We start from the raw sequence: 57,268 nt of genomic DNA, 5'->3' as shown, positions 1-57,268 counted from the left end.
ACGTCCCAGATGTCGAGGAGGTGGTGCGGGACGCCGCCGCGCTCGTCGAGCGCCAGTTTGGCGGTCCCGATGTCCATCCCCCGGTACAGCTGCATCGAGTCGGCGTTGACGACCTCGCCCCCGAGCTGCTGGGCCAGGAAGACACCCAGATCGGACTTTCCGGCTGCCGTGGGGCCGACGACGGCGATGACCCGCGGGGCGGGAGCTGCGCTTCTCACCGCCCCAGTCTCGCAAACCTCCGGGCCCGTCCCCGAACGAGCTGCGTGACGGGCCCCGGCCGGCCTCGTTGCGCCGTACGCGGCGTGCGGCCGTCGGTCGTCGCGGGGACCCCTCCCTCCGAGTAGGCTGAGGATTCGGTATGGGTGTTTTGGCAAGGTTTTGCCATAGGTTCTCGCCTCAGGGCCTGTCCGGCGGCGCAAGAAGACGGACGCGGTCGCGCGTTCTTCGGAGAAGAGCGGGAACGCGGACCGTACGGAGGGCGCCGAGGCGGCCGAAGGCGCGTAGGCAGGCCCCCGGGCGCTGGGGGCAGGACACGAGGACGGACCCGTGGGGTCCGCGGAGGGAAGGTGCCCCATGGGTCTCCTGGATTCGCTGAAGGCCAAGCTCGCCCCGGCCAAGGACAAGGTCGCCGATCTCGCGCAGCAGCACGGCGGGAAGATCGACCAGGGCCTGGACAAGGCGGCGAAGGTGGTCGACGAGAGGACCAAGGGCAAGTACAGCGACAAGATCCATTCCGGTACGGGCAAGGCGAAGGAAGCCATCGACCGGATGGGTCACAAGGACGGCGGCGCTCCGGGGACCGGGACCGGCGGGACGCCTGGCACCCCCGGCACCCCTGGGACCCCCGGAACCCCTGGCACGCCCGGCACCCCTGGCACGCCCGGGACCGGCGGTGGAGTGACTCCGCCGCCGTCGTCGTGCCCGGGATGCTTTCCGGGGCCGCTCAGGACCAGGCGGCGACGACGTACTCCACCCCGTAGGGGTCGTCCTCGTGGAGCAGCCTGCCGTCGAGTCCGGCGCCCTCGGCGGCGCCCGCGAGGACCTGCCAGGGGGCCCGGCCGGACGCCTTCAGCTCGTGCGCGAGCCGCGCGTCGAGGGCGAGCAGCGCGGGGGCGTCGGCCCCGGCGAGGGCGCGGACGGCCTCCGCGTCGAAGCCGGCGGCCCGCTCGTCGAGGTAGCCGGGGGCCTTCACGGTCCGGCAGGCGCTGCCGTCGCCCATCACGAGGAGGGCGACGCGCCCGGCGGAGGCGGCGAGCTCGCGGCCGGTCCCGGCGCAGTCCCCGGCAGGAGCATCGTCCCCCACGGCCAGGCCCTCGACGGGCGCGCCGGCCCAGCCGGCCCGGTCGAGGAGCCAGGCCCCGACGGCGAGGGAGACGGGGAGGGGGCGGTCGCCGGCCGGTCCGTCGCCGAGGCGTACGGAGAGGTCGACGCCGAATCCGGCGAAGGAGCCCGTGGCACCGGCCGGGAAGACGCCGTCCGCGCCGCCGTCCGCGGGCCCGACGACGTACAGCCGGTCCGGGCGGGCGGCGGCGAGCAGCCCGACGGCGTCCGCGCAGGCGGCCCGCACGGCGTCCAGCTCGGGGGCGGCGCCGGTCGCGACCTCGGGCACGAGGAGCGGCGGACAGGGGCAGACGGCTGCGGCGACAAGCATGATCCGCACCTTACTGCGCCGGGCCGGTGCCGTCCGGGGACGGCTCCCGGTCCGCCCGGGGCCCGCCGGTCCCGGGGACGACAAGCCGCCGGGACCGACGGATCCCAGGTCAGTGGGACGCCCCGCAGGCCGGGACCTCGGCCGGCGGGAGGGGGGCCGGGGCGCCGATCCCGGGAAGGCCCAGGAGGACGCCCTTCGGCTTCTCGGCGGTGCGCTTCTCCCAGGCGTCGCCCGCGCGGGTGCGGCGGACCGCCGCGACCGGGCCCTCGGCGAGCAGGTGGTGCGGGGCGGCGTAGGTGATCTCGACGGTCACCACGTCGCCGGGGCGCACGCCCTCGTCCGGCTTGGTGAAGTGGACGAGCCGGTTGTCGGGGGCACGGCCCGAGAGGCGGTCGGTGGCGCCGTCCTTGCGGCCCTCGCCCTCGGCGACCATGACCTCCAGGACGCGGCCGACCTGCTTCTTGTTCTCCTCCCAGGAGATCTCCTCCTGGAGCGCGACGAGCCGCATGTAGCGGTCCTGCACGACCTCCTTGGGGATCTGGCCCTCCATGTCGGCCGCCGGGGTCCCGGGGCGCTTGGAGTACTGGAAGGTGAAGGCGTTCGCGAAGCGGGCCTCGCGGACGGTGTGCATCGTCTGCTGGAAGTCCTCCTCGGTCTCGCCGGGGAAGCCCACGATGATGTCGGTGGAGATGGCCGCGTGCGGGATGGCGGCGCGGACCTTCTCGATGATGCCGAGGAAGCGCTCCTGGCGGTACGAGCGGCGCATCGCGCGCAGGACCGTGTCCGAGCCGGACTGGAGCGGCATGTGGAGCTGCGGCATGACGTTCGGGGTCTCGGCCATCGCCGCGATCACGTCGTCGGTGAAGTCGCGGGGGTGCGGGGAGGTGAAGCGGACCCGCTCCAGGCCCTCGATCTGCCCGCAGGCGCGCAGCAGCTTGGAGAACGCCTCGCGGTCGCCGAGGTCGGAGCCGTACGCGTTGACGTTCTGGCCGAGCAGGGTGATCTCGGAGACGCCCTCGGCGACCAGCGCCTCGATCTCGGCGAGGATGTCGCCGGGCCGACGGTCCTCCTCCTTGCCGCGCAGGGCCGGGACGATGCAGAAGGTGCAGGTGTTGTTGCAGCCGACGGAGATCGAGACCCAGGCGGCGTACGCGGACTCGCGCCGGGTCGGCAGCGTGGAGGGGAAGGCCTCCAGGGACTCGGCGATCTCGATCTGCGCCTCCTCCTGGACGCGGGCGCGCTCCAGGAGGACCGGCAGCTTGCCGATGTTGTGCGTGCCGAAGACCACGTCGACCCACGGGGCCTTCTTGACGATGGTGTCGCGGTCCTTCTGGGCGAGACAGCCGCCGACGGCGATCTGCATGCCCGGGCGCGTGGTCTTCATCGGGGCGAGCCGGCCGAGGTTGCCGTACAGCTTGTTGTCGGCGTTCTCGCGGACCGCGCACGTGTTGAAGACGACGACGTCGGCGTCGCCGTCGGCGCCCTTGGGGGCCCGTACGTAACCCGCCTCCTCCAGCAGACCGGAGAGCCGCTCGGAGTCGTGGACGTTCATCTGGCACCCGTAGGTGCGGATCTCATAGGTCTTGGTGCCGTCAACGCTCACTGCGGTGCTCCGGTCGCTGCTGCTCGTCATGCGTCAAGGGTAGGTGCTCCGGGGCGGCCCCCTTCCCGGTGGCCGGGCCCGCCCGTGCCCCCGCGCCGGGCGGTCAGGCGGTCAGGCGGCGGACCAGGGTGACGAGGGACTCGCGCTGGGCGTCGGGACCGGCCCCCGCGAGGGCGGGCACGAGCATGCGGGTGAGCTGCGGCAGCATGAACCAGGAGGCGGTCAGGGCGACGACCGCGTGCACCAGCTGTCCGGCGGCGACCTCGTCGGTGAGGGTGCCGTCCCGCTGGGCGCGGGCGACGGCGGCGATCTTCTCGTCGTAGTGGCCCGCGCGCTCGTCCTCGGCCGCCACGCGGTCCCCGCCCTGGAGGCCCTCCCAGGCCAGCAGGCGCACGAAGTGCGGATGGGCGCGGTGGTAGTCGAAGACCCGGCCCGCGTAGGCGCCCAGGTCGGCGGCGTGCTCGGCGGTCAGCGGCACGGCGGCCGCGATCCTGCCCAGCTCGGACTCCAGGACCGCGGCGAACAGCTTCTCCTTGCTGCCGAAGTACTGGTAGATCCGCTCCTTGTTGACGCCCGCCCGGGTCGCCACCCGGGCCACCCGGGCGCCCTCGGGGCCGAATGCGGCGAACTCCTCCACCGCGGCGTCCAGCAGGAGGCGTTTGGTGCGTGCTGTGTCCCAGGCCATGCCTCACCCTAACCGTTCCCAACCGGATGGTTGGACTTCGGTCCGGGCGCGTGCCAGACTCCAACCCGATGGTTGGAGTCTTTCGGCTCCCCTCCGCACGGCTCCGTTCCGCATGCCCCGACGCCCGTCACGAAGCAAGGGATCCGCCGCCATGACCCGCACTCCCGAGACCCTCCGCACCGTCGACGCCTTCTTCGAGCGCTTCGGCACCGGGGACCTGCCCGGTCTGCTCGAACTGTTCGCGGACACCGTCGACTTCGACGTCCCCGGCTCCCCCGACGTCCCCTGGACCGGCGCCCGTTCCGGCCGCGACGAGATCGCCGGGTTCTTCACCGTCCTGGGCACCGTCCTCACCCCGCCCGAGGAGTTCACGGTCACCGCCACCGTCGTCGACGGCGTCCACGCGGTCGTCACCGGGCGCGGCCGCTTCGGCGTCGTCGCCACCGGGAGGACGTTCACCAACCCGTTCGCCCTGCACTTCACCGTCGTCGGCGGGAGGATCACCGGCTACCACATGCACGAGGACAGCCACGCGATCGCCGCCGCCTTCGCGGCCTGAGGCAGCCCGGGGCCCGGAGACCGCGGACCCGGCCGCTCCGGTCAGGGAGTGCCGGCGGTCCCGGACGGCTCCCGCGGCGGCGGCCCGTACGGCCACGCCTCCGCGGTCGGGCCCGGGGGTGCGGGGGCCCGGGCCGGCGTCGCCTCCGACCGGTGCACGGCAGCGGCCAGTTGCGCGCGGCGGCGGATGCCGAGCTTGCGGTAGATCCGGGTGAGGTGCAGCTCCACGGCCCGGGTCGACACCGAGAAGGCCCCGGCGATCTGCCTGTTGGTCAGGCCGTCGAGCACCATCGCGGCGATGCGCCGCTCGTGGGCGGTCAGCTCCTCGCGTACGGCGGACTCCTCACGGGCGCTCAGCGGCATGACCGGCGGGACCGGGATGACCGGCGGGACCGGCTCCGGGCCGGTGAGCGCCACGTGGCCCATCACCGCGTTCCACTCCCGGATCCTCGGTTTCCCGACGACCTTCGCCCGCGCGTACGGGTCGGCGTGGAGCACGCGCAGGAGCGTGCGGCGGTCCGGGGCCTCGCAGAGCAGGAGTTCCCCCGCGCCGTCCCGCCAGGGCCCGCCCCCGAGCAGGAGGCCGCGCGCGGCCATCCTCCTCCAGTAGGCCCGGTGGGCTTCCGCGAGCCCCGGCCGGTCCGTTCCTTCCCCGCGGAAGACGAGTTCGACGACGAAAGCCACGCGTGCCCCTCACACGGAGTCCGGTCTTCCCGACGGCGGCGCCGAGGTCCGGTCGGCGGCTTCGGCGGTCCGCGTCCGCCTCTCCGGGGACGGCCCGCGCCGGAGCAGTCCGGTGGCCGCGAGGACCGCCGCCGCGCCCAGCCACACGGGCCGGCCGAACGGCTCGCGCAGCACCACGGCGCCGAGCAGCACGGCCACGACGGTCATCAGGTAGGTGACGGTGGAGGCGACCGCGGCCCCGTCCTTGAGGATCAGCTCGAAGTTGAGCAGCGCCGCGAAACCGGTGCAGACCACGCCGAGGACGAGGAGCGAGACCACCGAGTCGGCGCGCCAGGTGACGCCCTGGAGACCCAGGAAGGGGAAGGCCAGCAGGAGGAGCACGGTGGCGGCGCCGAACTGGCCGCCCGCGAGCACCAGCGGCGGAATGTTCCTGTCCACCAGGAATCTGCCGGTGTACGCGAAGCCGGCGCCGAAGCTGATCGAGCCGAGGACGAAGCAGAGGATGCTCCAACCGCTCCCGGCCGAGGCCGAGTTCCACGGGGAGGCGATGAGCGCGGTGCCGCCGAGGCCGAGCAGCGCGCCGCCCGCCTTCGCGCCGGAGACCCGCTTCTCCCGGCCGAGCAGCAGGGCGGTCGCCAGGGTCCAGATCGGGGCGCTGCCGTTGACGACGGCGGCGACGCCGGTGGAACCTTCGATCTCCCCCTCGGCGTACAGGGTCCAGGGGATCGCGTTGCCGAGGAGCGCGGCCACGGTCAGGTGGCCCCAGACGGCCTTCTCCCTCGGCAGCCGGAACCCTCTCGCGTATCCGATGGCGAGGAGGACGGCGGCGCCGAGCGCGAGCCGGACCAGGACCGTCTGCACGGGCGAGAAGCCGTATCCGGCGATCTTGATCCACAGGAAGACGGAGCCCCAGACGAGGCTCAGCGCGGCCAGCCGCGCGCAGGTGGCTCGGGACATGGGTGTTTCCCGCTCTCCGGAAGGGCTCGGCAGGGGACGAGGCAGAAGGGGGGAGGAGAACGCGCGGAACGGTCCGCGGTACGGCGACGAGCCTCGCACCGGCGGGCGGGCGGATCCAGCAACGGCTGCTGGACGGTACCTTCCACGAACCGTGGAGGGTCGGTGGAGGGCGGGCCGGTGGAGGGGACGGCGGCGAACGGGCCGGTGGAGGACAGGCCGGTGGAAGGCGGGCCGGTGGAGGACAGGCCGGTGGAAGACGGGCCGGTGGAAGACGGGCCGGTGGAAGGCGGACGGGTGGCCGGTCAGGCGGCCGCGGACGCCCCGGCGACGGTACGCAGCGCGTCCAGGACGGCGGCGATCTCCGGGGAGGTCTGGCTGCCTTCCCGTACGGCCGCGAAGACCGTGCGGGAGGGGGCCCGCTCGCTGAACGCGCGGACCGTCACCTCGGGCCGCGGAGCCGGTCCGGCCATGCGCGGGACGAGCGCGACCCCGAGGCCGAGCCGCACCGCCGCGAGGGTGGCGTCCCAGTCGCCGATGGCGTGGGAGGCCCGCGGGGTGAATCCGGCGGCCGTGCACGCGGCCACGCCGATGTCGTGGCACATGCCGGTGGTGGCGAAGATCCAGGTCTCCCCGGCGAGGTCGGAGAGGAGCAGCCGGGGCCCGTCGAGGAGCCGGTGGCCCTCGGGGAGGGCGACGTCGAAGGGGTCCTCGCAGAGCGGGACCCGGTGGAACCGCCCGTCGGGGCGGCCGTCGGCGCCCGCCGGGCCCGGGTTCCGGGCGGTGTCGGCGGAGATGACGACGTCGGTCTCGCCGCGGTGCAGCAGGGAGAAGCTCTCCGGCGGGTCGACCTCGGCCAGCGAGGTGCGCAGCAGCGGCCGGGTCTCCCGCAGCCGGGCCACGGCGGGCAGGATCAGCGCCGAAAGGGTGGTGGAGAAGCCGGCCACGGCCACCTCGCCGTGCTCGCCGCTCCGGTGCGCGGCGAGTTCCGCGCGCATCCGCTCGACCTGGGTGAAGACGGCGTCGGCGTGCCGGAGCACGATCCGGGCCTCCCCCGTGAGCCGCAGCCGGCGCCCGGAGGGTTCGGTGAGCGGGACGCCCAACTCCCGCCCCAGGGCGCTGATCTGCTGCGAGACGGCCTGCGGGGTGAGGTGGAGTGCGCGGGCGGCCGCGCTGACGGTGCCGCGTTCGCCGAGCTCCCTCAGCACGCGGAGCTTCCGCAGGTCCGGATCGGCCACGTCCCGCTCCCCCTCCCCCGGGACGCCGCGCGGAGCGCCCCCCGGGCATCGTACGCGGCCGGCCCCCGTACGTGACGGGCCGTCACGCGCGTCCCGTCACCGCACCGTCCCGGCGTCCACGTCGATGGTCTCCTTCACCAGGGCCTCCAGGACGTCGAGGTCCCGCTCGGTGCGCCCCGCCTTCCGCCGGTCGCCCGGGTAGGTGGGGTCGAGGACGACGGCCCGCGCGCCGAGGCCCTGGAGCAGGCCGAGGTCGTCGGCGATCTGGGCCGGGGTGCCTTCGCCGAGCAGCCGCCCCGGCCCCAACGGCCTCGGGGTGACCCGGAGTTTGACGCGGGGGCAGACTCCCGGCACCGGCAGCTCGTGTTCCTCCGCGATCCGGCGGAGCATGGGCAGTCCCACGCCGAGGAGCCAGGCACCGGAGACGGACGTGGGGTGCCAGGCGTCCCCGAGGCGGACGGCCCGGCGCAGCGCGCCGCGGCTGTGGCCGCCGACCCAGACGGGCGGGCCGGGCCGCTGCACGGGCAGCGGCCCGGTGTGCACCTCGCGGAAGGAGACGTGGGCGCCGTCGAAGGAGGCGACCTCGTCCCGCCAGCAGGCCTTGACGGCGGCGAGGTACTCGTCGCTGATCGCGCCGCGCTCGCGGTACGGGACGCCGAGGACGTCGAACTCCCCGGCGGCCCAGCCGGCCGCCGCTCCGAAGACGAGGCGCCCGCCGCTGAACCGGTCGATGTTGGCGGCGATCCGGGCGGTGTGCACGGGGTGCCGGTACGGGAGGATCGCGACCGTGGTCCCGAGGCCCACGGTCCCGGTGACGCCGGCGAGCCAGGCGAGGGTCGCGAAGGGGTCGTAGAACGGGGCGGGGAAGAGGCGCCGCACGTCCGGGGTGAGCGCCACGTGGTCGGAGACCATGACGTAGTGGTAGCCCATCGCCTCCACCCGCAGCGCCCAGCCGGCGAGGGCGTCGGGGGTGGCCTCGGGCCCGTAGTTGGGCAGGTTGACGCCGAACTTCACGGGGCGGTCCTTTCCGGGGACCCGGCCGTGACCGCGCGGGCGCCCCGACGGCCGTACGGGGCGGTTCTCGTACGAGGAGGTCCTCGGGACGCTATCGACCGGCGGTCCCGCCCGCGGCCTCCGGCACGGAAGAGGGTTCGGGATCCCGAAGCCCCGCGTCCCCGGGCCGGGGAAGGACGCCGCCCCACCGCCGCGGCGGGGTGAGGCGGGACGGGGACGGACGGGAGCGGTGCGTTCGGAGGGGGACGCCAGGGGCGGACAGGGGACTGTCCTCAAGATCACCGAACGCCTTCCGACGCTAACCGCCGGGGCACCACCGCCCCGGCAGGACACACGGCGCGGCCCGCGCCGCCGGGAGCGCTCACCGCTTCGGCGGAGCGCACTCCGGCCCCGGGGGCGCGGGGCGGCCCCGGCTGCCCCCGGCCGCCCCTGGCCGTCCCCGCCATCCCGGCCGCCCCTGGCCGTCCCCGCCATCCCCGGCCGTCCCTCGCCGCCCCCGGCTGCCCCCAGCCGTCCCCGCCATCCCCGCCGTCCCTGGCCAGGAGCGGCGGTGGGCTGGCAGGATCGGCCCCATGTTCGCCTCCCTCTCCCGTGCCGCCCGCCGCCGTGTCCTGGCGGTCACGGCCGCGCTGCTCGCGGTGTGCGGGATGCTGGTGTGGTGGCTGGTCCCCTTCGGCTCCCCCGTCCCCAGCGGCTCGGTCACCTTCAGCACGGGCGTCCCCACCGGCGTGTACCAGCGGTACGGGAACCTCCTCAAGCACGCCCTGGCCCAGGACCTGCCCGAGGTGTCGATACGGCTCACGGACAGCGAGGGCTCCCAGCAGAACCTGGCCCGGGTGGCGTCGGGCGCGGCGGACTTCACCATCGCCACGGCCGACGCGGTGGCCCAGTACCAGCGCGAGCGCCGGCCCGGTTTCGAGCGGCTGCGCGGCTGCGCCCGGTTGTACGACGACTACGTACAGCTCGTGGTCCGCAAGGGGTCGTCGCTACGGAGGGTGGAGGACCTGAAGGGCCTGCGGGTCGGCGTGGGCCAGGACGGGTCGGGCGTGCGGCTGATCGCGGACCGGGTCCTCGCGGCGGCGGGCCTGGCCCCCGTACGGGACGTGAAGGCGGTCTCGGCGGGCATCGACACCATGCCGGGGCTCCTGGAGCGCGGCGAGCTGGACGCCTTCTTCTGGTCGGGCGGGCTGCCCACCGAGGCGGTGCAGAAGCTGTCCGACCGGACCCCGGTCCGGCTGATCCCGCTGGACGCGGAGCTGGTCGACCAGCTGCACGACGTCGGCGATTCGACCCGCCACTACCGTTCGGCGGTGATACCGGCCGACGCGTACGCGAAGGCGCAGGACGGGCAGCGGGTCGAGACGCTGGCCGTGGCGAACCTCCTGGTCACCACGGAGGAGGCCGACGCGGACCTGGTGGAGGGCTTCACCCGTACGGTGATCAGGAGCAGGGACGGGATCGGCCGCCAGGTCCACCCGGCCCAGCTGGTGGACCTGCGCACCGCCGTCTACACCGACCCCCTGGAGCTCCACGAGGGCGCCCGCCGCTACTACCGCTCGGTGAAGCCCTGACCCCGCGGTTCCGCCGGGGCGTGCCGGGGGACGGTGACCGTCACCCGCAGGCCGTGCGGTTCGTTCGGCGCGAAGGCCACCCCGCCCCCGCCCGCCGTCAGCAGGACGCGCGCGATGGAGAGGCCCAGGCCCGAGCCCTTGACGTTCTGGTGCCGGCCCGCGCGCCAGAAGCGGTCCCCGACCCGGCCGAGCTCCTCCTCCGTGAGGCCGGGCCCGCGGTCGGCGACGACGACGGCGACGGTCTTCCCGTCCGGGACGACCGCGACCGCGACCGTGACCTCCTCCCCGGCCGGGGTGAACTTCAGCGCGTTGTCGATGACCGCGTCGAGGGCGCTGGAGAGGGCCACCGGGTCCGCCCAGGCCGTGACCGCCCCGCACTCCCCCTCCAGGACGACGCCCTTGTCCTCGGCGACCGGCCGCCAGGACGCGACCCGCTCGGCGGTGAGCGCGCCGACGTCGGTGAGCCGCAGCTCGGCCGCCGCGTGCTCGGCGAGCGCCAGGTCGAGGAGGTCGTCGAGGACCCGGGCGAGGCGCTTGCCCTCGGTCCGTACGGAGGCGATCTCCTCGTTCCCCTCGGGCAGCTCCAGGGCGAGCAGCTCGATCCGCAGGAGCAGCGCGGCGAGCGGGTTGCGCAGTTGGTGGGAGGCGTCGGCGACGAAGGCCCGCTGCTGTTCCAGGGCCTCCTCGACGTGGTCGGCCATCTCGTTGAAGGAGTGCGCCAGGCGCCGCAGCTCGGGCGGGCCCCCGGTGGCGGCGACCCGGGAGTTCATCCGGCCGGTGGCGATGTCGTGGGTGACGGCGTCGAGGACGCGGACCGGCCGCAGCACCCAGCCGGTGAGCCGGAAGGCGGCGCCGACGGCGAGCAGCATCGCGGCGGACTCGCCCGCGAAGATCAGCAGCCAGCCGCGCAGGATGCGGGAGCGGAGCTGGCCGGTGGGCGAGTCGGTGACGACGACGGCGACGACGTCGCCGTCGCGGACGACCGGGGAGGCGATGGTGAGCCGCGCGCCGGGCTGCCAGGGCCACACCTGGGGCGGGTCGTGGCTGCGGCGCCCGAGCAACGCCTCGTGGAAGGCGCGCCTGCCCTCCCCCTCGTACGGGACGGCCCAGTCCTCGGGGGCGGCGGCCATGGCGCGGTTGTCGCGGTAGAAGATCCCGGTCCGGATGCCGTACACGTCGTGGTAGCTGGCGAGTTCGCCGCTGAGCGTGGCGCCCCGCTCGTCGGTGCCGAAGCTGCCCTCACCGACGAACTGGGCGAGGGCGGCGAAGCGGGCGGCGTCGTCGAGCCGGTCGACGACGACCCGCTGCTGTTCGGAGGCGGCGAGGCTGGCGGCGAGCGGGAAGCCCAGGGCGAGCAGCACGCCGGCCATGAGGACGATGAGCAGCGGAAGGAGTCGGGTGCGCACGGAGGGACCGCCGGGCGGTTACGCGGCGGGGGCGACCAGGCGGTAGCCGACGCCCCGCACGGTCTCGATCAGGGCGGGCATCCGCAGCTTGGAGCGCAGGGAGGCCACGTGCACCTCCAGGGTGCGGCCGGTCCCCTCCCAACTGGTGTGCCAGACCTCGCTGATGATCTGCTCGCGGCGGAAGACGACGCCGGGCCGCTGGGCGAGGAGGGCGAGGAGGTCGAACTCCTTGCGGGTCAGCTGGACGCTCTCGCCCTCGACGCTGACCCGGCGGGTGGGCAGCTCGATGGTGACGGAGCCGAGCCGCAGCCGGGTCCCTTCGCCGCTCCCGGCGGCCGCGCCGGTCTCCTCGGGGCCGGTGCTGCGCCGGCTGACGGCGTGGATGCGGGCGAGGAGCTCGCCGGGGTCGTAGGGCTTGACGACGTAGTCGTCGGCGCCGAGGTTGAGCCCGTGGATCCGGGAGCGCACGTCCGCGCGCGCGGTCACCATGATCACCGGGGTGGTGGTGAGCTTCCGGATGCGGCCGCAGACCTGGTAGCCGTCCTGGTCGGGCAGGCCGAGGTCGAGCAGGATCACCCCGTAGGAGGGGCGCTCGCCGTGCGCGGTGGGCAGGACGGCCTGGAGCGCCTCCTCGCCGTTGCGGGCGTGGGTGACGGCGAAGCCGTGCTTCGCGAGGATCGCGGAGAGGGCGGCGGCGACGTGGTCGTCGTCCTCCACGAGCAGCAGTCGCATGCGTACCTCCTCCGTGATCTTCCGTGGTCCCGTCCCCGGTCCCGTGCGCGGTCTCCGCGCCGTTCTCCGGGTCGCTCGCGCCGGATGCCGGGTCTCTGTGTACCAGGTGGTACCAGAGCATGAACACCGGACGTGGGCGTCACAGTCAAGTGTCCCCCCGTTACGCGGGCGTTTCCGTGATGCACCTGGTACGGCGGCCGGTGTCGCCTTCACGCAGTGTGTCCGGTTGCGGCCGGATCGTTATCCTCAATTTCCGCTCAGATGTGATGACGGTCGTCACATCGGGTCTCTAGTGTCCTCCCCAACCGAGGAGGACGGAGCAAGAGGCCGATGAGCGGAGAGTCAGTGTCCAAGGATCCGAAGGACGCCCTGTCCAAGGGTCCGCAGGACACCCCGCGTGCCGCGGACGACCTGGTCGTACTGTCCGACGTGAACAAGCACTTCGGCGCACTGCATGTCCTCCAGGACATCGATCTGACGATCACCCGCGGCGAGGTCGTGGTCGTCATCGGACCGTCCGGGTCCGGCAAGTCGACGCTGTGCCGCACGATCAACCGGCTGGAGAGCATCGACTCCGGCACCATCACCATCGACGGCAAGCCGCTGCCGCAGGAGGGCAAGGAGCTCGCCCGGCTGCGGTCCGACGTCGGCATGGTGTTCCAGTCGTTCAACCTGTTCTCGCACAAGACGGTGCTCGAGAACGTGATGCTGGGGCAGATCAAGGTCCGCAGGACGGAGAAGAAGGCCGCCGAGGCCAAGGCCCGGGCCCTGCTCGACCGGGTCGGCGTCGTCGCCCGCGCGCTCGCGATGGACCCGAAGGTCATGCTCTTCGACGAGCCGACCTCGGCCCTCGACCCCGAGATGATCAACGAGGTCCTGGAGGTCATGCAGCAGCTGGCCCGGGACGGCATGACGATGGTGGTCGTGACCCACGAGATGGGCTTCGCGCGCTCCGCCGCCAACCGGGTCGTCTTCATGGCGGACGGGAAGATCGTCGAACAGGCCTCTCCCGAGGAGTTCTTCAGCAACCCGCGCAGTGATCGCGCCAAGGACTTCCTCTCCAAGATCCTTCACCACTGAGCGAGTTGGGACCTATTCTTCCCCACTCACGCCTAGCCAAGGGACTTTCCTCGATGAAGCTTCGCAACACCTCCGCCGCCGCCGCGGCCGTCGCCCTGCTCGCCCTGACCGCGACGGCCTGTGGTGGCGGGTCCGACTCCGGGAGCAACGGCGACAAGATCACCGTCGGCATCAAGTTCGACCAGCCCGGCCTGGGCCTGAAGACCCCGGACGGCACGTACGCCGGCTTCGACGTCGACGTCGCCCGTTACGTGGCCAAGGAGCTCGGCTACGCCGAGGACAAGATCAACTTCAAGCAGGCGCCGAGCGCCGAGCGCGAGAACCTGATCAAGAACGGCGACGTGAAGTTCATCGTCGCCAGCTACTCGATCAACGACAAGCGCAAGAAGGAGGTCGACTTCGCCGGTCCGTACTTCCTGGCCCACCAGGACCTGCTCGTGCGCTCCGACGACAGCTCGATCACCAAGGTCGAGGACCTCAACGCCAAGAAGCTCTGCTCGGTCACCGGCTCGACCTCCGCGCAGAACGTCCGCGACAAGCTCGCCCCCAAGGCCGACCTGCGCCAGCTCGGCGGTTACTCCGAGTGCCTGACCGGCCTGGAGAACAAGCGCGTCGACGCCCTCACCACCGACGACTCCATCCTCGCGGGCTACGCCTCGCAGAAGGAGAACCAGGGCAAGTTCAAGCTCGTCGGCCTGCGGATGAGCGACGAGAAGTACGGCATCGGCGTCAAGAAGGGCGACGACGAGCTGCGCGGCAAGATCAACAAGGCGCTGGAGAAGATGGTCTCCGACGGCACCTGGAAGAAGCTCGTCGAGACGCACTTCGGCCCCTCCGGCTACAAGTACGAGCCCGCGCCGAAGGTCGAGGGCTGACCCACCCCGCCCAAGGAGTGACGGCCGCCCCGCAGGAGGGCGGCCGTCACTCCGGCACCGGCCGCCGTCCACACGGCGGCCTCCACACCGACCGACCACCAGGGGAGAGCGCGGGGCATCGTGTTCGACTTTCTTGATTCCGGGCAGTACGACCTGCTCGGCGCCTTCTGGGTGACGGCGCAACTCGCCTTCTACTCGGCGATCGGCTCGCTGATCTGGGGCACGGCCCTGGCCGCCATGCGGGTCAGCCCGGTCCCGCTCATGCGGAACTTCGGCACCGCGTACGTCAACCTCGTCCGGAACACCCCGCTGACCGTGGTCATCGTGGCCTGCTCGCTGGGCCTCGACCAGACCCTCGGGATCACGCTCGGCGCCGACGACTCCGAGACGATCGGCTTCCGCCTCGCGATCCTCGGACTGGTCGCGTACACCGGCACGTTCGTCTGCGAGGCGCTGCGCTCCGGCATCAACACGGTGCCGCCGGGCCAGGCCGAGGCAGCCCGCGCGCTGGGCCTGAGCTTCTTCCAGGTCCTCACCCTGGTGGTGCTCCCGCAGGCCTTCCGCGCCGCGGTGACCCCGCTGGCCAACGTCCTGATCGCCCTCACCAAGAACACCACCGTGGCGGCGGCCATCAGCGCCGCCGAGGCGGCGCTCCTGATGAAGGAGATGATCGAGAACGAGGCGGACTCGCTCTTCGCGGTCTTCGCGGTCTTCGCCTTCGGCTTCATCGTCCTGACCCTCCCCACCGGCCTCGTCCTGGGCTGGGCGGCCAAGCGACTGGCGGTGAAGCGATGAGCTCCGTCCTGTACGACACCCCCGGCCCGCGCGCCAAGCGGCGCAACGTCCTCTACACGGTCGGCTTCCTGGCGGTCCTCGCCCTGGTGGCCTGGTGGGTGCTCTCCGCCCTCGCCGACAAGCACCAGCTGGACGCCGACAAGTGGAGCCCGTTCGTCACCGACTCCCGGGTCTGGACGACGTACCTGCTGCCGGGTCTGGTCGAGACCCTCAAGGCCGCCGCGCTCTCCATCCTGATCGCGCTGCCGCTCGGTGCCCTCCTCGGCATCGGCCGGCTCTCGGACCACCGCTGGGTGCGGGTGCCCGTCGGCGTGGTCGTGGAGTTCTTCCGCGCCATCCCGGTCCTGCTCCTGATGGTGTTCGCGAGCTCGGTCTACCGGGAGTTCACGACGGTCGGCTCCGACTTCCGCCCGCTGTACGCGGTCGTCACCGGCCTGGTCCTCTACAACGCCTCGGTCATCGCCGAGGTCGTCCGGGCCGGCGTCCTCTCGCTGCCCCGGGGCCAGGGCGACGCGGCCGTCGCGCTCGGCATGCGCAAGGGCCAGACCATGCTGTACGTGCTGCTGCCGCAGGCCGTGACCGTCATGCTCCCGGCCCTGGTCAGCCAGCTCGTCGTGATCGTCAAGGACACCGCGCTCGGCGGCGCCCTGCTCGGCTTCGCGGAGCTGCTCAGCCAGAACCGGCAGATCACGGCCAACTACGGCGCCAACACGATCGCCACCTTCACGGTCATCGCGCTGATCTTCATCGCCCTCAACTTCGCCCTGACCACCCTGGCGGGTCGGCTGGAGCGGCGGCTGCGGCAGGGCCGGAAGACGGCCGGCGTGACCGAGAGCGCGGTCACGAAGACCGGCGAGGCCCCGGCGGAGGCCGTCAGCGGCGCGTGACCCCGCGGGCCCCGGAACGACGGAGCCACGAGGGACCCGGAACGCCAGGGGGCGGGCGGGGCGACACCGACCGAGGTCGGGCGCCCCGCCCGCCCCTTTCGCGTACGGCGCCGGTGCGGGCGGGTGGCACGCGCACGGCATCGGTGCGGGCGGGTGGCACACACACGGCATCGGTGCGGGCGGGCAGCTCGCACACGGCGCCCCGGCAACCACCCCCGCCCCTCGCGTACGGCACCGCCCCGGGCCCGGCGGGCCGGCTCCGCCCCGCCGTTCGTGGCACCGGCCCGAGGTCGGTCGCACCGCGCCCACCCCGTCGCTTGACGCAAGCACCCTCAGTGGGTTGCATACGGTCTGTGATCAACCACCGGGCCCGTGCCACACTCGACCGTGCTGCCCTCATGACCGTCCGGCCTTCAGGAGCCGCACCGTGGACCCGGTGATCATCGTGGGCGCGGGGCCGGTCGGTCTCGCGCTCTCCCTCGCGCTCGCCGCGCAGGGCGTGCCCAGCGTCGTCCTCGACGAGGGCCCCGGCAAGGAGGAGTCCCGTCCGGCCCGGAGCGTCGTCCTGCGCGCCGACATGGCCGCGACGGTCGAGCGCCTCGGCTGCACGACCCTCCGTGACGAGGGGGCCCGCTGGGTCGGCTGGCGCGGCATGCGCCGCCGCCAGGTGGTGCGCCACCTGGAGCTCGACCCGGGCCTCGGCGGTACGGAGGAGTGGTCCGAGGATCCCGCCGCGCCCGCCGCCCCGGCGGCCCCGCTGCACATCCCCCAGCACGCCCTGGCCCGTGGACTGCGTGAAGCCGTCGCCCGGCAGAAGCTGGTCGAACTCGTCCCCGAGGCCCGGCTCGACACCGTCGAGCAGGACCGGGACGGGGTCGTCGCCCACACCCGGGGCCCGGCCGGCACCTGGTGGCGCGGCAGCCACCTCGTGGGCTGCGACGGCGCCCGTTCGACGGTGCGCAAGCTGCTCGGGATCCGCTTCCCCGGCCGCACGGCGGTGGAACGGCACGCCGTCGCCGCGCTGCGCACCGAACTCCCCTGGCCCGGCGAGGCCCTGCTGCACCGTCAGCCGCCGTGGCGCGGCGCCGCCGAGGAGATCGGCGCGCGCCCGCTGCCCGACGGGGTGTGGCGGATCGACTGGCTGCTCCCGCCGCGCGGCGACCTGGTCACCCCGGACGCGCTGATCGCCCGCATCCGCGAGACCCTGGCCGGCTGGTGCGACGGGGTGACGCCCCCGTACGAGCTCATCGACACCGGGGTGCACACGGTGCACCACCGGCTCGCGCGGCGCTGGCGGGTCGGCCGGGTCCTCCTCGCCGGGGACGCGGCGCACCTGCTCGGCGCGGTCGGCACCCAGGGGCTCGACGAGGGCCTGCGGGACGTGGACAACCTCGCCTGGAAGCTCGCCCTCACCTGGCACCACGGCGGCTCGGACCGGCTGCTGGACAGCTACCAGAGCGAGCGGCGGGCGGCCGTGGCCACCCGGCTGCGCGCGGCGGACCAGTCGCTGCCGGTGCTGCGCGGCGGCGGGGGCCTGCGGACGTACCTGCCCGGGGCCGCGCGCGGTCACGACGCGCTGCTGACCGACGGCCACGTGGGGCGCGGCCCGCTGGGCGCGCCCCCCGCGTACCCGCACTCCCCCCTCGCACCTCCGTACGCCGACGGGCAGATCCCGGTCGGGACCCCGGCGGGCGCCCCCGTCGAGGACGTCCGCGTGACCGCTCCCGACGGCACGACCGTACGGCTCCGCGACCGGCTCGGTCAGGACCGTCTCCTGGTCCTCCTGATCGCGCCCGGCACGGGGGTGTGGGACCGGCGCCACTGGCGGACCGCGGGCGTGATGCCCCGCCTGGAGGAGGCCGTACGCGCCCTCCCGGTGCGGGCCGAGGTCCTGGTGTCGGAGTCCTACCCGGGGGCGCCGGCCCACGCCGTCCTGCTCGTACGGCCCGACGGGCACCTCGTCGCCGCGTTCTCCGGGGTGCGCCCCGAGGAGCTGTACGCGGCGGCGGACGCGGCCCGCGGCGGCCCCCTCACCGAGCGGGAACCCGCCGAGGTGTCCTCGGGAAAGTCCCCCGGATCGCCCTCCGAGGTGCCCGCGAAGAGTGACCGCACGGCGGACGTGCATTGATTCCGCCGGGGACGCGTGGTGTACTCCGGAGCGTGACCGACACCGATGTGCGCCTGTGGCGGAGGGTCCATATGGACCTGCTCCGCTATGCGGGCTGCGTGTGTCGCCCGTCCTGCTGATCTCGCCCCTTCCCCGCGCGCGCCCCCGCCGCCTCCCCTCCGCGTCCGCCGACGCGGGTCCGTGTGTGCCGTGTGCCGTCGCGCGCTCTTCGCGAACCCCAGGACGGTCACCCGTGTCCCAGTACGCCGCCCCGCTTCCACCCACCGCCCCGGCCCCGTCGGCTTCGTCCGCTCAGGACGCCCCGCCCGCTCAGGACGCTCCGGCCGCCCCGACGGCGACCGAGCTGCTCGACTTCGTCCGGCGCACGGCCGCCGACCGGGAACTGATCGCCTCCCTGCCGCTCGACCCCGAGGGCCGTACCTGGGTACGGCTCGACGGCCCCGGCGGCAGCGAGGCCTGGCTCATCGGCTGGCCGCCCGGCACCGGGACCGGCTGGCACGACCACGCCGAGTCGCAGGGCGCCTTCGCGACCGCGCGCGGGACGCTGACCGAGCACGCGCTCGCGGCCCGGCTGCCGGCGAGCGGCTGGAAGACCCTGGAACTGGCCGACGGGGTCGACCGCTCCCGGCGTCTGGAGGAGGGCGTGGGCCGGGCCTTCGGCCGCCACCACGTGCACGAGGTGCTCAACGAGTCCCCGGACACCCACGCGGTGTCGGTGCACGCCTACTATCCGCCGCTCCCGCTGATCCGGCGCTTCAGCCGGACGGGCGCGGTGCTCCGGCTCGAACAGGTCGAGCGGCCGGAGGACTGGCAGTGAGCGGCGAGGAGCGAGAGGACCGGGTGGAGCGGGTGGAAGGGGTGGAGCGGGTGGAAGGGGTGGAGCGGGTGGCGGAGCGGGTGGGCATCGACGAGCTTCTGGAGCAGGTCAGGTCGGGCCTCGACCGGATCGAGCCCCGGGCCGCCCACGAGGCGTACGAGGCGGGTGACGCGCTCCTGGTGGACACGCGCTACGCGGCCCTGCGGGAACGGGACGGGCTGATCCCGGGCGCCCTGATCGTGGAGCGCAACGAGCTGGAATGGCGGCTGGACCCCCTGGGCAGCCACCGCGCGGCGGAGGCCGACAGCCACGACCTGCGGGTGGTGGTCCTCTGCAACGAGGGCTACGCCTCGTCCCTCGCGGCCGAGTCCCTGCGCCGCCTGGGCCTGCACCGGGCGACCGACCTCATCGGCGGCTTCCAGGCCTGGAAGGCCGCCGGTCTCCCGGTCCTCCTTCCGGCGGCTCGGGGCTGACGCGGCGGGCCGAGCCCCTCCACGGTCCTGCCGCCCGAACCGGACGGACCCTTCCGCCTCCCGTCACAGGCGGCTCTCCTGTCACAGAAGCTCTCCCGTCACAGAGACTCCCCGTCACAGAGATTCCCCGTGCCAGAAGACTTCCGGGCCAGAAGACTTCCGGGCCAGAAGCTCCCGAGTCGGAAGACCTCCGAGCCCCCCGTGTCAGAAGGACTCGTCCAGCCCGTCCGTGTCCTCGCCCTCCGCCTCCAGCGCCTGACGGACGACGCGGAGGGCCATGCCCTCGGGGTACCCCTTGCGGGCGAGCATGCCGGCGAGCCGCCGCAGCCGCCGGTCGCGCTCCAGGCCGCGGGTGGCGCGCAGCTTGCGGGCCACGAGTTCGCGCGCCGTGGCCTCCTCCCGCTCGGAGTCGAGCTGGTCCACCGCCTCCTGGATGAGGGTGGGCTCGACGCCCTTGGTGCGCAGCTCCCGGGCGAGGGCGCGGCGGGCGAGGCCCCGGCCGTGGTGGCGGGACTCCACCCAGGCCCCGGCGAAGGCGGCGTCGTCGATGAGCCCGACGTCCTCGAAGCGGGAGAGGACCTCTTCCGCCACCTCGTCGGGGATCTCCCGCTTGCGCAGCGCGTCGGCGAGCTGCTTGCGCGTGCGGGGGGTCCCGGTGAGCAGGCGCAGGCAGATCGCGCGCGCCCGCTCAGCCGGATCCTGGGGTGACAGCTCCTTCTCGGCCCTCGACGAGTCGGGGCTGTCACCCGGCCATTCGGTGCGACCGGTCACCGGTTCAGCTCTTGACCGCGGTGGCCTTGGTCGCCTTCGCGGTCTTGGTCGCGGGGGCCGGGACGCTCTTGGCGTCGTCGTCCGCACCGGCCGGGTCCGTGGCGGCCGCGTCCGCGCCCGGCTCGGCCGACGGGGCCTCGGGACGGACGCCGACGCCCAGCTTCTCCTTGATCTTCTTCTCGATCTCGTTGGCGAGGTCGGGGTTGTCCTTCAGGAAGTTGCGGGCGTTCTCCTTGCCCTGGCCGAGCTGGTCGCCCTCGTAGGTGTACCAGGCACCCGCCTTGCGGACGAAGCCGTGCTCGACGCCCATGTCGATCAGGCCGCCCTCGCGGCTGATGCCCTGGCCGTAGAGGATGTCGAACTCCGCCTGCTTGAAGGGGGGCGCGACCTTGTTCTTGACGACCTTGACGCGGGTGCGGTTGCCCACCGCGTCCGTGCCGTCCTTGAGGGTCTCGATGCGGCGGATGTCGAGGCGCACCGAGGCGTAGAACTTGAGGGCGCGGCCACCGGTCGTGGTCTCCGGCGAGCCGAACATCACGCCGATCTTCTCGCGGAGCTGGTTGATGAAGATCGCGGTGGTCTTGGACTGGTTGAGCGCGCTGGTGATCTTCCGGAGGGCCTGGCTCATCAGACGGGCCTGGAGACCCACGTGCGAGTCGCCCATCTCGCCCTCGATCTCCGCACGCGGGACGAGCGCGGCGACGGAGTCGATGACGATCAGGTCGAGGGCGCCGGAGCGGACCAGCATGTCGACGATCTCGAGGGCCTGCTCGCCGTTGTCCGGCTGGGACAGGATGAGGTTGTCGATGTCGACGCCGAGCTTCTTGGCGTACTCGGGGTCGAGGGCGTGCTCGGCGTCGACGAAGGCGACCTGGCCGCCGGCCTTCTGCGCGTTGGCGACGGCGTGCAGGGTCAGGGTCGTCTTGCCGGAGGACTCCGGTCCGTAGACCTCCACGACGCGGCCGCGCGGCAGACCGCCGACGCCGAGAGCGACGTCCAGGGCGGTCGAGCCGGTGGGGATCACCTCGATCGGCTCCTGGGTGCGGTCGCCCATGCGCATCACGGCGCCCTTGCCGAATTGGCGTTCAATCTGTGCGAGTGCGGCGTCGAGCGCCTTCTCGCGGTCGGTTCCTGCCATGGGTTCCACCCGGTTTGCTTGAGTCGATCGCTTCATGTGAAAGACGCTAACCCCTGCCACTGACAATGGGCCCCGGCGTCCCGCCCGACCTGTGGACAACTCCGCGACAACCCCGCGATTCCGAGGGCCGGATCTCCATCCGAATGGATGTTCGATTTTAGTGTCAAGCGCGCCACGCGGACCCCGGCCACCGCGCCCGGGGCCCCGCGGTGGCCGCGTCCGGCTCCCCGGGAGGCAGAGGGATGAGTTTCCGCTTGGCGGCGTACGCCGTGTGCGTCGAGGACGGGCGGGTGCTGCTCGCCCGTCACGTGTCGCCGGAGGGCGAATCCACCTGGACGCTCCCGGGCGGCGGGGTGGAGCACGGGGAGGACCCGTTCGACGCGGTGGTCCGGGAGGTCGCCGAGGAGACCGGCCGCAAGGCGGTGGTCGAGCGCCTGCTCGGGGTGGACTCGCGGACGATCCCCGCCGCCGAGGCCCGCGCCGGCGTCGAGCACCAGAACGTGGGCGTCTTCTACCGGATCCGCCTCACCGCCGGCCGCCTCCGCCCCGAGCCGGGCGACGAGACCGCGGAATCGGTCTGGATCCCGCTCCCCGCCGTCGCCGGCCCGCGTCGGTCGTCCCTGGTCGACGTCGGCCCGGCCCTCGCACGGTCCCTCCCGCCGACCGGCCACGTCGCTCCGGTCCCGGTCGGGGGCCCGATCCGGCACTGAGGGAAGGCAGGGGTCCGATCCGGCACCGAGGGAAGGCCGGGGTCCGATCCGGCGCCGAAGGGAGAGGGCGCCCCTCGTCCACCACCCCGCCCCCGTGCACCGCCCCGAGCGCTGTCAGACCCCCGTGCCACCCTGCGGAGCATGTCCCTCTCCGGTCTCACCCTCCACCAGTGGCGCTCCTTCGACCTGCCCGCAGCACGCCTCCTCGCCCGGGAGGCCGCGCACCGGGTGGGCGGGCGGGTGACCGCCGTCGACACGGTCGAGCACCTCGGCGCCCCGCTGCACCGCGCCCGCGTGGAGCGGGACGGCCGGGAGTTCGCCCTGATACCCGGCGGCCCCGTGACCCTCGGTCTCGACGTCGACGCCTGGCGGCCGACGCCCGGGCAGACCGCCGACTACGCGGAGAGCGCGGAGCAGGGCTTCGGTTGCGGTCCCGATCTGCGGGCCCACCTCGCGCGCGTGCTCAGTCCCCGCCGCGAGGTCACGCTGTCCACGGTCCTCATGGCCGTGGACAGCGAGCCCCTGTCGGAGCCGCCCGCCGCCGTGCCCGCCGCGCTCGCGGCGCGCGGTCTGCGGATGCCGGACCCGGACGAGTGGGAGCACGCCTGCGGGGCCGGCGCCCGCACGCTGTTCCGGTGGGGCGACGAGTGCCCCCTCGACCGGATCCCCTACGGGGACGACACCGGCCCGCACCGCCTGCCGAGCGCCTTCGGCCCGCGCATCGCCCACGACACGTACGACATGGAGCTGACGAGCGACCCCACCGCGGTGTACGGCGGGGACGGCGGCGAGTCGGTGTGCGGCGGCTACGGGACCCTGCTGGCGTGGCTCCCCCTGGCCACCGCCCACCGCGATCCCTCCATGGCCGAGTTCGTGTACGGCCCGGACGGCGAGGACCTCGTCGACGGCCTCTCGGTCCGTCCCGTCCTCACGCTCTGAACCCGCGGAGACGCTCTCTCGACCCGGCAGCGGCGGCAGCGGTGCCGTCGCCGTCGTACGACGATCCGGGCTCCGACACGGGGGCGAGTGCCGCGGCGAGAACTTCGGGGCCGGCCCGCCGGTCCTCGAGGACCGCCCGGACCAGCACCGGCACGGGCACCGGCGTCAGGCGGTACCTCCACGCCGGGTGCGCGCGGGTGGCGGCGTAACGGGCCGTCAGGAGTCCGGCCGGGGCGAGCGGGGCCCGTACGCGTTCCAGGAACCACGCGAGGCCCACCGTCGTCACCAGGTCGCGGATCGGCCCGGCGCAGACAGTGAGGCGACCCCTCTCCCCGTTCAGGAGCGGTCTCCCGGACCGCCGCCTCCACCTGCTCGGCGGTCGGCCCGTCGGCCCACGTCAACCGCTCCGCGCCGTCGGTCCCGCGCTCGATCCGGAACGGGCCGTGCCCGAACCGCTCGGCGACCACCCGGGCGAGCCCGTGCGGCCGTTCCCCGCGCCCGCCGTCACCCGTCAGGCCGCGCACCTCTCCTCGGCCGGGACGGCGGTCACCGTACGCGAGGCACCCTCACCCCCGCACCACCGGCAGCAGCTCCGGGCGCTTGGCCGCGCGGTCGTCGCCGGACGACCGGCCGCGCAGCCGACGGCCCAGCCAGGGCCCCAGGAAGCCACCGGCCCAGCGCAGTTCGGCACGGAGTCCCACGGGGAGGGGAAGGTCCGGCGGCGGCAGCGGGTGGGTCCAGGAGTCGTCGGTGCCGGGCAGGCCGAGGGCCTGGGCGACGGCGGCGGCGATGCGCGCGTGGCCCAGCGGACCGGCGTGCAGCCGGTCGGCACTCCACAGCCGGGGGTCGGTGACGACCGGGTGGTGGCCGGTCTCGACGGCGATGACGCCGTGCCGGGCCGAGGCCTCGCGGATGCGCGCGTTGAGGGCCTGGACGCGCGGGCCGAGCGGCCGGGCCAGCGGGGTGATGCGACCGACGTCGGGGAAGGTGAGGGTCGCCACGCGCGCGCCCTGCCCGGTCAGCGCGGCGAACATCTCCTCCAGGTGCCCGGCCGTCGCGTCCAGGTCGAAACGGGGCCGCAGCAAATCGTTGAAGCCGGCGACGACCGTGGCGAGGTCCGGGCGGAGCGCGAGGGCGGGGGCGAGCTGTTCGGCGCGCACCTGTCCGGCGAGACGGCCCCGCACGGCCAGGTTGGCGTAGAGCGTGCCCGGGCGGTCGTGGGCGAGCAGTTCGGCGAGCCGGTCCGCCCAGCCGCGCAGGCCGCCGGTGTCGTCGCCGTCACCGACGCCCTCCGTCTGGCTGTCCCCCAGCGCGACGTACCGCAGAAACGTGCCGTCCGTCATCGGACCTCCGCCTTCCCTCACCATCGACCGACCGGCGGGCGAGCGGACCCGTGGGCCGTGCCCCACCCACCCTCACCCTACTCACTTCCTTTACTAGCCAACGAAACGATTACTCTCGGGGCCCGTCCTCCGCCCTATCCTTCGACGCATGCCCCTCCCCCTCCGCGCCCCCGGCGGCGGCCGTCCGTCACCGCGTGCCGCCGACGCCCTCGTGGCGGGCGCCGTCCTGCTCGTCGTGGCGGTCTGGACGCTCGTCGCGGCGCGCCACACGGGCGAGCCCGCGCTCCGAGCGGTACTCGGGTGGGCGCTCGTCCTGGCCGGCTGCGGGGCCCTGTACTTCCGGCGGCGGCAGCCGGTCGCCGTCGCCGTCGTCACGCTGCTCGCCTGCGCCGTCTACTACCCGCTGTCCGCCCAGGACGGCCCGCTCATGATCACCTTCGCACTCGCGCTCTACACGACCGCCGCCGAGGGGCGCTTCGCCGCCGCCGTCGCGCTCGCCGCCGTCACCCTGCTCGCGGTCGGCGCGGGCGAGATCCGGCAGCGGCCCGGGCACCGGCAGATCGACGACACCTCGCTCGCCATGCTGGCCGGCTGGCTGATCAGCCTGGTCGCGGTGGGCCGGGCCCAGCGCACCCGGGCCGCCTACCTCCACGAGGCGGAGCAGCGGGCGCTGGCCGCCGAGCGGGAGCAGGAGGCCCGGGCCCGGCAGAGCGCCACCGAGGAACGGCTGCGGATCGCCCGCGAGGTCCACGACGTCCTCGGCCACAGCATCTCGCTGGTCAACGTGCAGTCCGGAGCCGCGCTGCACCGGCTCGGCAAGAAACCGACCCCCGAGGCCGGACTCGCCACCGCGACCGAGGCCCTGGAGGCGGTGAAGGCCACCAGCAAGGACGCGCTGCGCGAGCTGCGGGCGACCCTCGGGGTGCTGCGCCGGGCCGGCGAGGCCACCCCGACGACCCCGGCCTCCTCGTGTCTCGCGCTCCTCGGCGACCTCGCCGGGCGGGCCCGGAGCGCCGGTCTCGACGTCCGTACGGACGTCACGGGTGCCCCCGTGCCGCTGCCGCCGCCCGTCGACCTCGCCGCGTACCGGATCGTGCAGGAGTCGCTGACGAACATCGCCCGCCACGCGGGCGCGAGGACCGTGGACATCGGCCTCGACTGGGGCCCGGACGCGGTGCGGCTGCGGATCGCGGACGACGGCGGGGGCGCGCCGGAGGGCCGGCCGCCGGGCAGCGGCATCCGGGGCATGGCCGAGCGGGCCCGCGCGCTCGGCGGCGAGCTGACCGCCGAGAATGGGGAGGGCGGCGGTTTCCTGGTGGACGCCCGGCTGCCGTACGCCGTGCCCACGTCCGGGGAAAGCCCTCGGGAGGACACCCGATGACCCGTGCCGCACCCGAGGAAAGCTCCCAGGAGGGCGCCCGATGATCCGTGTCGTGCTGGCCGACGACCAGACCCTGGTCCGGGCCGGTTTCCGGTCGATCCTCTCCGACGAGGAGGACATCGAGGTCGTCGGAGAGGCCGGCGACGGGGAGCGGGCGATCGGCCTCGCCCGCGAACTGCGCCCGGACGTGGTCCTGATGGACATCCGCATGCCGGTGCTCGACGGCCTCGAAGCCACCCGCCGCATCACCGCCGACGAGCGGCTGGAAGGGGTCCGGGTGGTCATCCTGACCACCTTCGACGCGGACGACCACGTGTACGGGGCGCTGCGCGCCGGCGCCTCGGGCTTCCTCGTCAAGGACACCGAGCCGATGGAGCTGCTGCACGCGGTGCGGGTCGTGGCGCGCGGCGACGCCCTCATCTCCCCGGCCGTGACCCGCCGGCTGATCGCCGAGTTCGCCGGGCGGTCCGACCGGCCGGACCCGGGTCCCCGGCTGAACGCCCTCACCGAGCGGGAGCGCGAGGTCCTCGGCCTGGTGGGCGCGGGACTCTCCAACGACGAGATCGCCGGCCGTCTGGTCCTCTCCCCCGCCACCGCCAAGACCCACGTCAGCCGCATCATGACCAAGCTGGCCGTACGGGACCGGGCGCAGCTGGTGATCCTGGCGTACGAGTCCGGGATGATCACGCCGGGCTGGCTGGCCTGACGTCCCCCTAGGGGACGGGCTCCGACGGGAGCAACCCACGGGGTACGCGCGCGTGGACCGGCGCGACCACCGGGGTACGTCCGGTGTCCACCCCGGGGTGACGCCCGGCCCCCGGCCGTACGCCGACGCTGAACGGGTGAACCAGGACGTACTCGATCTAGCGCGGCTGCAGTTCGCCCTCACCGCCGGCGGCCACTTCCTCTTCGTCGCCCTCACCCTCGGCCTCGCGCCGGTCGTGGCGGTGCTCCAGACGCGGGCGACGTTCGGCCGGAACCCGGTCCACGCGCGCATGGTGCGCTTCTGGGGCCGGCTGTACGTGATCAACTACGCGGTCGGGATCGTCACCGGTCTCGTGATGGAGTTCCAGTTCGGCATGGCGTGGAGCGGGCTCACGCACGAGGCGGGAAACGTCCTGGGGGCCTCGCTCGCCGTCGAGACGGTCGTGGCGTTCTTCGTCGAGTCGACCTTCCTCGGCCTGTGGATCTTCGGTCGGCACCGGATCAACCGCTGGGCCCACCTGGCCGCGATCTGGATCGTCGTCCTGACCGCCTACCTGTCGGCGTACTGGATCCTCGTCTCCAACGGCTTCCTCAACCACCCCGTGGGGTACGGCTCCGCCGAGGACGGCGGACTCGTGCTCGACGACCCGGTCGCCGTCCTCACCAACCCCTCCGCCCTCCTCGCCCTCGGTCACGTCGTGGCGGGGGCGCTGCTCACCGCCGGGTTCTTCATGGCCGGAGTGAGCGCGTACCACCTCTTCCGCCGCGGCCCCGAGGGGGAGTTCTTCGGCCGCGGCCTGCGCATCGGGGTGTTCCTGTCGGCGCCCGCGCTGATGGCGACGGCCGTCTTCGGCGGCCTCCAGCTCGGGGCCCTCGCCACCTTCCAGCCGATGAAGTCGGCGGTCTTCGGCGGAAAGGCGGCCGAGATCGCGCGTCTCCAGGCGGAGATGACGGAACGTTTCGGTCCGGGCGACTACGTGCCCTCGGAGGCGTGGACCCGGGGCGGCGGCCTGGTGATGCTCCTCTGCTTCGCCCTGATGATGTACCTGTGCTTCGCCGGGGTGATCCTGGCCTGCTTCAAGAAGGCCGTCTTCCGGTTCCGGCTCTGGCACGTCGTCCTGATGGCGGCCGTGCCGCTGCCGTACCTCGCGATGATCAGCGGCTGGGTGTTCCGGGAGGCGGGCCGGCAGCCGTGGGTGGTGTACGGGCTCCTCACGACGGAGGACGCGGTCTCGGACCTCTCCCCCGGCTCCATGCGCTTCTCGCTCACCGTCTTCACCACGCTCTTCGTCCTGCTCGCCGTCCTCAACGCCCGGCTCCTCGCCCGGCACGCCCGCCTCGGCCCCGTCGAATCCGGCCTCGGCCACGACGAGCGCCCGGATTCCGACGACGGGCCGGGCGGGACGGCCGACCCGGCCGACGCGCTGCCGGCCCCGCGCTACTGAGCCCCGCCGTCTTCTGCCCGCCTTCGGCTCCGCCCGGTTCCGCATCCGCCCGCTTCCGCCTCCGCCCATCTTCGACGAGGAGTCCCCGTGGAGACCCCGGCCATCGCCCTGCTCGCCTTCTTCACCGCGGGCTGGTTCGTCCTCGCCGGGACGGACGTCGGCACCGGCATGCTCGCCCCCTGGCTCGGCCGGAACGACCGCGAGCGGCGGCTCGTCCTCGCCTCCTTCGCCCCCTTCTTCCTGGGCAACGAGGTCTGGCTGGTCGCCACCGCCGGGGTGCTCGTCGGCTGCTTCCCCGCCCTCGAAGGGGACCTCCTGAGCGGTCAGCTCCCGGTCGTCGTGGCCCTGCTCGCCGGCTGGGTCGTGCGCGACACGGGCCTCTGGTCGCGCGGCCGGGGCGCCGGACCGCGCTGGCGCGCCGGCTGCGACGCCGCCGTGGCCTGCGGGAGCTGGACCGTCGCGCTCTCCTGGGGGTGGCTGCTCGCCGCCCTGCTCACCGGGCGGCCGTACGCTCCGGCGACCGGCCCCACGGCGGCCCTCACCGCCCTCGCCGTGGCCGCGCTGTTCGCCGCGCACGGCCTCGGCTTCGCCGCGCTGCGGCTCACGGGACCGCCGTACGAGCGGGCCCGCCGGCTCGTCGGCCGGACCGGGCACCCGTGGCAGTCCTTCGCACTCACCGGTGCCCTGCTGGCCTGGCTGCCGCTCTGGGCGGGGACCGCGCTGCCGCTGGCCGACCGGGCGGCCGACCCCGCCACCCTCGCCCTGCTCGTGCCCGCCCTCCTCGTCGTCACCCCGCTGCTCGTGGCCGTCCAGGCCTGGACCTGGTACGCCTTCCGGCACCGGGTCACCCGCCCCTCGTACCTCTGAGCCCCCTGGTGCCCCCGAGGCCCCTCACTCCTCCGGTGCGGACTCCTTCTTGTGGTGCAGGGCCTTCTGCAGCCGGGCGACGACCGCCTCGCCGTACCTGCGGTGGCCGTGGACGCGCGGGTCGTCCGTCACGTCGTACCGCTTCACGTAGGCGCCGAGGAAGGCCTGGAGGGTGGCGATGGCCGGGATCGCGATCAGCGCGCCGACGGCCCCGAGCAGCGCCGTGCCCGCGATGACCGAGCCGAAGGCCACCGCCGGGTGGATGTCCACGGTCTTCGAGGTGAGCTTCGGCTGGAGGACGTAGTTCTCGAACTGCTGGTAGACCACGACGAAGCCGAGCACCCACACCGCGTACCAGGGGTTGACGGTGAAGGCGATCAGCATCGGCAGGGCGCCCGCCAGATAGGTGCCGATGGTCGGGATGAACTGCGAGACCAGGCCGACCCACACGGCGAGCGCCGGGGCGTACGGCACGTCCAGGATCTCGAAGAGCACGAAGTGCGCGACGCCCGAGATGAGGGCCATCAGACCGCGCGAATACAGATAGCCGCCGGTCTTGTCGACCGCGATCTCCCACGCCCGCAGCACCTCCGCCTGCCGGGCGGGCGGCAGGACGGAGCAGAGCGCGCGCCGCAGCCGGGGACCGTCGGCCGCGAAGTAGAACGAGAACAGGAAGATCGTGAGCAGCCGGAACAGGCCGCCGAGGACGGTGGCGGAGACGTCGAGGACGCCGGACGCGCTGTTCTGCACGTACCTCTGCAGCCAGTCGGACTTGAGCAGGCTGTCCTGGACCTCCACCCGCGACAGGTCCGTGTGGAAGCTGTCGTTGATCCATTTGATCAGCGAGTCGAGGTACTGGGGGAAGTTCTCGACCATGTCGACGATCTGCCCGGCGAGCATCGATCCCAGGAGGACGACGAAACCGACGCCGAAGACGAGGACGGCCAGGAAGACGAGGAAGGTGGCGAGGCCCCGGCGCATCCCGCGCGCCGCCATGCGCCCGACCGCCGGTTCGATGGCGAGGGCCAGGAAGAAGGCCAGGAGGATGTTGACGAGGAGGCCGACGAGCTGGTGGAAGGCCCAGTTGCCCAGCAGGAAGCAGGAGTAGAGCGCGAGGGCCAGGACGAGCGCGCGGGGCAGCCAGGGAGGCATCCGCGCGACACCCCCCGGGGGCACGGACTTCCGGGCGGAGGGCGCGTCCAAGGCGACGCCTCCGCCGGCCCCGGCGGTCGGGGCCGGGGACGGGGCCGGAGCCGGGGAAACGGCCGCGTCGGTCGACCCGGTCCTGCCGGTACCGCCGGGCGCGCCGGTGATCCCACCGGGGCCGCGGGGCTCCTCGGCGCCACGGCTCCTGTCGCCGCCGTGGGTCTCGTCGGTGTCGTGGGTCTTGTCGGTGTCGTCGCTGTCGTCAGTCGGGGCCACCACGCCAGTCTCGCGCACCGCGCGGACATTCCCCCGGGGCCCCCGCGCATGCCGTCGACGCCCCCGCCCGGCGGCCCGCCCGACGGTCTTGTCCGCCGGTCCGCCGCCCGGTCGGTCGACCGGCCCGTCCGGCGACCGGTCAGCGCTTGTCGGCGGGCACGTCGACGGCGGCGCAGACGGCGCGCCACACGTCCTTCGCCTCCCAGCCGGCGTCCAGCGCCTCCCGTACGGTCCGGCCCCCGAGTTCCGCCATCACGTGATCGCTCGCGAAGGACTCGGCGTACGACACACCGAAGTGGTCGGACATTCGTTCCCAGAAAATCGTCAACCGCATGCCTCCAGTATCCCGCTCCGAAGAGTGCAGCCCGCTCCGCGGGTCTTGTCAGCGCGGCTTTCCGCCCTACGGTCGGAGCATGGCCGAAAACCCCCTCCCCTCCGCGTCCTCGACCCCCCTGGCCCGCGCCGAGCGTTTCGTCTGGCTGACGGCCCGCGTCCTCGAACAGCGCCGGTTCGCCTACCACTTCCAGCGCGGCGGCGCGGATCGGGTCGAGACGGCGCTCACGGCGTACCTCAACGAGGACGGCGGTTACGGTCACGCGCTCGAACCGGATCTGCGCGGACCCGTCAGCCAGCCGCTGCACACCGCGCACGCGTTGCGGGTCCTGGACTCCGTCGGCCGCTGCGGCGGACCGGGGATCGAGCGGATCTGCCGCTATCTCACGGCGGTGTCCACGCACGACGGGGCCCTCCCCGCGATCCACCCCTCCCAGCGCGCCTACCCCTCGGCGCCGTTCGTCCCGGTCGTCGACTCCCCGCCGAGCGCACTGCTCTCGACCGGCCCGGTGGTCGGGGTGCTCCACCGCAACCAGGTGTGGCACGCGTGGCTGTTCCGGGCCACCGAGTTCTGCTGGTCGGCCGTGGAGTCCCTGGAGAAGTCCCACCCGTACGAGGTCCAGGCCGCCGTCGCCTTCCTCGACGGGGCCCCGGACCGTCCGCGCGCGGAGGCGGCCGCCGACCGCCTCGGCCGGCTCGTCCGGGAGCAGGGACTGGCCGTCCTCGACCCGGACCGGCCGGAGGACTGGCCGGTGGCGGACGGGTACGCGCCCGGTGAGCACCACTTCCCGCACGACTACGCGCGCGTACCGGACTCGCTGGCCGCGCGCTGGTTCACGGAGGAGGAGACGGCCCGCTCGCTCGACCGGCTCGCGGCCGACCAGGAGGAGGACGGCGGCTGGCCGATCCGCTGGCGCGCCTGGGCCCCCGGCTCGGCCCTGGAGTGGCGCCCGATCGTCACCGTCGAGGCCCTGCGCACCCTCCGCGCGCACGGCCGCCCCGTCGGTTGAGGAGGCCGGATGTACGGGCCGGTGACGGGGCCGGTGACGGGGCCGGTCTCACCAGCCCAGGGCCCGTACCCCCGCCGTGACGGCGACGGCCGCGCCCACGACGACCAGGAACGGCGCCCGCAGGACGAGCGCGACGGCGGCCGCGGCGAGTCCGGCGGCCCGGGCGTCCAGGACGAGGTCGCCGCCCGTGCTGAACGTCTGCTGAGCGGTGAGCGCGGCGAGCAGGGCGACGGGGAGCAGCGCCGAGAGCCGCTGGACGAGCGGGCGTTCCAGGGCTCCGGCGGGGACGAGCAGGCCGACGAGCTTGACCAGGTAGCACCCGGCGACGGTGAGGGCGATCGCGATCCAGACGTTCATCGGGAGTCCTTCTCTCGTCCGGTCGTGGATCCGTTCGTGGGACCGGTCGTGGGCGCGGTGCGCCGCCCCTGCGCCCAGAGCACCGCGGGGGCGGCGAGGGCGGCCGCGAGGACCGGCACTCCGGCGGGGAGCACGGGCAGCAGGCCGAGGCCGAGCAGGACGGCGAGACCGGCGGTGGCCCGCTCGGTCGCGGACTTGAGCATGGGGGCGAGCAGGGCGAGGAAGACGGCGGGCCCGGCCGCGTCGAGCCCCCAGGCGGCGGTGTCCCCGATCGCCTCGGCGCCGAGGGCCCCGAGGAGCGTGGTCGCGTTCCACAGGACGTACAGCGTGAGCCCGGTGGCGGTGAAGCCGATGCGGGCGGCCCGGCGGGACGGCTGGGCGAGCGCGACCGCCGCGGTCTCGTCGATCACCCAGTGCGCGGCGAGGGGCCTGACGGCCTTCGGCAGGGCGAGGAGCTGGGAGAGCCGCAGCCCGTAGAAGGCGTTGCGGGTGCCCAGGAAGAACGCTCCGGCGGCGGCCGTGAAGGGGTTGCCGCCCGCGGCGAGCGCGCCGACCAGGGCGAACTGCGAGGCGCCGGTGAAGACGAGCAGGCTGAGGACGCAGGTCTGGAGGAGGCTGAGTCCGGAGCCCGCCGAGGTCACGCCGAAGGCGAAGCCGGAGAGCCCGACGGCGACGCCGACGCCGAGCGCGTCGCGGACGACGGCGGCGTCGGGCTTGGCCGGGGTGTCGTCGGGTATCACGGGAGGTGCTGTCTGTTCTGCCACGTGAGGGACGCTACGGCGGCCGGGACCACCGGGTCTTGTACGTTCTTGCGCCGGACCCCTGCGCCGGGCCCGCCGGATCAGACGGGCCGGCCGGATCAGACGGGCCGGCCGGGTCCGCCGGGTCTCGGCGCTTTTCCCCCGCCACGCGCGCGCTGGTAGGCACCCGGCGGCACCCCCACGCTGCGGGTGAAGTGCCGGTTGAGGTGCGACTGGTCGGTGAAGCCGACGACGGCGGCCGCCTCCGCCGGGGGCACACCGGCGTCGAGCAGCTGCCGGGCCCGGCGTACGCGCGCGTCGGTGAGCCAGGTGTGCGGCGGCATCCCGTACGTCTCGCGGAAGGACCGGAGCAGGGCGAAGGGGCTGGCGTCCAGCTCGGCGGCGAGGCGCTCCAGGGTCGGCGGCTCGGCCATCCGTTCCTCCAGGACCTCACGCGCGCGTACCGCGTTCCGGGCGCCCGCCGAGCGGGTCGGGAGCGGGGTGACCGGGCCGCCGTGGCTGCGCAGCAGCCGGGCCGTGACGAGCCGGAGCAGGCTGTCGGCGGCGAGGGCGTTGCCCTCCTCGGCCGCCCGGTGGACGCCGACGACGAGCCGTGCGGCGTACGGGTCGTCGACGACGGGCGAGGTGAAGCCGACCGAGCCCCGCAGGGCGAGGGTGTCGGCGGCGATCGACCGGACGATCTCCGCGTCGGGGTAGATCGTGCGGTAGGTCCAGCCCTCGGGGACCCCCGCGTGTCCGGTGTGCGGGGTGTCGGGGTTGACCAGGGCGATCTGGCCGGGCCCGGCGTGGACCAGCTCGTCGTGGTGGTGGAAGGCCTCGACGCCCTCGGTGATCGCGGCGAAGACGAAGGTCTCGTGGGTGTGGCGGGCGAAGGCCTTGCGGACGTAGTGGGCGTGCAGCAGGTCGACCCCGGGCAGCTCGGGGTACTGCCAGTACCGTGCCCGCTCCCCACTCGCCATGCCTCCATTCTGCGCCAGGGGCGGAGGGGACCGCCGCTCCGGCCCGCGCCCGGGGAAGGCCGGCCGCCACGCCGGGGAAGGCAGCCCTCCGCGTCGGAGGCGGACCGGTCACCGCTCCGGAGGCAGACCGGGGTCACCGCTCCGGAGGCGGACCGGTCACCGCTCCGGAGGCAGAAGGGCCTTCACCCCGAAGAGGGACGGGCCGCCGCGCTGGCCAAGCGGTTTTCCACAGGTCCGGGCGGTTGTCAGTGGCCGGGTGCACGATGGGGGGCATGGTCAGGTCCGCGCTCGACTCGTTCTCCCCCGCGACCCGTGGTTGGTTCACCGGGGCCTTCACCGCGCCCACGGCGGCGCAGGAGGGCGCCTGGAACGCCATCGGGGCGGGCTCCGACGTGCTGGTCGTCGCCCCGACCGGCTCGGGCAAGACGCTGGCGGCCTTCCTCGCCTCCCTGGACCGGCTGGCGTCCTCGCCCCCGCCCGCCGAGCCGAGGAAGCGCTGCCGCGTGCTGTACGTGTCCCCGCTGAAGGCGCTCGCGGTGGACGTCGAGCGGAACCTGCGCTCCCCCCTGACCGGCATCCGCCAGGAGTCGGTGCGGCTCGGGCTGCCCGAGCCGGACATCCGGGTCGGGATCCGCTCCGGCGACACCCCGGCCGCCGAGCGCCGGACGCTCGCGACCAGACCGCCGGACATCCTGATCACCACCCCCGAGTCGCTGTTCCTGATGCTGACCTCCGCCGCCCGCGAAGCCCTCGAAGGCGTGGAGACGGTCATCCTGGACGAGGTCCACGCGGTCGCGGGCACGAAGCGGGGCGCCCACCTGGCGCTCTCCCTGGAGCGGCTCGACGGCCTCCTGCCGCGGCCCGCGCGCAGGATCGGCCTGTCGGCCACGGTCCGGCCGGTCGACGAGGTGGCCCGCTACCTGTCGCCGGGGCGCGCCGTGGAGATCGTGCAGCCGCCGTCGGGCAAGGAGTTCGACCTCTCCGTCGTCGTCCCCGTCGAAGACCTGGGCGAGCTGGGCGGCTCCCCGGCCTCCGAGGGCAAGGGCGACGACAGGCCGTCGATCTGGCCGCACGTGGAGGAGCGGATCGCCGACCTCGTGCAGTCCCACCGCTCCACGATCGTCTTCGCCAACTCCCGCCGCCTGGCCGAGCGCCTGTGCAACCGGCTCAACGAGATCGCGTACGAGCGGGCGACCGGCGAGCCCCTGCCCGAGGGGGCTCCCCCGGCCGAGGTCATGGCCCAGTCGGGGGCGGCCCAGGGCGCCCCGCCGCTGCTCGCCCGGGCCCACCACGGCTCGGTGTCCAAGGAGCAGCGCGCCCAGGTCGAGGAGGATCTGAAGGCGGGCCGGCTGCCCGCCGTGGTGGCCACCTCCAGCCTGGAGCTGGGCATCGACATGGGCGCGGTGGACCTGGTCGTGCAGGTCGAGTCGCCGCCCTCGGTGGCCTCCGGGCTCCAGCGGGTGGGCCGCGCCGGCCACCAGGTCGGCGCGGTGTCCACGGGCGTGGTCTTCCCCAAGTACCGGGGCGACCTGGTGCAGGCGGCCGTGGTCACCGAGCGGATGCGGTCGGGGGCCATCGAGTCCCTGCGGATCCCCGCCAACCCGCTGGACGTGCTCGCGCAGCAGCTGGTCGCGATGGTCGCGCTCGACACCTGGCAGGTGGACGACCTGCTCGCGGTGGTGCGCCGGGCGGCGCCGTTCGCCTCGCTGCCCGAGTCCGCGTTCACGGGCGTCCTCGACATGCTGGCGGGCCGCTACCCCTCGGACGCCTTCGCCGAGCTGCGCCCGCGCGTGGTCTGGGACCGGGTGGCCGGGACGGTCACGGGCCGGCCGGGCGCGCAGCGGCTCGCCGTCACCTCGGGCGGCACGATCCCCGACCGGGGCCTGTTCGGCGTGTTCCTGGCGGGCTCGGACCCCAAGAAGGGCGGGGGCCGGGTCGGGGAGCTCGACGAGGAGATGGTGTACGAGTCGCGGGTGGGCGACGTGTTCACGCTCGGCACCACCTCGTGGCGGATCGAGGACATCACCCGGGACCGGGTCCTGGTCACCCCCGCGCCCGGCGCGCCGGGCCGGCTGCCGTTCTGGAAGGGCGACCAGCTGGGCCGTCCGCTCGAACTGGGCCGGGCGGTGGGCGCGTTCCTCCGCGAGGTCGGCGCCCTCGGGGACGAGGACGCGCGGCTGCGGCTGCTCGCCGCCGGGCTCGACGCGTGGGCCGCCGAGAACGTCCTCGCCTACCTCCGGGAGCAGCGCGAGGCCTGTGGCCACGTGCCGGACGACCGGACGATCCTGGTCGAGCGCTTCCGGGACGAGCTCGGGGACTGGCGGGTCGTCATCCACTCCCCGTTCGGGGCGCAGGTGCACGCCCCGTGGGCGCTGGCGCTCGGCGCCCGGCTCGCCGAGCGGTACGGCATGGACGCGCAGGTGATGCACGCGGACGACGGGATCGTGCTGCGCCTCCCGGACGCCGATCTGATGGGCCTGGACATGGGCCTGGACCTCCTCGACCACGAACCGGTCGACCCGGGCCGGCACGCGGACGCGGTGCACGACGCGGACAAGGCGCCCGTCGGCGCGGCCGACGCCCTCTTCGACAAGGGCGAGATCGAGCAGGTCGTCACCGACCAGGTGGGCGGCTCCGCGCTGTTCGCCTCCCGCTTCCGCGAGTGCGCCGCCCGCGCCCTGCTGCTGCCGAAGCGGAACCCGGGCAAGCGCACCCCGCTCTGGCAGCAGCGGCAGCGCGCGTCCCAGCTCCTCCAGGTGGCGAGCGAGTTCGGCTCGTTCCCCATCGTCCTGGAGGCCGTCCGCGAGTGCCTCCAGGACGTCTTCGACCTCCCCGGCCTGACGGAGCTGATGGGCGACATCGAGGCCCGCCGGGTCCGCCTCGTCGAGGTCACCACCCCCGAGCCGTCCCCGTTCGCCCGCTCGCTGCTCTTCGGGTACGTGGCGCAGTTCCTGTACGAGGGCGACTCGCCGCTCGCGGAGCGGCGGGCCGCCGCGCTCTCCCTGGACTCCCGGCTGCTCGCCGAGCTGCTGGGCCGGGCGGAGCTGCGCGAGCTCCTCGACGCGGACGTCCTGACGGAGCTGGAGCGGGAGCTCCAGTGGCTGACGGAGGACCGGCGGATCAAGGACGTGGAGGGCGTCGCCGACCTGCTGCGGGTCCTGGGCCCGCTCACCGGCGCCGAGCTGGCCGAGCGCGGCGCCGAGGCGGACTGGGCGGGCGAGCTCGAAGCGGCCCGCCGTGCGATCCGGGTGCGGATCGGGGGCCGGGAGCACTGGGCGGCGATCGAGGACACGGGCCGACTCAGGGACGCCCTGGGCACGGCCCTGCCGGTCGGCGTCCCCGAGGCCTTCACCGAACCGGTCAAGGACCCGCTGGGCGACCTCCTCGCCCGGTACGCGCGCACGCACGGCCCGTTCACCTCCTCCCACCCCGCCGAGCGCTTCGGCCTGGGCACGGCCGTCACCGACGGCGCCCTCCAGCGGCTCGCCGCGTCCGGCCGGGTCGTCCAGGGCGAGTTCCACCCCTCAGGCATCGGCCAGGAGTGGTGCGACGCCACCGTCCTGCGCCGGCTGCGCCGGCGTTCCCTGGCAGCCCTGCGCCACGAGCTGGAACCGGTGCCCCCGGCGGCCCTCGCCACCTTCCTGCCCCAGTGGCAGCACCTGGGGAGCAACAGCCTGCGCGGCATCGACGGCCTGGCCCGGGCGGTCGAGCAGCTCCAGGGCGCGCCCGTCCCGGCCTCCGCCCTGGAGAAGCTGATCCTGCCGTCCCGGGTCCGGGACTACTCCCCGGCGATGCTGGACGAGCTGACGACCACCGGCGAGGTGCTGTGGGCCGGCGCGGGCTCGCTGCCCGGCAAGGACGGCTGGGTCTCGCTCCACCTCGCGGACGCGGCCCCGCTGCTCCTGCCCCCGCCGCACCCGCTGGAGCTGTCCGCGCTGCACGACTCGCTGCTCACCGCCCTCTCCGGCGGGTACGGCCTGTTCTTCCGTCAGATCGCCGACCAGGTCCGGGCGACCACCCACCCGGACGCCACCGACCCGCAGCTGGCCGACGCGCTCTGGGACCTGGCCTGGTCGGGGCGGCTCACCAACGACACCCTCGCCCCGCTGCGCGCGCTGCTCGGCTCGGGCCGCACGGCCGGTTCGACCGCGCACCGCGCGCGCCGCACGGTCCCCCGCGGCCGGTACGGCACCCTGACCGCGTCCGCCCGACCCGTGTCCCGTACGGGCCCGCCCACGGTCTCCGGCCGCTGGTCGCTGCTGCCGCCGCCCGAGCCGGAGCCGACGCACCGGGCGCACGCCCTGGCCCGCACCCTCCTGGACCGGCACGGCGTGGTCACCCGGGGCGCGGTGGCCGCCGAGGGCGTGGAGGGCGGCTTCTCGGCCGTGTACCGGATCCTGGCCGCCTTCGAGGACAGCGGCCAGGCCCGCCGGGGCTACGTCGTGGAGGGCCTGGGCGCGGCCCAGTTCGCGATGGACGGCGCGGTGGACCGGCTGCGGGCCGCGGCGACCGCGCGCGACCGGGGCGTCGAGGCGGCGGCCGGCCCGCGCGCCCTCGTCCTCGCGGCGGCCGATCCGGCGAACGCGTACGGTGCCGCCCTGTCCTGGCCCGAGCCGCCGACCGGCGCCGGGCACAAACCGGGGCGCAAGGCGGGCGCGATGGTGGTCCTGGTCGACGGCGAGCTGACGCTCTACATGGAGCGCGGCGGCAAGACGCTCCTGTCCTGGCCGGACGATCCGGACGACCCCGCCCTGACGGCGGCGGCCGAGGCCCTGGCCGCGTCCGCCCGGGCGGGCTCCCTGGGCACGGTCACGGTGGAACGGCTCAACGGCGTCCCGGCCCTGACCTCCCCGCTGGCCCGCCCCCTGGAGGCGGCGGGCTTCCTGGCCACCCCGAGAGGCCTGCGCCTGCGTGCCTAGGGAACACGCCGGGAAAGGACCCGGGAGAGGCGCGAACCGAACTCGCCCGACCCGCCGCCCACCGACCCGGCACCCACCGGCCAACAGCCCGGACCCGCCCCCGAAGGAGGACCGTGCCCGAAGGAGACACCGTCTGGCAGGTGGCCCGCCGCCTGCACGCCGCGCTCGCCGGGCGGGTCCTCACCCGCTCGGACCTCCGGGTGCCCCGGTTCGCCACCGCCGACCTCACCGGCCGCACGCTCCTCGACGTCACCCCGCGCGGCAAGCACCTGCTCGCCCGGATCGAGGGCGGGCTCACCCTCCACTCCCATCTGCGGATGGACGGCGCCTGGCGGGTGTACGCCACCGGGGAGCGGCCCCGCGGCGGCCCCGACCACCAGATCCGGGCCGTCCTGGGAAACGCGGAGTCCACCGCGTACGGCTATCGGCTCCCGGTCCTGGAGCTCGTCCGCACCGACGAGGAGTCCCACGTCGTGGGCCATCTCGGCCCGGACCTGCTGGGCCCCGACTGGGACCCGGAGGAGGCCGTGCGCAGGCTGACGGCCGATCCGGCGAGGACGCTCGGCGAGGCCCTCCTCGACCAGCGCAACCTGGCCGGCATCGGCAACGTCTACAAGTCGGAGCTGGCGTTCCTGGCCGCCGTCACCCCCTGGCTGCCCGTGGGCGAGCTGGAGCCCGGCGTCCCCGCGCGTCTGGTGGCGACCGCCCACCGTCTGCTCGACGTCAACAAGGACCACCCGGACCGGCGCGTCACCACCGCACGCCGCCCCGGCACCCCGCTCCACGTCTACGGCCGCGAGGGGCGCCCCTGCCTGCGCTGCGGCGCCGGAATCCGCAAGGCGGAACTCGGGGACCGCGTCACGTACTGGTGCCCGGAATGCCAAAAGGGCCCGCACCGGCAGGACACCGGCACGAACCCGTCGAGCTGACCCTCCGTCGGGCCACAGCTCTTCGTCTCGTCACACCCCTCGCGACATCCCTCACGCCGGACCGGAGCCCGCGCCCCACCACCGGCGCCACGGTATCCGGCCGCCGAGACGCCGGGCCGACGCGCCCGGCCGCCCCGACGAGGCGGCGACGTGCACGGGCAGCAGGCTCAGTCCCCAGCCGCCCGCGGCCATCACTCCCTCGACCGGCCCGGTCTCACCCGGGACCAGCAGCAGGCGGAGCACCGCCCACCACCAGAGCCCCCCGGCCACCAGCCCGACCGCGACCAGCGCGAGCGTTGCCGGCGGAAACCGTCGCCGTACCATGGCCGCCTCCTGCGGTCGACGCTAGACCGGCAGGATCACCCTGCGGGAGGGCGCACCGGGGCCCGCCCCGGCGCGCGCCGCGCGTATCAGCACGCCCCGACCCTCCTCAGACGCTTTCGGCCTGGAACATCCACGCGTGCTTCTCGAGCTCGCCCGTCAGGGCGATCAGGATGTCCTGGGTGACCGGGTCGGGGTCGCCGGTCGCCTCGATCCGCTCCCGCATGCGGGCGGTGACGGCACCGAGGGCGTCGACGAGGATCTTCACCGCCTGCTCGTCCTTGATCCAGCCTTCCGGCACCGTTCCGATCGCGCTCGACGACGCCACGGTCGCCGCTCGCCCGTCCGGGTTGACGCCCAGGGCGGAGGCGCGCTCGGCCACGGTGTCGGAGTGCGTCCGGGCCGTGGTGACCACCTCGTCCAGCTGGAGGTGGACGGAGCGGAAGCGCGGCCCGACGACGTTCCAGTGCACCTGCTTGGCCACCAGCGAGAGATCGACCAGGTCGACCAGCGCTCCCTGGAGCGCGTTGCCGACGGTCTTGAGGTCGGTCTCGGACAGCGTGCTCTTCACGACAGACATGCGGAATCTCCAACCAGTCGAACGTTCTCCCACCATGGCACGCCTCTCCGGAACCCGGCATCTCAAACAAATCAGCCCAAAGAAATGCCGGAAAAGGATGAAGCCCCGGTCGGCGCCCCTGTACGGGACGCAGATCGGGGCTTCACCCTCGTTTCGGTTCAGGCAGCGACGACGTCGACCGCTTCCGCGGGCGCCTTGATGGTCACCCGCTCGGGGGACACACCCGCCACCGACGTCACCGACACCGAATTGAGCATCGGACGAACCGGTGCCGGCACCTGTTCGCTCGCTGCTGCCGACTCGGCCAGTTCGGCCAACGACAGCTCGTCGCTCACTTCGCGCATGAGCTCGGACATCCGTACGTCCAACGCGTCGCAGATCGCGGAGAGCAGCTCGGAGGAAGCCTCCTTCTGCCCCCGCTCCACCTCGGAGAGATAGCCGAGCGAGACTCGGGCGGACGAGGAGACTTCGCGCAGAGTACGGCCCTGGCGCTGGCGCTGCCGACGCAGCACGTCACCCAGCAGGCGACGGAGCAGAATCATCGGTGGCTCCCTCCTCGGACCGCGTAGCCGCATCCTTCACGCCCCACCGTACCGCCTCGCGACGCGGCCGTGCGGGGAGCGATGTCGTGTTCACTCAGGGCTGCAAACATCAATTCCCCCCGTTCTGTTCCGTATCCTGTGCCCGCGCATTTCCCGAGAGTTCCCCGTGGAGCAGCGCGAGCACGATCCGTACGCTCTCCCTACGGATTTCCGCGCGATCGCCGTTCAACCTCAACGGGACCACTTTCCCGGTCGGGGACCCCGTCCGGGCTCCCGTCCCGGCCGGGCCCGCGACCGCCACGTAGACGGTTCCGACGGGCTGTCCGTCTTGCGGGTCGGGGCCCGCGACCCCGGTCGTCGCGACGCCCCAGTCGGCGCCGAGCCGGGCCCGTACACCGGCCGCCATCTGCGACGCGACCTCGGGGTCCACCGCGCCGCGCTCCGCGAGCAGGGCCCCGTCGACGCCGAGGAGCTCGTGCTTGAGGGCGGTGGCGTAGGCGGTGACGGACCCCCGAAAGGACGCCGAGGCGCCGGGGACACCGGTGAGTTCGGCGGCCACCAGACCGCCCGTGAGCGACTCCGCGACGGCCAGTGTCTGGCCGCGCTCGGCGAGCAGCGCGAGCACCCGGGCGGCCTCGGTCACCGTGCCGCCGCCTCCGACCGCTCGGCGGCGGCCCGCTCGGCGGCCAGGCCCCTGCGCCGCAGCACGACGGCCTGGCGCACGTAGTCCAGGCCGGTGACGACCGTCAGCACGACGGCCACCGTCATCACCCAGAAGCGGAGGGTGGCCAGCGGCCCGGTGAGCATGAGCACGTACATGCCCACGGCCGTGCCCTGGGCCAGGGTCTTCAGCTTGCCGCCGCGGCTGGCGGGGATGACCCCGTGCCGGATGACCCAGAACCGCATCAGGGTGATCCCCAGCTCCCGGGCCAGGATGACCGCGGTCACCCACCAGGGGAGGTCCCCGAGCGAGGACAGGGAGATCAGGCCGGCCGCCATGATCGCCTTGTCCGCGATCGGGTCGGCGATCTTCCCGAAGTCGGTGACCAGGTTGTACGTACGGGCGAGGTGCCCGTCGAAGACGTCCGTGATCATGGCCACCGCGAACGCAGCCCAGGCCCAGGCCCGCCACGCGGGATCGTGCCCGCCGTCCTGGAGCAGCAGCACCACGAAGGCCGGCACGAGCACCAGCCGGATCATGGTGAGGATGTTCGCGATGTTCCACAGGCTGGCCTGGTTGACGGCCGCCGCGCCCAGCTTGCCGCGGGGCGTCGGCCTACCGGTCCCGCCCGTCGCGGATGCCGGGACTCCGGTCATCTGCCCGCCTCCTCGAAAAGACACTCGGCCACCAGGTCGACGCCCTCCGTCCCGACGACCTTCGCCCTGACCATACGGCCCGGGGCCAGGTCGGGGTCCGTGCCGTCGGCGGTGACGAGGACCACCTGTCCGTCGGTCTCGGGGGCCTGGTGGGCGGCGCGGCCGATCCAGCCGTCCTCCTCGTCCAGGGACTCGACGAGTACCTCCAGGGTCTCCCCGACGCGCTCCTCCGCGCGCTGCGCGGTGAGCTCCTCGGCGAGCCGGGAGAGGTGGGCGAGCCGCTTGTCGACGACCTCCTGGTCGAGCTTGTGCTCGTACGTGGCGGCCTCGGTGCCGTCCTCGTCGGAGTAGCCGAAGACGCCGATGGCGTCGAGGCGCGCGTGGGTGATGAAGCGTTCCAGCTCGGCGAAGTCCGCCTCCGTCTCGCCGGGGAAGCCGACGATGAAGTTGGAGCGGGCGCCGGCCGTGGGGGCCTTGGAGCGGATGGTCTCCAGGAGCTCCAGGAAGCGGTCGGTGTCGCCGAAGCGGCGCATGGACCGCAGCACGTCCGGGGCGCTGTGCTGGAAGGAGAGGTCGAAGTACGGGACGACCTTCTCGGTGGAGGTGAGGACGTCGATCAGGCCGGGGCGCATCTCGGCGGGCTGGAGGTAGCTGACGCGGACGCGCTCGATGCCGTCCACGGCCGCCAGCTCGGGCAGCAGGCCCTCCAGGAGACGGATGTCGCCGAGGTCCTTGCCGTAGGACGTGTTGTTCTCGGAGACCAGCATGATCTCCTTCACGCCCTGCTCGGCGAGCCAGCGCGTCTCGTTCAGCACGTCCGAGGGACGGCGCGAGACGAACGAGCCGCGGAAGGAGGGGATGGCGCAGAAGGTGCAGCGGCGGTCGCAGCCGGAGGCCAGCTTCACGGAGGCGACGGGGCTGGTGTCCAGGCGCCGGCGGAGCGGCGCGCGCGGCCCGGAGGCGGGCGCGAGGCCCTCGGGCAGGTCGGCCGGGGCGTCGGCGGGCGCCTCGGCGCCGTCGCCGTGTCCCGGCAGGGCCACGGCGGCCGCGGCCTCCTGGCGCTCCACGGGCGAGAGCGGCAGCAGCTTGCGCCGGTCGCGCGGGGTGTGGGCCTCGACGCTGCCACCGTTGAGGATGGTCTGGAGGCGGTTGGAGATGTCGGCGTAGTCGTCGAAGCCGAGGACGCCGTCGGCCTCCGGGAGGGCCTCGGCGAGCTCCTTGCCGTACCGCTCGGCCATGCAGCCGACGGCCACGACGGCCTGGGTCCTGCCGTGGTCCTTCAGATCATTGGCTTCGAGCAGGGCGTCGACGGAGTCCTTCTTGGCGGCCTCGACGAATCCGCAGGTGTTGACGACGGCGACGTCCGCTTGTTCGGCGTTCTCGACGAGCTCCCAGCCGTCCGCTGCCAAGCGGCCTGCGAGCTCCTCCGAGTCCACCTCGTTACGGGCGCAGCCAAGAGTGACAAGGGCGACGGTACGGCGTTCGGGCATGGACTCAAGACTACTTCGTCCCGGCCGTTCCCCCGTCGCGCAGGGTTCACCCGCGCGACGGAGGTCACATCAGGGCGGTCGGACCGGCTCAGCCGGCCTGGGGGTCGCCCTTGGTGTACGTCAGCCGCTCGACCTGGCCGGATTCGAACTTGTCGGCGACCTTCTTGCCGTTGACGTAGAGCTCGATGGCACCGGCGTTGCCGAGGACCAGGTCGATCCGCTCGTCGTCCTGGAAGGTCTTGGTCTCGCCCTCCAGGAGCAGCCCGTCGAAGAGCAGCTTGCCGTCGTGGGCCTTGGCCGAGATCCAGCTCTTGCCGTCGGTGGCGGAGAGCTTGATCGTGACCTTGTCCTGCGGGACCGCGGCGATCGCGCTCTCGGTGGGCTTGGGCGCGACGGGCTTCACGGGCTTCGGCTTGGCGGCCGAGGTCGCCTGCTCGGGGGCGGGCGCCGGGCCGTCGGCCGTGGTGGTCCCCTTCGGGGCGTCGTTGCCGTTGAACATCGTGAAGCCGACGAATCCGACGACGGCGACGATGGCCGCGACCATCGCGGCGGTCCAGTTGGGCCGGCGCGGCTCGGGGCGGATGCGTTCCGCCTCGAACAGCGGGGCGGCGGGGGTGGGTGCGGGACGGCCGCCGTGCTCGGCGTCGAACTGCTCGATCAGCGGAGCCGGGTCGAGGCCGACGGCGCGCGCGAGGGTACGGATGTGGCCGCGGGCGTAGACGTCGCCGCCACAGCGCGAGAAGTCGTCCTCCTCGATCGCGTGCACGATCGGGGTCCGGACACGGGTGGAGGCACTGACCTCTTCGACGGTGAGACCGGCGGCGATACGGGCCTGCTGGAGGGCACGACCGATCGGTTCCCGGTCGTCTGCCGGGAAGGTCCGGTCGTCTTCGGGGGAGTTGCCGATGGACACGAGAGCGCCTTTCGAGCGTGTAGCCACCTGCTGGACGTTCAGTCTATGGGTGGTACGAAAGGGTGGGGCAACCGGGCGGGTGCCGTTTGTACGCCATGAGGCTGGGACATCCTTCTGTCCCTCCCTCCAACTTGACGTACGGCCAGGGGAAACGGTTGCTCACCCTTTTCTTACGAGTGAGTCTCGACCGGATCTCGAACGGGTACCCCGCCTCCCGCCGCCCACACCCGCCCCTTCTCCGGAACCCGCGCTCGGCCCCGCAAGGGGTCCCCCGCCGGTCCCGGACCCGCCCTGGATCCGCTCCGCCTACTCCCCCGACTCGCCCCGGATCACGGCGAGGACCCCGTCCAGCTCGTCGGGTTTGACGAGCACGTCCCGCGCCTTGGAGCCCTCGCTGGGTCCGACGACGTTCCGCGACTCCATCAGGTCCATCAGCCGGCCGGCCTTGGCGAAGCCCACGCGCAGCTTGCGCTGGAGCATGGAGGTGGAGCCGAACTGGGTGGAGACGACCAGCTCGGCTGCCTGGCACAGCAGGTCGAGGTCGTCGCCGATCTCCTCGTCGATCTCCTTCTTCTGCTTGGTGCCCACGGTGACGTCGTCCCGGAAGACGGGCGTCATCTGGTCCTTGCAGTGCTGCACGACGGCGGCGACCTCGTGCTCGGTGACGAAGGCGCCCTGCATGCGGACGGGCTTGTTGGCGCCCATCGGCAGGAAGAGCCCGTCGCCCTTGCCGATCAGCTTCTCGGCGCCGGGCTGGTCGAGGATGACCCGGCTGTCGGCGAGCGAGGAGGTGGCGAAGGCGAGCCGGGAGGGCACGTTCGCCTTGATCAGACCGGTGACGACGTCCACGGACGGCCGCTGGGTGGCCAGGACCAGATGGATGCCGGCGGCGCGGGCCAACTGGGTGATGCGGACGATCGCGTCCTCGACGTCCCGGGGCGCGACCATCATCAGGTCGGCGAGTTCGTCGACGATCACCAGGAGGTACGGATAGGGGTGGAGCTCGCGCTCGCTGCCCTCCGGGAGCTTGACCTTGCCGGCCCGGATGGCCGCGTTGAAGTCGTCGATGTGGCGGAAGCCGAAGGCGGCCAGGTCGTCGTAGCGCAGGTCCATCTCGCGCACCACCCACTGCAGGGCCTCGGCGGCCTTCTTGGGGTTGGTGATGATCGGGGTGATCAGGTGCGGGATGCCCTCGTACGCGGTCAGCTCGACCCGCTTGGGGTCGACGAGCACCATCCGGACGTCCTCGGGGGTCGCCCTTATCATCACCGAGGTGATGAGGCAGTTGATGCACGAGGACTTGCCGGAGCCGGTGGCGCCCGCGACCAGGATGTGCGGCATCTTCGCCAGGTTGGCCATCACGTAGCCGCCCTCGACGTCCTTGCCGAGCGCGACCAGCATCGGATGGTCGTCGCCGGCCGCGTCCGCGAGCCGCAGCACGTCCCCGAGGTTGACCATCTCGCGGTCGCTGTTCGGGATCTCGATGCCGACCGCGGACTTGCCCGGGATCGGCGAGATGATCCGCACGTCCGGGGAGGCCACCGCGTAGGCGATGTTCTTGGCCAGGGCCGTGATCTTCTCGACCTTCACCGCGGGCCCGAGCTCGACCTCGTACCGCGTGACCGTCGGCCCCCGGGTGAAGCCGGTGACGGCGGCGTCGACCTTGAACTCGCCGAAGACGTTGGAGAGCGCGGCCACGACGGCGTCGTTCGCGGCGCTGCGCGTCTTGCCCGGCCCGCCGCGCTCCAGGAGGTCCATCGCCGGCAGGGAGTACGTGATGTCGCCGGACAGCTGGAGCTGCTCGGCCCGCGACGGCAGATCCGTCGGCTCGGGCGCGGGCTTGGTCAGATCCGGTACGTCTCCGCCGCGCGCCGACGGCACGGGCGCGGTCGGCGCCGGCTTCCCGGCCGCCGCGGCGGCTCCGGCGGCATCGGCCTCCCCGGTGCCGGAGGCGGCCGGGGCGGCGTCCCGCTCCGCGGTGACGTCCTTGGTCAGGTCGGCGACGATCGGGGACGGGGGCATGCCGTTGAGCACCGCGCCGTCCAGCGCCGCGGCCGCCGCGGCGGCGACGTCCACCGGGTCGAGTCCGGGCGCGGAGCCGGTCCGCCGGGAGGGGCGGCGCGCCGAGCGGCCGCGCCGCTCCAGCAGTTCCTCCTCGGCCCGGTCCACGTCGTACGGCTCCGCCGGGCCGGGGGCGCGACGCCGGACGGGCCGCGCGGGCCCCGGCTCCGCTTCCCGCCACTCCTCGTCGTACTCCCCGTACGCGTACTCCCCGGCCTCCGCCGGGTCGTAGGGCGGTTCCACGATGCCGAGCCGGACGCCGAGGGAGCGCAGGCGCCGCGGGATCGCGTTGACCGGGGTGGCGGTGACGACGAGCAGGCCGAAGACGGTGAGCAGCACCAGCATCGGTACGGCGAGGACCTCGCCCATCATGAAGACGAGGGGCTGGGACGCGGCCCAGCCGATGAGGCCGCCCGCGTCCTGCACGGCGTCGGCGCCGTCGCCGCGGCCCGGCGAGCCGCACGCGATGTGCACCTGGCCCAGGACGCCGAGGGCGAGGGCGGAGAGGCCGATGACGATCCGGCCGTTGGCCTCGGGCCGCTCCGGATAGAGGATCAGGCGCACGCCGATCCCGGCGAGCAGCAGCGGCACCAGGAGGTCGAGCCGCCCGAAGGCCCCGGTGACCAGCATCTCGACGAGGTCGCCGACCGGGCCGCGCAGGTTGGACCAGGTGCCCACGGCGACGATCAGCGCGAGGCCGAGGAGGAGCAGCGCGGTCCCGTCCTTGCGGTGGACGGGGTCGAGTCCCTTGGCCCCGCGTCCTATGCCACGGAAGACCGCCCCCACCGCGTGGGCGAGTCCGAGCCAGGCGCCGCGCGCGAGCCGGTAGACGCCCCCGGTCGGGGACGGCGCGGGACGGGGCGGGGCCTTCCTCGCCGCGGGCTTCCGCGCGGGCGCGCGCTTGGCGGGCGCGGCCTTCTTGGCCGGTGCCTTCTTCGCCGCCGCGTTCCTCGCGTTCTTCGCGGGGGGCTTGGCGGGGGACTTCGCGGGCGCCGCCTTCTTCGCGGCACCCGCCGTACGGCCGGCGCGCGGCTTTGCGGTGCCCGCCGTGCCCTGGGTCTTGCCGGACGTACGTGAAGCCATGGTGCCGAGGTTACCCGTGTGGGAACCGGCTGTCCGCCTCACCCGTTCGTGTCGTCTGCGCGGAGGCGTGATGCTGACGCCGCATCACGACGAAGCGCCCCGGACCTCGACGGTCCGGGGCGCTTCGTGACAGTGGGTCAGCTCTGGCTGGGCAGGGTCGGCGCGGCGCCGGCGCCCGGCTCCAGGGCGTCCAGGGCCCGCCGCAGCCCGGTGAGCTTGCGCTCCAGGTGCGCGGCGGTGGCGACGGCGGCCGCGTCGGCCGAGTCGTCGTCGAGCTGCTTCGACAGCGCCTCGGCCTGCTCCTCGACGGCCGCGAGGCGGGCGGAGAGTTCGGCGAGCAGACCGGCGGACTCCTTGCCGTGACCGCTCTCGCCGCCGCCCTCCAACTGGAGCCGCAGCAGGGCGGCCTGCTCGCGCAGCTTGCAGTTCTTCATGTACAGCTCGACGAAGACGGAGACCTTGGCGCGCAGCACCCACGGGTCGAAGGGCTTCGAGATGTAGTCGACCGCCCCCGCCGCGTATCCCCGGAAGGTGTGGTGGGGACCGTGGTTGATGGCGGTGAGGAAGATGATCGGGATGTCCCGTGTCCGCTCGCGCCGCTTGATGTGGGCGGCGGTCTCGAAACCGTCCATTCCCGGCATCTGGACGTCGAGCAGGATGACCGCGAAGTCATCCGTCAACAGCGCCTTGAGCGCTTCCTCCCCGGACGATGCCCGCACCAGCGTCTGATCGAGCGCGGAGAGAATGGCCTCCAGCGCCAGCAGATTCTCCGGCCGGTCATCGACCAGGAGGATCTTGGCCTTCTGCACCATGCCCCGTCCTCCTCGTCCCGGCAACGGCTCTGCCCGGTCCCCCGAACCGGGAGAGGCGCCGGGCGCCGCCCCAGAAGACGACTCCCTAGCGCCGTCCGTCCTTGTGCCGGTCATCGTAGCCGCACCCCGCCCGTCGCCACACCCTGTCACCGCGATGTCACTGTGCACAGAGGAAAAACGCGGTGGGAGACCAGAAGGTTCCCCGTATCCCGGCTTCTCACACGCCCGTGGCGACAGCCCGCCGGAGATCTTCCCGGCATCCCCGGCGATCCGCCGCGGGCCCGCCGGCGGGGGCCGGGGCTGCGCGGCGCGCCGCGCGGCCCCGGCCCGGATCACTTCCCCCGCATCCACTGCTCCATGACGGACAGCAGGTGGTCGGGGTCGACCGGCTTGGTCACGTAGTCCGAGGCGCCCGACTCGATCGCCTTCTCCCGGTCGCCCTTCATCGCCTTCGCCGTCAGCGCGATGATCGGGAGACCGGCGAACTGCGGCATCCGCCGGATCGCGGTCGTCGTCGCGTACCCGTCCATCTCCGGCATCATGATGTCCATCAGGACGACCGCCGCGTCGTCGTGCTGCTCCAGGACCTCGATGCCCTCCCGCCCGTTCTCCGCGTACAGCACCGCGAGCCCGTGCTGTTCCAGGACGCTGGTGAGCGCGAAGACGTTGCGGATGTCGTCGTCCACGATGAGCACCTTCTCGCCGGAGAAGCCGAAGGTGCGGCGCGGCGCCGCCTCCTGCTCCTCCTGCTCCTCCCGCTCCGGTGCGGGCTGCTGCCCGGGCTGCCCCGGCACCGCGCTCCGCGCCCCGGTCGCCTCCGCGGCCGCCTTCCGCCGGTGCCGGAACAGCGCCCCGGCCCCCGAGCGCGACTCCGTCCGTACGGGCGCCGGCGGGAAGTGCGGGAACGGGTGGACGGCCCCGGCCGCCCCCTCCTCGGCGCCCTGCTGCGGGTCCTCGCCGTCCTGCGCGCCCTGGCCGTAGCCCTGCGCGGGCAGCTCGGTCGGGTTCAGCGGCAGGTACAGGGTGAACGTCGAGCCGCGGCCCGGCTCGCTCGCGGCGAAGATCTCGCCGCCGAGCAGCCGCGCGATCTCCCGGCTGATCGAGAGCCCAAGACCCGTACCGCCGTACTTCCGGCTGGTCGTGCCGTCGGCCTGCTTGAAGGCCTCGAAGATGACCCGCATCTTGCTCGCCGCGATCCCGATCCCGGTGTCGGTGACCGAGAACGCGATCAGGTCGGCCTCCGGGTCGCGCAGCGAACCGGCCTCCAGGAGCTGCTCGCGGATCGACTGCGGCACGTCCGTGCCGGCCGGCCGGATCACCAGCTCCACCGCGCCCGTGTCGGTGAACTTCACCGCGTTGGAAAGGAGGTTGCGCAGCACCTGGAGGAGGCGCTGCTCGTCGGTGTGGAGCGTGGCGGGCAGCTCCGGCGAGACCCGTACCGAGAAGTCGAGCCCCTTCTCCGCCGTGAGCGGCCGGAAGGTCGCCTCCACGTAGTCGACGAGCTGCACGAGCGCGATCCGGGTCGGCGAGACGTCCATCTTGCCCGCCTCCACCTTGGACAGGTCGAGGATGTCGTTGATCAGCTGGAGCAGGTCCGAACCGGCGCCGTGGATGGTCTCGGCGAACTCGACCTGCTTCGGCGTCAGGTTCGTCTCGGCGTTGTCGGCGAGCAACTTGGCCAGGATGAGAAGCGAGTTGAGCGGGGTGCGCAGCTCGTGCGACATGTTCGCCAGGAACTCGGACTTGTACCGCATGGAGACGGCGAGCTGTTCGGCCCGCTCCTCCAGGACCTGCCGGGCCTCCTCGATCTCGGTGTTCTTCACCTCGATGTCGCGGTTCTGCCGGGCGAGCAGCTCGGCCTTCTCCTCCAGCTCCAGGTTGGAGCCCTGGAGCTCCTTCTGCCGGTGCTCCAGCTCGGCCGAGCGCTCCTTGAGCTGCTCGGTGAGCTCCTGCGACTGCTGGAGCAGCACCTCCGTCTTGGTGTTGACGCTGATGGTGTTGACGGTGGTGGCGATCAGCTCCGCGAGCTGGTTGAGGAAGTCGCGCTGGATCTGGGTGAACGGCTGGAAGGAGGCCAGCTCGATCACGCCGAGGACCTTGCCCTCGAAGAGGACCGGCAGCACGATCACGTGCGCGGGCGAGGCCTCCCCGAGCCCGGAGGAGATCTTCAGGTAGCCCGGCGGCACGTTGACCTGGATGGTCCGCTTCTCCTCGGCCGCCGTCCCGATGAGGGTCTCGCCGGGACGGAACGAGGTCGGCATGGAACCGGCGGAGTACCCGTAACTCCCGCGCATCCGCAGCTCGTACGAGCCGTCGCCCTCGCCGACGAGTTCGGCGTCGCCGTGGGCGGAGCCGGTCGGCATGGCCACGAAGAAGGCGCCGTGCTGGGCCGAGACCACCGGCGTCAGCTCGCTCATGATGAGCGAGGCCACGTCGTCCAGGTCCCGCCGGCCCTGCATGAGGCCGGAGATGCGGGCCAGGTTGCCCTTCAGCCAGTCCTGCTCCTCGTTGGCGAGGGTGGTGTCGCGCAGGTTGGTGATCATCGTGTTGATGTTGTCCTGGAGGGCCTGGATCTCGCCCGCCGCGTCCACACCGTCGATCTTGAGGTTGAGGTCGCCCCGGGTGACCGCCGTGGCGACGGCCGCGATGGCCCGCACCTGGCGGGTCAGGTTCCCGGCCATCTCGTTCACGGACTCGGTCAGGTCGCGCCAGGTGCCGTCGACGTCCCGCACGCGCGCCTGGCCGCCGAGGATGCCCTCCGTACCCACTTCGCGGGCCACGCGCGTGACCTCCTCGGCGAAGTTCGACAGCTGGTCGACCATCGTGTTGATGGTGTTCTTCAGCTCCTGGATCTCGCCGCGCGCGTCGATGTCGATCTTCTTGGTCAGGTCGCCCTTGGCGATGGCGGTCGTGACGGCCGCGATCTGGCGCACCTGGCCGGTCAGGTTGGAGGCCATCGAGTTCACCGACTCGGTCAGGTCCTTCCAGGTGCCGGAGACCCCCGGCACCCGGGCCTGGCCGCCCAGCTCGCCCTCGGTGCCCACCTCGCGGGCCACGCGCGTGACCTCGTCGGCGAACGACGACAGGGTCGTCACCATCGTGTTGACGGTCTCGGCGAGTTCGGCGACCTCGCCGCGCGCCTCGACCGTCACCTTCTTGGTGAGGTCGCCGTTGGCGACGGCCGCCGACACCCGGGAGATGTTCCGCACCTGGCTGGTCAGGTTGTTGGCCATCAGGTTGACGTTGTCGCTGAGGTCCTTCCAGGTGCCGGTGACCCCGCGCACGCGTGCCTGGCCGCCGAGGATGCCCTCGGTACCCACTTCGCGGGCCACGCGCGTGACCTCGTCCGCGAAGTTCGACAGCTGGTCGACCATCGTGTTGACGGTCGTCACCAGCTCCAGGATCTCGCCCCGGGCGTCGACCGTGATCTTCTTCGACAGGTCGCCCATGGCGACCGCGGTCGTGACCTCGGCGATGTTCCGCACCTGGATGGTGAGGTTGTTCGCCATGAAGTTCACCGACTGGGTGAGGTCCTTCCAGGTGCCCGAGACGCCCTGCACCTCGGCCTGGCCGCCCAGCATGCCCTCGGTGCCCACCTCGCGGGCGACCCGGGTCACCTGCTCGGCGAAGTTCGAGAGCTGGTCCACCATCGTGTTGAGGGTGTTCTTCAGCTCCAGGATCTCGCCGCGCGCGTCCACGTCGATCTTCTGCGACAGGTCACCGCGCGCGACCGCCGTGGCGACCTGGGCGATGTTGCGGACCTGGGTGGTGAGGTTGCCGGCCATGCCGTTCACCGAGTCGGTCAGGTCCCGCCACACCCCGGCCACGCCGGGCACCTGCGCCTGGCCGCCGAGCCGCCCGTCGGTGCCCACCTCGCGGGCCACCCGGGTCACCTGGTCCGCGAACGCGGAGAGCTGGTCGACCATCGTGTTGATGGTGTTCTTCAGCTCCAGGATCTCGCCGCGCGCGTCCACGTCGATCTTCTGCGACAGGTCACCGCGCGCCACGGCCGTCGTCACCTGCGCGATCTGCCGCACCTGCGAGGTCAGGTTGCCGGCCATGAAGTTCACCGAGTCGGTGAGCTCCCGCCAGCGCCCGGAGACCCCGTCCACGCGCGCCTGACCGCCGAGCCGGCCCTCGGTGCCCACGTCCCGGGCCATCCGGGTCACCTGGTCCGCGAAGGACGACAGCTGCGACACCATCGTGTTGACGGTGTTCTTCAGCTCCAGCATCTCCCCGGCCACGTCCACCGTGACCTTCTGCGACAGATCACCGTTGGCGACCGCCGTCGTCACCTGCGCGATGTCCCGCACCTGACCGGTCAGGTTGCGGAAGGCCGTGTTCACCGAGTCGGTGAGGTCCTTCCACGTGCCCGCCGCGCCCGGCACCTCGGCCTGGCCGCCGAGCAGGCCCTCGACGCCGACCTCCCGGGCCACCCGGGTCACCTCGGAACCGAAGGCGGAGAGCTGGTCCACCATCGTGTTGACGGTGTTCTTCAGCTCCAGCATCTCCCCGGCCACGTCCACCGTGACCTTCTGCGACAGATCACCGTTGGCCACGGCCGTCGTCACCTGCGCGATGTCCCGCACCTGCGTGGTGATGTTCCGGAAGACCGTGTTGACGGAGTCCGTGAGGTCCTTCCACGTCCCCGCCGCGCCCGGCACCTGCGCCTGGCCGCCGAGCAGGCCCTGCGCGCCGACCTCGCCCGAGACGCGGGTCACCTCGTCGGCGAACGTCCGCAGCGTCTTGGTCATCTGGTTGATGGTGTCCGCGAGTTGCGCGATCTCACCGCGCGCCGAGACCCGCACCTTCTGCGACAGGTCGCCGTTGGCGACGGCGGTCGTCACCTCGGCGATCCCCCTCACCTGATTGGTGAGGTTGCCCGCCATCGTGTTGACGGAGTCGGTGAGGTCCTTCCACACGCCGGCGACCCCGGCCACCTCGGCCTGACCGCCCAGCTCGCCCTCGGTGCCCACCTCGCGCGCGACCCGGGTCACCTCGGAGGAGAACGACGACAGCTGGTCCACCATCCGGTTGACGGTGTTCTTCAGCTCCAGCATCTCGCCGGCCACGTTCGCCGTGACCTTCTGCGACAGATCGCCGTTGGCGACCGCCGTCGTCACCAGCGCGATGTCCCGCACCTGGGCCGTCAGCCGGTTCGCCATGGTGTTGACCGAGTCCGTGAGGTCCTTCCACGAACCGGACACCCCGCGCACCTGCGCCTGACCGCCCAGCTTGCCGTCGGTCCCCACCTCGACGGCGACCCTGGTCACCTCGGACGCGAACACCGACAGCTGGTCGACGAGGTTGTTGGCGGTACGCGCGACCTTCAGGAACTCGCCCCGCAGCGGTCGCACCGTCCCGTCGGAACCCTCCGACCGCAGGTCCATCCGCTGCTCCAGGTCGCCCTCGGCCACCGCCGACAGCACCCGGCCCACCTCGGACACCGGCCGGGCCAGGTCGTCGACGAGCGCGTTCGCGGCCTCGATCGCCGCCGCCCACGCCCCCTCGCTGGGGCCGGCCTCCAGACGCTCGGACAGCTTGCCCTCGCGCCCCACCACCCGCCGGACCCGCGACAGCTCCCCGGTCACGTGCATCTGCCGGTCCGCGACCTCGTTGAACACGGCGGAGATCTCCGCCATGACCCCGTCGCCGGACACCGTGAGCCGCCTGCGGAAGTTCCCGTCCCGCATCGACACCAGCGCGGAGAGCAACCGCTCCAGCGCCGTGGCGTCCACCTGGACCGTCCCCCCACGGGAACGCCCGCCCCTCGTGCGCGTACCGCTGCCTCCGCCGCGACGCGCCGCCGTGCCAGACTCCACCGTGTCCCTCCCGAAAGGGGTCGACCGTACCGCTCCGGCTCTGCCGGTAGCCTGCCCAGTGTTTCACCGTGACCGAAGCAGGCGATAACAGTTCGGCAGCTTCGACGGCGTCCCTACCCCCGAGGGACGGAATCAGCGGTGACCGGCATCCGCTCGGACAGCGAAGGTAAGTAACCTGGCATCCGGCTGTCCAGCCGCCCCGGTCCGCCCGGCGGGGACGGTGTGGTGCGCGCACGACCACCGGGCAGTGGGAAGGACAGACCGAGCATGGCAGAGCCGGGCGTCGAGACGCGTACGAGGAGTGCTGTGATCACCGCGCGGGCGACTGCCAGCTTCGAGCCCGTCGGGCGGTCCGTCGCGGCCGCACGGGCCTTCGTCCGGGACACCCTCCAGGGCTGGGGGCACCCCGAGCTGGTGGACGACGCCGTCGTCCTCACCAGCGAACTCGTCACCAACGCCGTCATCCACGCGGGCACCGCCGCCGACGTGCTCTGCCTGCGTTCCGACGACAGCATCCGCGTCGAGGTCTCCGACCGCTACCCCGAGCGCGAGGTCCCGGTCCAGAGCGGCCGCACCCTCGCCGCCCCCGACCGGGAGAACGGCCGCGGGCTGCTGCTCTGCGCCGCCCTCGCCCACCGCTGGGGCGTCGACTACTCCCCCACGCGCAAGCACGTCTGGTTCCACCTCGACCTCCCGCAGCGCCCCGTCGGCACCCGCTCCGCCGGCCCGGTCCTCCCCGACGCCCTCCTCCCGGTCGCCGACAGCCGCGTCCGCGTCGCCGTCGTCCAGATCGACCGGGCCGGCGCGATCACCGCCTGGAACGAGGACGCGGGGGAACTCTTCGGGTACGGCTCCGAGCAGGTCACCGGCAAGCCCCTGGGCGACCTGGCGGCCTGGCCCCACACCCCCGGCATCGGCACCGGCCTCGCCGAGGCCCTGCGCCTCTCCCGCTGGGAGGGCAGCTACGGCATCCGCTGCGCCGACGGCCGGGTCGTCCCCGTCTACGCCGCGCACCTGCGGGTCCGCGACTCCCAGGGCGAGCCCTCCACCGTCTGCCTCCTGGTCCGCGAGCACGAGCGGGCGGTCCTCCAGACCCCGCAGCGCCCCGCGGCCGAGCCGGGCGCCGAGAGCCGCGCCACCGACCCCTTCGAGGTCTTCATCGGCTCCCCGGCCCCCGACGACCTCGACGGCCTGCTCCAGCGCACGGTCGAGCGCGCCCGCGACATGCTCGACGGCGACGCCGCCTTCCTCCTCCTCGCCACGGACGACGAGACGGAGCTGGAGGTACGGGCCACCACCGGTCTCCCGGCCGCCCGCCAGCGCTTCGCGCGCGTGCCCGTCGAGACCGGCGCCAGCCGGTACGGCTCCGCCCGGATGCCGGCCGTCCACGAGGACCTGGCCGCCGTCCCCGGCGCCGTCCCGCTCCTGGAGGACACCGGCATGCGCTCGGTGGTCACCGTCCCCCTCAAGGTCGAGGGCCGTCTCACCGGCTCCCTGGGCGTGGCCGCCGAGGCCGCGAACCGCTATTCGAACGAGGAGGCCCTCCGCCTCCAGTTCGCCGCCGACCGCATCGCCCTGGCCGTGGAGTCCGCCCGCCTCGGCGAGCTGGAACGCCTGCGCCGCGGCTCCCTCAGCTTCCTCGTCGAGGCCTCCGACCTCCTGGCCGGCACCCTCGACCGCGACCAGACCCTGGCCCTGATGGCCCAGATGACGGTCCCCACCCTCGCGACCTGGTGCGCGGTCTACACGATCGCCGACCAGTCCTCCGACCCGTACCTCTCGTACGTGCTCCACGAGGACGAGGACCGGATCGACGGCCTCAAGGAGCTGCTCTCCTCGATCACGCCGCCCGACCCGGTGCCGACGCCCGGCGCCCGGGTCTGGACCGCGCCGGGCGACGCCGCCCACCGGGCCGCGCTCACCGCCTCGGTCCGCGCCCTCGACCACCCGTCGAGCCCGCTCTCGCCGGGCATCGACACGACGCTGGCCACGGCGAGCACGGTCGCCGGCGAGACGGTCGTCCTGCCCCTGGTGGCCCGCAACCGGGTCATCGGCATGCTGACGCTCGGCAGGCCCTCCGAGGACCACTTCCGCCAGGAGATCCTGGAGCTCGCCGAGGACCTGTCCCGCCGGGCCGCCCTGGCCCTGGACAACGCCCGCCTCTACTCGGAGCGCGTGGCGATCAGCCAGTCCCTCCAGCGCAGCCTCCTGCCGCCCGGCCTCCCCGACATCCCCGGCGTCGAGGTCGACGTCATCTACCGCGCGGCCGGCGAGGGCAACGAGGTCGGGGGCGACTTCTACGACCTCTTCCCGATCAGCGACGGCGCGTACGGATTCGCCATCGGCGACGTCTGCGGTACGGGCCCGGAGGCGGCCGCCGTCACCGGTCTGGCCCGCCATGCCCTACGCCTGCTCGCCCGCGAGGGCCTCGGCGGCCCGGCCGTCCTGGAGCGGCTGAACGCGGCGATCCTCGACGAGGGCGCCCGCAGCCGCTTCCTCACCCTCCTCTACGGCGAGATGCACCCGCAGGAGGACGGCTCGGCGATCCTCAAGATCGTCTGCGCCGGCCACCCGCTGCCCCTGCGCCTCAGCCCGGACGGCACGGTCCGCCCCGCGGCCGAACCGCAGCCGCTCCTGGGCGTCATGGACGACCTGGAGCTGTACGAGGAGACGGTCACCCTCGACCCGGGCGACGTCCTCCTGTGCGTCACGGACGGCGTGACGGAGCGCCGCGAGGGCTCCCGCATGCTGGGCGACGACGGCCTCGCCGACGTCCTCAAGACGTGTACGGGCCTGACGGCCGGCGCGGTCGCGGCCCGCGTCCTGCGCGCGGTCGAACGCTTCGCCCAAGCCCCGGCCTCCGATGACATGGCCATCCTCGCGATGCGCCTGCGCGAGCCGGACGACCGCTGACGGCACGGCGCCTTCCCTCAGGGGAAGGCGCCGCTTGCCTCGCTCCCTCCTGGGAACGCAAAAAGGCCCCCGCCATGTGGCGGGGGCCTTTTCAGATGGAGCCCTTTAACGGAATCGAACCGTTGACCTTCTCCTTACCATGGAGACGCTCTACCGACTGAGCTAAAAGGGCAGGTGTTCGGCGGTGTCCTACTCTCCCACAGGGTCCCCCCTGCAGTACCATCGGCGCTGAAAGGCTTAGCTTCCGGGTTCGGAATGTAACCGGGCGTTTCCC

General features: G+C 73.4%; 48 protein-coding genes, 1 tRNA gene, 1 rRNA gene and 1 pseudogene (1 of these 51 cut by a window edge). 21 read left to right on the top strand and 30 right to left on the bottom strand.

Going from position 1 to position 57,268, the window contains the following annotated elements:
* Positions 1–218 carry the start of a tRNA (adenosine(37)-N6)-dimethylallyltransferase MiaA gene (gene miaA / locus ADL08_RS25660; protein ID WP_053646938.1) on the bottom strand. Its footprint begins 721 nt before the window's first position, so the window shows 218 of its 939 coding nt (coding positions 1–218); the start codon lies at positions 216–218; its stop codon lies beyond the left edge, outside the window.
* A gap of 355 nt (positions 219–573) precedes the next feature.
* Between miaA and ADL08_RS35905 the strand changes: the two are divergent.
* Positions 574–918 (top strand): annotated as a pseudogene (locus tag ADL08_RS35905) (antitoxin); the annotation flags it as partial.
* Positions 919–943: 25 nt separating this feature from the next.
* Here the strand turns inward: ADL08_RS35905 and ADL08_RS25655 are convergent.
* The 3 genes from ADL08_RS25655 to ADL08_RS25645 all read right to left on the bottom strand — a co-directional run bounded on the left by ADL08_RS25655 (position 944) and on the right by ADL08_RS25645 (position 3,939).
* Entirely contained in the window at positions 944–1,651 is a 708-nt protein-coding gene (locus ADL08_RS25655; RefSeq protein WP_063885352.1) for a class III extradiol dioxygenase subunit B-like domain-containing protein, read from the bottom strand.
* Between the two features lie 109 nt (positions 1,652–1,760).
* Positions 1,761–3,284: a tRNA (N6-isopentenyl adenosine(37)-C2)-methylthiotransferase MiaB gene (gene miaB, locus ADL08_RS25650; protein ID WP_053646934.1), complete on the bottom strand. Its 1,524-nt coding sequence runs from the start codon at positions 3,282–3,284 to the stop codon at positions 1,761–1,763.
* Between the two features lie 73 nt (positions 3,285–3,357).
* On the bottom strand, positions 3,358–3,939 hold the full coding sequence (locus ADL08_RS25645; protein ID WP_053646932.1) for a TetR family transcriptional regulator: 582 nt from the start codon (positions 3,937–3,939) through the stop codon (positions 3,358–3,360).
* 151 nt (positions 3,940–4,090) lie between these two features.
* On the opposite strand from ADL08_RS25645, the gene ADL08_RS25640 reads away from it, so the two are divergent.
* Positions 4,091–4,498, top strand: a complete 408-nt coding sequence (locus ADL08_RS25640; protein ID WP_053646931.1) for a nuclear transport factor 2 family protein — start codon at positions 4,091–4,093, stop codon at positions 4,496–4,498.
* Positions 4,499–4,539: 41 nt separating this feature from the next.
* Here the strand turns inward: ADL08_RS25640 and ADL08_RS34860 are convergent, their stop codons facing one another.
* From ADL08_RS34860 to ADL08_RS25620, 4 genes are all read right to left on the bottom strand, one after another.
* Positions 4,540–5,181 (bottom strand): LuxR C-terminal-related transcriptional regulator, encoded by a 642-nt coding sequence (locus ADL08_RS34860; protein ID WP_078968602.1) that lies wholly within the window; start codon positions 5,179–5,181, stop codon positions 4,540–4,542.
* A 9-nt stretch (positions 5,182–5,190) separates the two neighbouring features.
* Positions 5,191–6,138: a DMT family transporter gene (locus tag ADL08_RS25630; RefSeq protein WP_053646929.1), complete on the bottom strand. Its 948-nt coding sequence runs from the start codon at positions 6,136–6,138 to the stop codon at positions 5,191–5,193.
* A 302-nt stretch (positions 6,139–6,440) separates the two neighbouring features.
* Complete coding sequence (locus ADL08_RS25625) at positions 6,441–7,373, bottom strand: LysR family transcriptional regulator (RefSeq protein ID WP_053646927.1); 933 nt, start codon at positions 7,371–7,373, stop codon at positions 6,441–6,443.
* 96 nt (positions 7,374–7,469) lie between these two features.
* Positions 7,470–8,387, bottom strand: coding sequence for a TIGR03619 family F420-dependent LLM class oxidoreductase (locus ADL08_RS25620; RefSeq protein ID WP_053646925.1), 918 nt, complete (start codon positions 8,385–8,387; stop codon positions 7,470–7,472).
* A 572-nt stretch (positions 8,388–8,959) separates the two neighbouring features.
* Between ADL08_RS25620 and ADL08_RS25615 the strand changes: the two genes are divergently transcribed.
* On the top strand, positions 8,960–9,958 hold the full coding sequence (locus ADL08_RS25615; protein WP_053646923.1) for a TAXI family TRAP transporter solute-binding subunit: 999 nt from the start codon (positions 8,960–8,962) through the stop codon (positions 9,956–9,958).
* On the opposite strand, the gene ADL08_RS25610 is transcribed toward ADL08_RS25615, so the two are convergent.
* Together ADL08_RS25610 and ADL08_RS25605 are read right to left on the bottom strand one after the other, a co-directional pair.
* Positions 9,937–11,364 (bottom strand): sensor histidine kinase, encoded by a 1,428-nt coding sequence (locus ADL08_RS25610; protein WP_053646921.1) that lies wholly within the window; start codon positions 11,362–11,364, stop codon positions 9,937–9,939. The genes ADL08_RS25615 and ADL08_RS25610 overlap by 22 nt on opposite strands.
* Before the next feature lie 18 nt (positions 11,365–11,382).
* A complete protein-coding gene (locus ADL08_RS25605) occupies positions 11,383–12,096 on the bottom strand; it encodes a response regulator transcription factor (protein ID WP_053646919.1) in 714 nt (237 codons plus the stop codon).
* A gap of 330 nt (positions 12,097–12,426) precedes the next feature.
* Between ADL08_RS25605 and ADL08_RS25600 the strand changes: the two genes are divergently transcribed.
* The 8 genes from ADL08_RS25600 to ADL08_RS25570 all read left to right on the top strand — a co-directional run bounded on the left by ADL08_RS25600 (position 12,427) and on the right by ADL08_RS25570 (position 19,151).
* Entirely contained in the window at positions 12,427–13,176 is a 750-nt protein-coding gene (locus ADL08_RS25600; RefSeq protein WP_420710542.1) for an amino acid ABC transporter ATP-binding protein, read from the top strand.
* Positions 13,177–13,229: 53 nt separating this feature from the next.
* Positions 13,230–14,051 (top strand): glutamate ABC transporter substrate-binding protein, encoded by an 822-nt coding sequence (locus tag ADL08_RS25595; RefSeq protein WP_053646917.1) that lies wholly within the window; start codon positions 13,230–13,232, stop codon positions 14,049–14,051.
* 120 nt (positions 14,052–14,171) lie between these two features.
* A complete protein-coding gene (locus tag ADL08_RS25590) occupies positions 14,172–14,846 on the top strand; it encodes an amino acid ABC transporter permease (protein ID WP_053646915.1) in 675 nt (224 codons plus the stop codon).
* Positions 14,843–15,733, top strand: coding sequence for an amino acid ABC transporter permease (locus ADL08_RS25585; RefSeq protein WP_053646912.1), 891 nt, complete (start codon positions 14,843–14,845; stop codon positions 15,731–15,733). Before ADL08_RS25590 ends, ADL08_RS25585 begins: the two co-directional genes overlap by 4 nt.
* A gap of 427 nt (positions 15,734–16,160) precedes the next feature.
* Entirely contained in the window at positions 16,161–17,861 is a 1,701-nt protein-coding gene (locus tag ADL08_RS25580) for an FAD-dependent monooxygenase (RefSeq protein WP_053646911.1), read from the top strand.
* Between the two features lie 32 nt (positions 17,862–17,893).
* The gene (locus tag ADL08_RS39250; RefSeq protein ID WP_311307652.1) at positions 17,894–17,980 is read left to right on the top strand and encodes a putative leader peptide; all 87 of its coding nucleotides are present in this window, start codon (positions 17,894–17,896) and stop codon (positions 17,978–17,980) included.
* Positions 17,981–18,093: 113 nt separating this feature from the next.
* On the top strand, positions 18,094–18,678 hold the full coding sequence (locus ADL08_RS25575) for a cysteine dioxygenase (RefSeq protein ID WP_053646909.1): 585 nt from the start codon (positions 18,094–18,096) through the stop codon (positions 18,676–18,678).
* 50 nt (positions 18,679–18,728) lie between these two features.
* On the top strand, positions 18,729–19,151 hold the full coding sequence (locus ADL08_RS25570) for a rhodanese-like domain-containing protein (protein WP_053646958.1): 423 nt from the start codon (positions 18,729–18,731) through the stop codon (positions 19,149–19,151).
* Positions 19,152–19,355: 204 nt separating this feature from the next.
* On the opposite strand, the gene recX is transcribed toward ADL08_RS25570, so the two are convergent.
* Together recX and recA are read right to left on the bottom strand one after the other, a co-directional pair.
* Positions 19,356–19,922 (bottom strand): recombination regulator RecX, encoded by a 567-nt coding sequence (recX, locus tag ADL08_RS25565; protein WP_053646907.1) that lies wholly within the window; start codon positions 19,920–19,922, stop codon positions 19,356–19,358.
* Between the two features lie 4 nt (positions 19,923–19,926).
* Positions 19,927–21,060 (bottom strand): recombinase RecA, encoded by a 1,134-nt coding sequence (recA, locus tag ADL08_RS25560; protein ID WP_053646905.1) that lies wholly within the window; start codon positions 21,058–21,060, stop codon positions 19,927–19,929.
* A 242-nt stretch (positions 21,061–21,302) separates the two neighbouring features.
* On the opposite strand from recA, the gene ADL08_RS25555 reads away from it, so the two are divergent.
* Together ADL08_RS25555 and ADL08_RS25550 are read left to right on the top strand one after the other, a co-directional pair.
* A complete protein-coding gene (locus ADL08_RS25555) occupies positions 21,303–21,770 on the top strand; it encodes an NUDIX hydrolase (RefSeq protein ID WP_053646903.1) in 468 nt (155 codons plus the stop codon).
* Positions 21,771–21,911: 141 nt separating this feature from the next.
* Positions 21,912–22,709, top strand: a complete 798-nt coding sequence (locus tag ADL08_RS25550) for a hypothetical protein (protein ID WP_053646901.1) — start codon at positions 21,912–21,914, stop codon at positions 22,707–22,709.
* Positions 22,710–23,275: 566 nt separating this feature from the next.
* On the opposite strand, the gene ADL08_RS25540 is transcribed toward ADL08_RS25550, so the two are convergent.
* Positions 23,276–24,052, bottom strand: a complete 777-nt coding sequence (locus ADL08_RS25540; RefSeq protein ID WP_053646896.1) for an SGNH/GDSL hydrolase family protein — start codon at positions 24,050–24,052, stop codon at positions 23,276–23,278.
* 148 nt (positions 24,053–24,200) lie between these two features.
* Here ADL08_RS25540 and ADL08_RS25535 point away from each other — a divergent pair, with 148 nt between their 5' ends.
* The 4 genes from ADL08_RS25535 to ADL08_RS25520 all read left to right on the top strand — a co-directional run bounded on the left by ADL08_RS25535 (position 24,201) and on the right by ADL08_RS25520 (position 28,450).
* Positions 24,201–25,433, top strand: coding sequence for a sensor histidine kinase (locus tag ADL08_RS25535; protein ID WP_053646894.1), 1,233 nt, complete (start codon positions 24,201–24,203; stop codon positions 25,431–25,433).
* A 40-nt stretch (positions 25,434–25,473) separates the two neighbouring features.
* The gene (locus tag ADL08_RS25530) at positions 25,474–26,139 is read left to right on the top strand and encodes a response regulator (RefSeq protein WP_053646892.1); all 666 of its coding nucleotides are present in this window, start codon (positions 25,474–25,476) and stop codon (positions 26,137–26,139) included.
* Positions 26,140–26,275: 136 nt separating this feature from the next.
* Positions 26,276–27,583, top strand: a complete 1,308-nt coding sequence (locus ADL08_RS25525; RefSeq protein ID WP_053646956.1) for a cytochrome ubiquinol oxidase subunit I — start codon at positions 26,276–26,278, stop codon at positions 27,581–27,583.
* 87 nt (positions 27,584–27,670) lie between these two features.
* The gene (locus ADL08_RS25520; protein ID WP_053646890.1) at positions 27,671–28,450 is read left to right on the top strand and encodes a cytochrome d ubiquinol oxidase subunit II; all 780 of its coding nucleotides are present in this window, start codon (positions 27,671–27,673) and stop codon (positions 28,448–28,450) included.
* A gap of 24 nt (positions 28,451–28,474) precedes the next feature.
* On the opposite strand, the gene ADL08_RS25515 is transcribed toward ADL08_RS25520, so the two are convergent.
* On the bottom strand, positions 28,475–29,653 hold the full coding sequence (locus ADL08_RS25515) for an AI-2E family transporter (RefSeq protein ID WP_234352247.1): 1,179 nt from the start codon (positions 29,651–29,653) through the stop codon (positions 28,475–28,477).
* 358 nt (positions 29,654–30,011) lie between these two features.
* The gene (locus ADL08_RS25510) at positions 30,012–30,206 is read right to left on the bottom strand and encodes a DUF3046 domain-containing protein (protein WP_053646888.1); all 195 of its coding nucleotides are present in this window, start codon (positions 30,204–30,206) and stop codon (positions 30,012–30,014) included.
* A 79-nt stretch (positions 30,207–30,285) separates the two neighbouring features.
* Here ADL08_RS25510 and ADL08_RS25505 point away from each other — a divergent pair, with 79 nt between their 5' ends.
* Positions 30,286–31,215, top strand: a complete 930-nt coding sequence (locus ADL08_RS25505) for a hypothetical protein (protein ID WP_053646886.1) — start codon at positions 30,286–30,288, stop codon at positions 31,213–31,215.
* A gap of 48 nt (positions 31,216–31,263) precedes the next feature.
* Here the strand turns inward: ADL08_RS25505 and ADL08_RS25500 are convergent, their stop codons facing one another.
* The 3 genes from ADL08_RS25500 to ADL08_RS25490 form a co-directional block, all read right to left on the bottom strand.
* Positions 31,264–31,572 carry an AzlD domain-containing protein gene (locus ADL08_RS25500; protein ID WP_053646884.1) on the bottom strand — a complete coding sequence of 103 codons (309 nt, stop codon included), beginning with the start codon at positions 31,570–31,572 and terminating at the stop codon, positions 31,264–31,266.
* A complete protein-coding gene (locus ADL08_RS25495) occupies positions 31,569–32,336 on the bottom strand; it encodes an AzlC family ABC transporter permease (RefSeq protein WP_053646882.1) in 768 nt (255 codons plus the stop codon). Before ADL08_RS25495 ends, ADL08_RS25500 begins: the two co-directional genes overlap by 4 nt.
* Before the next feature lie 95 nt (positions 32,337–32,431).
* Positions 32,432–33,292 (bottom strand): AraC family transcriptional regulator, encoded by an 861-nt coding sequence (locus ADL08_RS25490; RefSeq protein ID WP_053646880.1) that lies wholly within the window; start codon positions 33,290–33,292, stop codon positions 32,432–32,434.
* A gap of 272 nt (positions 33,293–33,564) precedes the next feature.
* Between ADL08_RS25490 and ADL08_RS25485 the strand changes: the two genes are divergently transcribed.
* Together ADL08_RS25485 and ADL08_RS25480 are read left to right on the top strand one after the other, a co-directional pair.
* Entirely contained in the window at positions 33,565–38,211 is a 4,647-nt protein-coding gene (locus ADL08_RS25485; protein ID WP_053646878.1) for a DEAD/DEAH box helicase, read from the top strand.
* A 113-nt stretch (positions 38,212–38,324) separates the two neighbouring features.
* Complete coding sequence (locus ADL08_RS25480; RefSeq protein ID WP_053646876.1) at positions 38,325–39,140, top strand: Fpg/Nei family DNA glycosylase; 816 nt, start codon at positions 38,325–38,327, stop codon at positions 39,138–39,140.
* 51 nt (positions 39,141–39,191) lie between these two features.
* On the opposite strand, the gene ADL08_RS25475 is transcribed toward ADL08_RS25480, so the two are convergent.
* From ADL08_RS25475 to ADL08_RS25430, 10 genes are all read right to left on the bottom strand, one after another.
* On the bottom strand, positions 39,192–39,464 hold the full coding sequence (locus tag ADL08_RS25475) for a hypothetical protein (protein WP_053646874.1): 273 nt from the start codon (positions 39,462–39,464) through the stop codon (positions 39,192–39,194).
* Positions 39,465–39,570: 106 nt separating this feature from the next.
* Complete coding sequence (locus tag ADL08_RS25470) at positions 39,571–40,041, bottom strand: Dps family protein (protein WP_053646872.1); 471 nt, start codon at positions 40,039–40,041, stop codon at positions 39,571–39,573.
* Between the two features lie 158 nt (positions 40,042–40,199).
* Positions 40,200–40,583 (bottom strand): helix-turn-helix domain-containing protein, encoded by a 384-nt coding sequence (locus ADL08_RS25465; RefSeq protein ID WP_053646870.1) that lies wholly within the window; start codon positions 40,581–40,583, stop codon positions 40,200–40,202.
* Between the two features lie 109 nt (positions 40,584–40,692).
* Positions 40,693–41,226: a CinA family protein gene (locus ADL08_RS25460; protein ID WP_053646868.1), complete on the bottom strand. Its 534-nt coding sequence runs from the start codon at positions 41,224–41,226 to the stop codon at positions 40,693–40,695.
* Positions 41,223–41,900: a CDP-diacylglycerol--glycerol-3-phosphate 3-phosphatidyltransferase gene (gene pgsA, locus ADL08_RS25455; RefSeq protein WP_053646866.1), complete on the bottom strand. Its 678-nt coding sequence runs from the start codon at positions 41,898–41,900 to the stop codon at positions 41,223–41,225. The genes ADL08_RS25460 and pgsA overlap by 4 nt, the downstream gene beginning before the upstream one ends.
* On the bottom strand, positions 41,897–43,390 hold the full coding sequence (rimO, locus tag ADL08_RS25450; protein WP_053646864.1) for a 30S ribosomal protein S12 methylthiotransferase RimO: 1,494 nt from the start codon (positions 43,388–43,390) through the stop codon (positions 41,897–41,899). The genes pgsA and rimO overlap by 4 nt, the downstream gene beginning before the upstream one ends.
* An 88-nt stretch (positions 43,391–43,478) precedes the next feature.
* Positions 43,479–44,303: a helix-turn-helix domain-containing protein gene (locus ADL08_RS25445; RefSeq protein WP_053646862.1), complete on the bottom strand. Its 825-nt coding sequence runs from the start codon at positions 44,301–44,303 to the stop codon at positions 43,479–43,481.
* Between the two features lie 306 nt (positions 44,304–44,609).
* On the bottom strand, positions 44,610–47,447 hold the full coding sequence (locus ADL08_RS25440; protein WP_053646860.1) for a DNA translocase FtsK: 2,838 nt from the start codon (positions 47,445–47,447) through the stop codon (positions 44,610–44,612).
* A gap of 137 nt (positions 47,448–47,584) precedes the next feature.
* The gene (locus tag ADL08_RS25435) at positions 47,585–48,259 is read right to left on the bottom strand and encodes a response regulator (protein ID WP_053646858.1); all 675 of its coding nucleotides are present in this window, start codon (positions 48,257–48,259) and stop codon (positions 47,585–47,587) included.
* Between the two features lie 332 nt (positions 48,260–48,591).
* Positions 48,592–54,081, bottom strand: coding sequence for a HAMP domain-containing protein (locus tag ADL08_RS25430; protein ID WP_199837085.1), 5,490 nt, complete (start codon positions 54,079–54,081; stop codon positions 48,592–48,594).
* A gap of 267 nt (positions 54,082–54,348) precedes the next feature.
* Between ADL08_RS25430 and ADL08_RS25425 the strand changes: the two genes are divergently transcribed.
* Positions 54,349–56,994, top strand: a complete 2,646-nt coding sequence (locus ADL08_RS25425; protein WP_053646854.1) for a SpoIIE family protein phosphatase — start codon at positions 54,349–54,351, stop codon at positions 56,992–56,994.
* 96 nt (positions 56,995–57,090) lie between these two features.
* Here ADL08_RS25425 and ADL08_RS25420 read toward each other — a convergent pair.
* Together ADL08_RS25420 and rrf are read right to left on the bottom strand one after the other, a co-directional pair.
* A tRNA-Thr gene (locus ADL08_RS25420) sits at positions 57,091–57,166 on the bottom strand.
* Positions 57,167–57,170: 4 nt separating this feature from the next.
* Positions 57,171–57,268, bottom strand: a 5S ribosomal RNA gene (gene rrf / locus ADL08_RS25415); the annotation flags it as partial.

This window comes from Streptomyces sp. NRRL F-6492, from assembly GCF_001280125.1.
Classification (GTDB): Bacteria; Actinomycetota; Actinomycetes; order Streptomycetales; family Streptomycetaceae; genus Streptomyces.
The sequence above is the reverse complement of the archived record's forward strand: the minus strand, read 5'-3'. Positions and strand labels throughout refer to the sequence as shown.

Bases quoted from the DNA above. Each gene is read 5' to 3' on its own strand.
- ADL08_RS25500 (WP_053646884.1), bottom strand. From the start codon at position 31,572: ATGAACGTCTGGATCGCGATCGCCCTCACCGTCGCCGGGTGCTACCTG.
- rimO (WP_053646864.1), bottom strand. From the start codon at position 43,390: ATGCCCGAACGCCGTACCGTCGCCCTTGTCACTCTTGGCTGCGCCCGT.
- ADL08_RS25465 (WP_053646870.1), bottom strand. From the start codon at position 40,583: ATGATTCTGCTCCGTCGCCTGCTGGGTGACGTGCTGCGTCGGCAGCGC.
- ADL08_RS25615 (WP_053646923.1), top strand. From the start codon at position 8,960: ATGTTCGCCTCCCTCTCCCGTGCCGCCCGCCGCCGTGTCCTGGCGGTC.
- ADL08_RS25490 (WP_053646880.1), bottom strand. From the start codon at position 33,292: ATGGCGAGTGGGGAGCGGGCACGGTACTGGCAGTACCCCGAGCTGCCC.
- ADL08_RS25550 (WP_053646901.1), top strand. From the start codon at position 21,912: ATGTCCCTCTCCGGTCTCACCCTCCACCAGTGGCGCTCCTTCGACCTG.
- ADL08_RS25470 (WP_053646872.1), bottom strand. From the start codon at position 40,041: ATGTCTGTCGTGAAGAGCACGCTGTCCGAGACCGACCTCAAGACCGTC.
- ADL08_RS25505 (WP_053646886.1), top strand. From the start codon at position 30,286: ATGGCCGAAAACCCCCTCCCCTCCGCGTCCTCGACCCCCCTGGCCCGC.
- ADL08_RS25425 (WP_053646854.1), top strand. From the start codon at position 54,349: ATGGCAGAGCCGGGCGTCGAGACGCGTACGAGGAGTGCTGTGATCACC.
- ADL08_RS25510 (WP_053646888.1), bottom strand. From the start codon at position 30,206: ATGCGGTTGACGATTTTCTGGGAACGAATGTCCGACCACTTCGGTGTG.
- ADL08_RS25485 (WP_053646878.1), top strand. From the start codon at position 33,565: ATGGTCAGGTCCGCGCTCGACTCGTTCTCCCCCGCGACCCGTGGTTGG.
- ADL08_RS25655 (WP_063885352.1), bottom strand. From the start codon at position 1,651: ATGCTTGTCGCCGCAGCCGTCTGCCCCTGTCCGCCGCTCCTCGTGCCC.
- ADL08_RS25475 (WP_053646874.1), bottom strand. From the start codon at position 39,464: ATGGTACGGCGACGGTTTCCGCCGGCAACGCTCGCGCTGGTCGCGGTC.
- ADL08_RS25595 (WP_053646917.1), top strand. From the start codon at position 13,230: ATGAAGCTTCGCAACACCTCCGCCGCCGCCGCGGCCGTCGCCCTGCTC.
- ADL08_RS25440 (WP_053646860.1), bottom strand. From the start codon at position 47,447: ATGGCTTCACGTACGTCCGGCAAGACCCAGGGCACGGCGGGCACCGCA.
- ADL08_RS25605 (WP_053646919.1), bottom strand. From the start codon at position 12,096: ATGCGACTGCTGCTCGTGGAGGACGACGACCACGTCGCCGCCGCCCTC.
- ADL08_RS25530 (WP_053646892.1), top strand. From the start codon at position 25,474: ATGATCCGTGTCGTGCTGGCCGACGACCAGACCCTGGTCCGGGCCGGT.
- recA (WP_053646905.1), bottom strand. From the start codon at position 21,060: ATGGCAGGAACCGACCGCGAGAAGGCGCTCGACGCCGCACTCGCACAG.
- ADL08_RS25535 (WP_053646894.1), top strand. From the start codon at position 24,201: ATGCCCCTCCCCCTCCGCGCCCCCGGCGGCGGCCGTCCGTCACCGCGT.
- pgsA (WP_053646866.1), bottom strand. From the start codon at position 41,900: ATGACCGGAGTCCCGGCATCCGCGACGGGCGGGACCGGTAGGCCGACG.
- ADL08_RS25600 (WP_420710542.1), top strand. From the start codon at position 12,427: ATGAGCGGAGAGTCAGTGTCCAAGGATCCGAAGGACGCCCTGTCCAAG.
- ADL08_RS25640 (WP_053646931.1), top strand. From the start codon at position 4,091: ATGACCCGCACTCCCGAGACCCTCCGCACCGTCGACGCCTTCTTCGAG.
- ADL08_RS25645 (WP_053646932.1), bottom strand. From the start codon at position 3,939: ATGGCCTGGGACACAGCACGCACCAAACGCCTCCTGCTGGACGCCGCG.
- ADL08_RS25540 (WP_053646896.1), bottom strand. From the start codon at position 24,052: ATGACGGACGGCACGTTTCTGCGGTACGTCGCGCTGGGGGACAGCCAG.
- ADL08_RS25630 (WP_053646929.1), bottom strand. From the start codon at position 6,138: ATGTCCCGAGCCACCTGCGCGCGGCTGGCCGCGCTGAGCCTCGTCTGG.
- ADL08_RS25585 (WP_053646912.1), top strand. From the start codon at position 14,843: ATGAGCTCCGTCCTGTACGACACCCCCGGCCCGCGCGCCAAGCGGCGC.
- miaB (WP_053646934.1), bottom strand. From the start codon at position 3,284: ATGACGAGCAGCAGCGACCGGAGCACCGCAGTGAGCGTTGACGGCACC.
- ADL08_RS25555 (WP_053646903.1), top strand. From the start codon at position 21,303: ATGAGTTTCCGCTTGGCGGCGTACGCCGTGTGCGTCGAGGACGGGCGG.
- ADL08_RS25435 (WP_053646858.1), bottom strand. From the start codon at position 48,259: ATGGTGCAGAAGGCCAAGATCCTCCTGGTCGATGACCGGCCGGAGAAT.